Origin of the sequence: Streptosporangium lutulentum, assembly GCF_030811455.1 — a bacterium.
GTDB classification, from domain to species: domain Bacteria; phylum Actinomycetota; class Actinomycetes; order Streptosporangiales; family Streptosporangiaceae; genus Streptosporangium; species Streptosporangium lutulentum.
In genome coordinates, this window is record NZ_JAUSQU010000001.1 from 10,242,330 (window position 1) to 10,300,000 (window position 57,671).

45 protein-coding genes, 2 tRNA genes, 3 rRNA genes and 1 riboswitch (2 of these 51 cut by a window edge) are annotated in these 57,671 nt (G+C 67.2%); of the genes, 35 read left to right on the forward strand and 15 right to left on the reverse strand.

The features are described from left to right. The 4 genes from J2853_RS46055 to J2853_RS46070 all read left to right on the forward strand — a co-directional run. Positions 1–664: the 3' portion of a copper resistance CopC/CopD family protein gene (locus tag J2853_RS46055; protein ID WP_307568419.1), read on the forward strand. Its footprint begins 1,166 nt before the window's first position; the window shows 664 of its 1,830 coding nt (coding positions 1,167–1,830); its start codon lies off the left edge, out of view; it ends in the stop codon at positions 662–664. A gap of 16 nt (positions 665–680) precedes the next feature. Continuing rightward, on the forward strand, positions 681–1,433 hold the full coding sequence (locus J2853_RS46060) for a hypothetical protein (protein WP_307568420.1): 753 nt from the start codon (positions 681–683) through the stop codon (positions 1,431–1,433). 125 nt (positions 1,434–1,558) lie between these two features. Beyond that, positions 1,559–2,302 carry a YcnI family copper-binding membrane protein gene (locus tag J2853_RS46065; RefSeq protein ID WP_307568421.1) on the forward strand — a complete coding sequence of 248 codons (744 nt, stop codon included), beginning with the start codon at positions 1,559–1,561 and terminating at the stop codon, positions 2,300–2,302. Positions 2,303–2,345: 43 nt separating this feature from the next. Next, positions 2,346–2,585, forward strand: a complete 240-nt coding sequence (locus tag J2853_RS46070; RefSeq protein ID WP_307568422.1) for a hypothetical protein — start codon at positions 2,346–2,348, stop codon at positions 2,583–2,585. Between the two features lie 25 nt (positions 2,586–2,610). On the opposite strand, the gene J2853_RS46075 is transcribed toward J2853_RS46070, so the two are convergent. Beyond that, on the reverse strand, positions 2,611–3,477 hold the full coding sequence (locus tag J2853_RS46075) for a CU044_5270 family protein (RefSeq protein WP_307568423.1): 867 nt from the start codon (positions 3,475–3,477) through the stop codon (positions 2,611–2,613). Next, positions 3,470–4,033, reverse strand: a complete 564-nt coding sequence (locus tag J2853_RS46080) for an RNA polymerase sigma factor (protein WP_307568425.1) — start codon at positions 4,031–4,033, stop codon at positions 3,470–3,472. Before J2853_RS46080 ends, J2853_RS46075 begins: the two co-directional genes overlap by 8 nt. A 209-nt stretch (positions 4,034–4,242) precedes the next feature. On the opposite strand from J2853_RS46080, the gene J2853_RS46085 reads away from it, so the two are divergent. Further along, positions 4,243–4,476: a hypothetical protein gene (locus J2853_RS46085; protein WP_307568426.1), complete on the forward strand. Its 234-nt coding sequence runs from the start codon at positions 4,243–4,245 to the stop codon at positions 4,474–4,476. A gap of 947 nt (positions 4,477–5,423) precedes the next feature. Next, on the forward strand, positions 5,424–7,274 hold the full coding sequence (locus J2853_RS46090) for a M14 family metallopeptidase (RefSeq protein ID WP_307568428.1): 1,851 nt from the start codon (positions 5,424–5,426) through the stop codon (positions 7,272–7,274). Between the two features lie 220 nt (positions 7,275–7,494). Here the strand turns inward: J2853_RS46090 and J2853_RS46095 are convergent, their stop codons facing one another. From J2853_RS46095 to J2853_RS46110, 4 genes are all read right to left on the reverse strand, one after another. After that, positions 7,495–8,469 carry a coiled-coil domain-containing protein gene (locus J2853_RS46095; protein WP_307568429.1) on the reverse strand — a complete coding sequence of 325 codons (975 nt, stop codon included), beginning with the start codon at positions 8,467–8,469 and terminating at the stop codon, positions 7,495–7,497. Positions 8,470–8,475: 6 nt separating this feature from the next. Further along, positions 8,476–8,612: riboswitch (cyclic di-AMP (ydaO/yuaA leader) on the reverse strand. 72 nt (positions 8,613–8,684) lie between these two features. After that, positions 8,685–9,764: a galactose-1-phosphate uridylyltransferase gene (gene galT, locus J2853_RS46100; RefSeq protein ID WP_307568430.1), complete on the reverse strand. Its 1,080-nt coding sequence runs from the start codon at positions 9,762–9,764 to the stop codon at positions 8,685–8,687. After that, a complete protein-coding gene (locus J2853_RS46105; protein WP_307568431.1) occupies positions 9,761–10,561 on the reverse strand; it encodes a DeoR/GlpR family DNA-binding transcription regulator in 801 nt (266 codons plus the stop codon). Before J2853_RS46105 ends, galT begins: the two co-directional genes overlap by 4 nt. An 82-nt stretch (positions 10,562–10,643) precedes the next feature. Continuing rightward, positions 10,644–11,240, reverse strand: a complete 597-nt coding sequence (locus J2853_RS46110) for an HD domain-containing protein (RefSeq protein WP_307568434.1) — start codon at positions 11,238–11,240, stop codon at positions 10,644–10,646. 271 nt (positions 11,241–11,511) lie between these two features. On the opposite strand from J2853_RS46110, the gene J2853_RS48100 reads away from it, so the two are divergent. Continuing rightward, positions 11,512–11,586 (forward strand): 50S ribosomal protein bL37, encoded by a 75-nt coding sequence (locus J2853_RS48100; RefSeq protein WP_370879562.1) that lies wholly within the window; start codon positions 11,512–11,514, stop codon positions 11,584–11,586. Positions 11,587–11,715: 129 nt separating this feature from the next. Here the strand turns inward: J2853_RS48100 and J2853_RS46115 are convergent, their stop codons facing one another. Further along, entirely contained in the window at positions 11,716–12,285 is a 570-nt protein-coding gene (locus J2853_RS46115; RefSeq protein ID WP_307568436.1) for a TIGR03086 family metal-binding protein, read from the reverse strand. A 187-nt stretch (positions 12,286–12,472) separates the two neighbouring features. Here J2853_RS46115 and J2853_RS46120 point away from each other — a divergent pair, with 187 nt between their 5' ends. After that, a complete protein-coding gene (locus J2853_RS46120; RefSeq protein ID WP_307568437.1) occupies positions 12,473–14,008 on the forward strand; it encodes a choice-of-anchor I family protein in 1,536 nt (511 codons plus the stop codon). 81 nt (positions 14,009–14,089) lie between these two features. Here the strand turns inward: J2853_RS46120 and J2853_RS46125 are convergent, their stop codons facing one another. From J2853_RS46125 to J2853_RS46135, 3 genes are all read right to left on the reverse strand, one after another. Further along, the gene (locus tag J2853_RS46125; RefSeq protein WP_307568439.1) at positions 14,090–15,784 is read right to left on the reverse strand and encodes an ATP-binding SpoIIE family protein phosphatase; all 1,695 of its coding nucleotides are present in this window, start codon (positions 15,782–15,784) and stop codon (positions 14,090–14,092) included. Positions 15,785–15,828: 44 nt separating this feature from the next. Then, entirely contained in the window at positions 15,829–17,415 is a 1,587-nt protein-coding gene (locus J2853_RS46130; protein ID WP_307568440.1) for a phytoene desaturase family protein, read from the reverse strand. Between the two features lie 153 nt (positions 17,416–17,568). Next, positions 17,569–18,927, reverse strand: a complete 1,359-nt coding sequence (locus tag J2853_RS46135; RefSeq protein WP_307568442.1) for a TrpB-like pyridoxal phosphate-dependent enzyme — start codon at positions 18,925–18,927, stop codon at positions 17,569–17,571. Positions 18,928–19,318: 391 nt separating this feature from the next. Here J2853_RS46135 and J2853_RS46140 point away from each other — a divergent pair, with 391 nt between their 5' ends. Both J2853_RS46140 and J2853_RS46145 read left to right on the forward strand, forming a co-directional pair. After that, positions 19,319–19,882, forward strand: coding sequence for a hypothetical protein (locus tag J2853_RS46140; RefSeq protein WP_307568444.1), 564 nt, complete (start codon positions 19,319–19,321; stop codon positions 19,880–19,882). A gap of 195 nt (positions 19,883–20,077) precedes the next feature. Then, positions 20,078–20,587: a hypothetical protein gene (locus J2853_RS46145; RefSeq protein WP_307568446.1), complete on the forward strand. Its 510-nt coding sequence runs from the start codon at positions 20,078–20,080 to the stop codon at positions 20,585–20,587. A 374-nt stretch (positions 20,588–20,961) separates the two neighbouring features. On the opposite strand, the gene J2853_RS46150 is transcribed toward J2853_RS46145, so the two are convergent. Both J2853_RS46150 and J2853_RS46155 read right to left on the reverse strand, forming a co-directional pair. After that, positions 20,962–21,201, reverse strand: coding sequence for a hypothetical protein (locus tag J2853_RS46150; protein ID WP_307568447.1), 240 nt, complete (start codon positions 21,199–21,201; stop codon positions 20,962–20,964). Between the two features lie 499 nt (positions 21,202–21,700). Beyond that, a tRNA-Gly gene (locus J2853_RS46155) sits at positions 21,701–21,774 on the reverse strand. Positions 21,775–21,863: 89 nt separating this feature from the next. Between J2853_RS46155 and J2853_RS46160 the strand changes: the two genes are divergently transcribed. Further along, a tRNA-Pro gene (locus J2853_RS46160) sits at positions 21,864–21,937 on the forward strand. A gap of 161 nt (positions 21,938–22,098) precedes the next feature. On the opposite strand, the gene J2853_RS46165 is transcribed toward J2853_RS46160, so the two are convergent. Continuing rightward, positions 22,099–22,608: an ATP-binding protein gene (locus J2853_RS46165; RefSeq protein WP_307568449.1), complete on the reverse strand. Its 510-nt coding sequence runs from the start codon at positions 22,606–22,608 to the stop codon at positions 22,099–22,101. A gap of 243 nt (positions 22,609–22,851) precedes the next feature. Here J2853_RS46165 and J2853_RS46170 point away from each other — a divergent pair, with 243 nt between their 5' ends. From J2853_RS46170 to clpX, 5 genes are all read left to right on the forward strand, one after another. After that, on the forward strand, positions 22,852–23,718 hold the full coding sequence (locus J2853_RS46170; protein ID WP_307568451.1) for a Sco1979 family transcriptional regulator: 867 nt from the start codon (positions 22,852–22,854) through the stop codon (positions 23,716–23,718). A gap of 208 nt (positions 23,719–23,926) precedes the next feature. Continuing rightward, the gene (gene tig / locus J2853_RS46175; protein ID WP_307568453.1) at positions 23,927–25,309 is read left to right on the forward strand and encodes a trigger factor; all 1,383 of its coding nucleotides are present in this window, start codon (positions 23,927–23,929) and stop codon (positions 25,307–25,309) included. Positions 25,310–25,972: 663 nt separating this feature from the next. Further along, a complete protein-coding gene (locus J2853_RS46180; RefSeq protein WP_370879508.1) occupies positions 25,973–26,617 on the forward strand; it encodes a ClpP family protease in 645 nt (214 codons plus the stop codon). A gap of 11 nt (positions 26,618–26,628) precedes the next feature. Further along, entirely contained in the window at positions 26,629–27,273 is a 645-nt protein-coding gene (locus J2853_RS46185) for an ATP-dependent Clp protease proteolytic subunit (RefSeq protein WP_089213729.1), read from the forward strand. Between the two features lie 193 nt (positions 27,274–27,466). Beyond that, entirely contained in the window at positions 27,467–28,747 is a 1,281-nt protein-coding gene (gene clpX / locus J2853_RS46190) for an ATP-dependent Clp protease ATP-binding subunit ClpX (protein WP_307568457.1), read from the forward strand. 225 nt (positions 28,748–28,972) lie between these two features. Here the strand turns inward: clpX and tmpA are convergent, their stop codons facing one another. Both tmpA and J2853_RS46200 read right to left on the reverse strand, forming a co-directional pair. Next, positions 28,973–30,544 (reverse strand): 2-trimethylaminoethylphosphonate dioxygenase, encoded by a 1,572-nt coding sequence (gene tmpA, locus J2853_RS46195; RefSeq protein WP_307568459.1) that lies wholly within the window; start codon positions 30,542–30,544, stop codon positions 28,973–28,975. Continuing rightward, complete coding sequence (locus J2853_RS46200; protein WP_307568462.1) at positions 30,541–31,323, reverse strand: GntR family transcriptional regulator; 783 nt, start codon at positions 31,321–31,323, stop codon at positions 30,541–30,543. The genes tmpA and J2853_RS46200 overlap by 4 nt, the downstream gene beginning before the upstream one ends. Positions 31,324–31,403: 80 nt before the next feature. On the opposite strand from J2853_RS46200, the gene J2853_RS46205 reads away from it, so the two are divergent. The 19 genes from J2853_RS46205 to J2853_RS46295 form a co-directional block, all read left to right on the forward strand. Continuing rightward, complete coding sequence (locus J2853_RS46205; RefSeq protein WP_370879509.1) at positions 31,404–33,989, forward strand: valine--tRNA ligase; 2,586 nt, start codon at positions 31,404–31,406, stop codon at positions 33,987–33,989. Between the two features lie 605 nt (positions 33,990–34,594). Next, positions 34,595–36,115, forward strand: a 16S ribosomal RNA gene (locus J2853_RS46210). Positions 36,116–36,550: 435 nt separating this feature from the next. Beyond that, a 23S ribosomal RNA gene (locus tag J2853_RS46215) occupies positions 36,551–39,686 on the forward strand. A 205-nt stretch (positions 39,687–39,891) separates the two neighbouring features. After that, positions 39,892–40,008, forward strand: a 5S ribosomal RNA gene (rrf, locus tag J2853_RS46220). Together the 16S, 23S and 5S rRNA genes form the textbook arrangement of a ribosomal RNA operon. Positions 40,009–40,531: 523 nt before the next feature. Further along, positions 40,532–41,824 (forward strand): bifunctional folylpolyglutamate synthase/dihydrofolate synthase, encoded by a 1,293-nt coding sequence (locus tag J2853_RS46225; protein ID WP_307568464.1) that lies wholly within the window; start codon positions 40,532–40,534, stop codon positions 41,822–41,824. 62 nt (positions 41,825–41,886) lie between these two features. Next, the gene (locus tag J2853_RS46230) at positions 41,887–42,204 is read left to right on the forward strand and encodes a DUF4233 domain-containing protein (protein ID WP_307569041.1); all 318 of its coding nucleotides are present in this window, start codon (positions 41,887–41,889) and stop codon (positions 42,202–42,204) included. A gap of 11 nt (positions 42,205–42,215) precedes the next feature. Continuing rightward, a complete protein-coding gene (locus J2853_RS46235; protein ID WP_307568466.1) occupies positions 42,216–43,817 on the forward strand; it encodes a hypothetical protein in 1,602 nt (533 codons plus the stop codon). Between the two features lie 91 nt (positions 43,818–43,908). Next, positions 43,909–44,319: a nucleoside-diphosphate kinase gene (gene ndk / locus J2853_RS46240; RefSeq protein ID WP_307568467.1), complete on the forward strand. Its 411-nt coding sequence runs from the start codon at positions 43,909–43,911 to the stop codon at positions 44,317–44,319. A 184-nt stretch (positions 44,320–44,503) separates the two neighbouring features. Further along, a complete protein-coding gene (locus J2853_RS46245; protein ID WP_307568469.1) occupies positions 44,504–45,535 on the forward strand; it encodes a rod shape-determining protein in 1,032 nt (343 codons plus the stop codon). Then, positions 45,535–46,422: a rod shape-determining protein MreC gene (gene mreC, locus J2853_RS46250; protein WP_307568471.1), complete on the forward strand. Its 888-nt coding sequence runs from the start codon at positions 45,535–45,537 to the stop codon at positions 46,420–46,422. The genes J2853_RS46245 and mreC overlap by 1 nt, the downstream gene beginning before the upstream one ends. A gap of 3 nt (positions 46,423–46,425) precedes the next feature. After that, positions 46,426–46,953, forward strand: coding sequence for a rod shape-determining protein MreD (gene mreD / locus J2853_RS46255; RefSeq protein WP_307568473.1), 528 nt, complete (start codon positions 46,426–46,428; stop codon positions 46,951–46,953). 67 nt (positions 46,954–47,020) lie between these two features. Continuing rightward, on the forward strand, positions 47,021–49,084 hold the full coding sequence (gene mrdA / locus J2853_RS46260; protein WP_307568474.1) for a penicillin-binding protein 2: 2,064 nt from the start codon (positions 47,021–47,023) through the stop codon (positions 49,082–49,084). A 76-nt stretch (positions 49,085–49,160) separates the two neighbouring features. Further along, positions 49,161–50,273, forward strand: a complete 1,113-nt coding sequence (rodA, locus tag J2853_RS46265) for a rod shape-determining protein RodA (protein WP_370879563.1) — start codon at positions 49,161–49,163, stop codon at positions 50,271–50,273. 121 nt (positions 50,274–50,394) lie between these two features. Further along, entirely contained in the window at positions 50,395–50,619 is a 225-nt protein-coding gene (locus J2853_RS46270; RefSeq protein WP_307568478.1) for a hypothetical protein, read from the forward strand. Between the two features lie 102 nt (positions 50,620–50,721). Further along, complete coding sequence (locus J2853_RS46275; protein WP_307568479.1) at positions 50,722–52,149, forward strand: NsdA family TPR-like regulatory protein; 1,428 nt, start codon at positions 50,722–50,724, stop codon at positions 52,147–52,149. After that, positions 52,146–53,042: an aminoglycoside phosphotransferase family protein gene (locus tag J2853_RS46280; protein ID WP_307568481.1), complete on the forward strand. Its 897-nt coding sequence runs from the start codon at positions 52,146–52,148 to the stop codon at positions 53,040–53,042. The genes J2853_RS46275 and J2853_RS46280 overlap by 4 nt, the downstream gene beginning before the upstream one ends. 18 nt (positions 53,043–53,060) lie before the next feature. Beyond that, positions 53,061–54,971, forward strand: coding sequence for a TIGR03960 family B12-binding radical SAM protein (locus J2853_RS46285; protein ID WP_307568483.1), 1,911 nt, complete (start codon positions 53,061–53,063; stop codon positions 54,969–54,971). Between the two features lie 102 nt (positions 54,972–55,073). After that, positions 55,074–55,853 carry a TIGR03936 family radical SAM-associated protein gene (locus J2853_RS46290; RefSeq protein WP_307568484.1) on the forward strand — a complete coding sequence of 260 codons (780 nt, stop codon included), beginning with the start codon at positions 55,074–55,076 and terminating at the stop codon, positions 55,851–55,853. A gap of 96 nt (positions 55,854–55,949) precedes the next feature. Then, positions 55,950–57,671, forward strand: partial view of an Rne/Rng family ribonuclease gene (locus J2853_RS46295; protein WP_307568486.1) — the 5' portion only. The gene runs 1,020 nt beyond the window's last position; 1,722 of the gene's 2,742 nt are visible here — the first part of the coding sequence; the start codon lies at positions 55,950–55,952; the stop codon falls past the right edge of the window.

Genomic DNA, 57,671 nt, shown 5'->3' on the forward strand with positions numbered 1-57,671 from the left:
GATCGCGGTGACCGGCCTGTACCTGTCCTGGCGGCAGGTGGGAACGTGGGGCGCGCTCGGCGGAACCGTCTTCGGGCGGCTGCTTCTCGGCAAGCTCGCCGTCGTCCTCGCGGTGCTGGCCCTCGCCGCCGGAGCACGCCGGTTCGTACGGCGGCGCGGCCGCGAACCCCTCGGTATCGAGGCCGTCCCTTCCACCGCGTTGCGCCGGCTGCGCCGCTCGGTCGCGGGTGAGGTCGTGCTCGGGATCGCCGTCCTGTCGATCACGGCCGTCCTGGTCAACACCGCCCCGGCCCGCGACAGCTACGCACCCCCGGTGGACAGCACGGTTCCCCTTCCCGCCGCCGCGGCGGACGCGGTCCCCGAGCTGCGAGGCGGCTCGGTCGAGGTGAAGATCGAGCCGGCGAGGTTGGGCGGCAACGTGGCCGACATCTACATCAACGGGCAGGGCGGCTCGCTGGTCGCCGTACCCGAGATCTCCGGTGCGCTCGAGTCGCCGGACCGCGCGATACCGGCGCTGCCCGTCAAGGTGACCGCGGCCGAACCCGGCCACTACGTGGCGAACTCGATGTCCATCCCGTACCCGGGAGATTGGGTGCTGCGACTGGACATCCGCATCTCCGATTTCGACGAGACACCCGTCCGTGTCCCGTTCACGGCACGCTGAAAGGCTGGTGACATACATGCGAGGCGCTGACCGCAAGGCGTCCGGGTGGCGAGTGACCGCGTTCGCCGGCGGCGCGTTCGCCATCGGCGTCCTGGCGGGCTGCTCCAGCGGGGCTCCACAGCCGCTGACCAAGCCGCCCTACACCGCGACCTCCGTCAAGTCCGGCCTCGTCACCCCCGCCGACCTGGGCAAGGGCGCGATCGAGGTCGAGGACAGCGACCACGCCTCCCACGTCGTCTACACGCCCCCGACGAGCATCCCGACCTGTCCGTACGTCCAGCGTTCCGAGGACGTCAAGGTCGTCGTGCAGCCGGCGATCGAGCCGGTGGGCGGGAATCCGATCGGACGGTTCATCGTCGGCCCGCAGCGCGTGGGGCCGACGTCGCTTCCGGTCATCACACAGGGCGCGGTGGTTTTCCAGAGCCCCGCGCTCGCCGAGGACACGATGAACACCGTCGTGGCCGAGTCGGCCAAGTGCCCGGAGACGTTCGGCGTGCTCGGCGGACCGCCGTCCGTCGTGGGCGATTACACGGTCGGCAGCAAGCCGATCGAGATGAACGGATGGAAGGGGTTCGCCCAGCATCTGGTGCACACCTCGCCTCCGGACATGAACCCGGATACCTACGACGATCTGGTCACCGTCGTGGTGCACAAGGCGAACGCCATCGTCTACGTCGGATACGCGCAGATCAAGACGGTGGGCCAGCGTGCCGACACCGAGGAGAAGATCGAGACGTTGATGACGACGACGTTGGCCCGCCTCGGCTAGCGCCCCCCTGGAAATCACCTACCGAAGGCTTGAGGACGTTGAGAGTCCCGTCCGTTAGAGGAACCTTGAGAGGCACGGCCCTCCCAACCGGCACACCCGTGCTCGTCACGGGGGAAAGGGCGCAGATGCTGCGTCGCACTGTGCGTGGCCTCGTCATCACGGCGATGGCGGCCTACCTGGTCGGCGTCCTGCCGGCGGTGGCGTTCGCGCACGTGGTAGTGAGTCCGGACACGGCCGTACAGGGCGGCTACGCCGCCTTGACGTTCCGCGTCCCCAACGAGCGCGACGACGCGAGCACGACCAAGATCGAGGTGCAGCTCCCCGTCGACTCCCCGCTGGCTTCGGTCTCGGTGAAGCCGCACCCCGGCTGGTCGTACAAGATCACTAAAACCACGCCGGCCACGCCGGTCGAGGCGCACGGCGCGCAGATCAGCGAGGTCGTCGGCACGATCACCTGGACCGCGACGGATTCGACGTCAGGGATCAAGCCGGGTGAATACGACGAGTTCTCGGTGAGCGCCGGACCGCTGCCCGAGACCGGCCAGCTGGTGTTCAAGACGCTCCAGCACTACAGCGACGGCGAGGTGGTGCGCTGGATCCAGGAGCCGGCCTCCGGCGCCGACGAACCGGAGCGGCCCGCGCCGGTGCTCCGGCTCATGCCCAAGGGGAACACCCAGGGGAATGCCCAGGGGAGCGCGGCGTCGTCCCCGCCCACGGGCAGCGACCGGGTGACCCTGACCACGGGCACCGCGCTCGCGGACGGGTCGGGCGCGGGGGTTCCGTGGGCGGTGGGACTGTCCGCGGCCGCGCTGGTGATCTCCCTCGCGTGCGCCGCGACGCTGGTCGTACGGTGGCGCCGGGCGCGATAGCCGCCACGATCACACCGACCTGTTCTCACCGCGCGACCTGGCCATGCCGTGGGCGGCGGGCGAGGTGTTCGAGACCGGGTCGGAGCCGCTCAGCGATGACCGGATCGGCCGCACCCGCCGGGTGACCGCCTACCTGAGCGCGGTCACCCGGCACCGACGGCGTGCCGGCCGGCGTCCGGCTGATCCCGGGCACCGGCCGGTCACTCCGATCATCCCGCAGCCCACCGAGCTCCAACTCCATCTCCTGGACCTTCTCGACATCGATCCACGAGGCCTCCGCTGAAGATCACTCACATGTGGAAACGGGGCTAGCTCTCCTTCACCGAAGGAAGCCGGTCCGTCCACTCGGTGGTCACGGAGATAAACTTTTTGTCCCAGGCCAGGCCGCCGTCGCCGGTGAGGACGAGGTTGGCGCGGGTCACCCGGGCCTTCTCGGGATCGACGACCAGCTCGATGCTCTTATCGCCGACGGGGACAGGCAGTCGCAGTTGCCGGCCGCCTTCGACCGCGCCCACGTTCTCGACTCCCGGCGTCGCGGCGAGTGCCCGGAACGCCGCCGAGCGGACCTCCGCGGGCGCCGGCAGCTCCGTGATCAGCGTGAACAGGGTGAGGGTGGGATCGCCTTGGATCTCGGATGGGGACATGTCGTTCTCGTTGCCCTTGCGCTCGGCGATCCACGCCTTCAGCGCCTCCGGGTCCGTCGGCAGCCTCTCGAGCTCCTCGAAGCTCATCGTGGCGCCCTTGAGGCTGAGCGTTTTCCAGGTCGGTACGACGGCGTCGGGGGGGTCCCCCGGCTCGCCCTTGGTCCAGCGCTTGCCGTCGCGACTGGTCCAGCTCTCCATCGGCGGGATGTCCGACTCGAACCACTGACGTGTGACGTGCCAGTACGTCCCGGAATCTTGGGGCGTACGTTCCGCGCTGACGGCGGCCATGAGCAGGACCTCCTTGCCCGTGACCGATGCGCCGTCGTTCGTGGGCGCCCCCGTGGCGAACACGACCGTGGCGGCCGCGGCGGCCCCGGCGACCAGGGCGACTCCCGGCACGAACCAGCGGGCTCGCCGGCGCACCCCGCCCGCCCGCGTCCTTCGCCGGAGGCGGTCTCTGCCGTGCGCGACCGCCCCGGCGGACGGTTCCGGCTTGGCCAGCAGAGCGGCGATCTCTTCCAGGTCATTCATGGGTCGTCTCCTTGTCTCTGAGAATCTGGATCTTGGCGCGGGCCCGGTTGAGCCGCGAGCCCACCGTGCCGAGGGAAATGCCGAGCGCCTGGGCTATCTCGTTGTAACTGAGCTGGCCCAGCGCCAGGAGCAGCAGCACGTCGCGCTCGCCGCCGTTCAGTGAGGCGAGCGCCATGGCCAGGTACGGCTGGGCGGTCACGGAGGTGACGACCCGGTTCTCGTGTCCTTCCACGACCGGCGCGGGGTCCAGTCGGGCCAGCGCCTTGTAGTGGCGGGCCTCCTTGCGGCGGTGCCTGGCCACCAGGTTCGTGGCGAAGCCGAACAGCCAGGGCCGCAACCCCCCTTTTCCCGGGTCGAACCGATCACGCTGGTCGAACGCCAGCAGGAACGTCTCCGCCGCGATGTCCTCAGCCATCTGGGTATCCAGGCGTCCCGCCACGTACCGGTGGATGTCGTGGAGATACCGGTCGTACACGGCGGTGAACAGCTCGGGGTTCCGCCGGTAGTCGGCGACGAGGTCGGCGTCGGTCACCTGCTCGCCCACTCCGGCGGTCATGTGCCCGTCTCCGTCATGAGTGTGCCTTCCGGATGGTGATCATTGCTTTCATCCACACTTCGCCGCACGCCCGCGTTTTCTTCCCGCCTCCGAAGGGCGGCCGTTCAGCAGCCGGGCACGTCTTTCGTGCCACCTCGTCCCGCCACCGGGGTGATCGCCGCCTTTTTCCAGAAGGACCCGACGTCACCTATCGCGAGGACGCCCGCGGGGTGAGGACCGGCACCGCTCCCCGAATCCTGGCCGGCCTGCGCAACCCGGCCGTCGGTCTGGCCCGCCTGATCGGCTGGATCGCCATCGCCGCCGCCGTCGATCACTATCGCAGCCACCCGGCCCGCGGCCTTCGGCCACCCGGTCTCACCACGTGGGAACGCTTCAGCCCTGGCTCGCCGGGACGGCCGCACCGGCTGCACGAAACCGGGTGCCCATGCTTCGGCGACGCCTGAGGGAGCGAACGACGCGATGGAAGACCCGAGCGTGGCCTGGCTCTTTCCGATATCGCTGCCGGACAAGACCGGCGATATCAGTATGCTTTATCGTCGCGTTTTTCTCGCGCTTCACTTTCTGTCTCCTTTTCCCCGCTTCCTCGCTCGCCTGTGGTCATTCGATAAACAGTCGACGTCGAATGGGAAAAAATCATCGCCGGGAATTATAGGCCAAGATCGACCGAGTCGTAACATGATTAAAATCGTCGGAAAAACGTCTCGTTCGCTGTAAAGCCGGGCGCGACCGGAAGCGGTTTCCCGGTGAAACTCGGCGCCTATTCAACCGTCCAATGACATTGCACGCACGTGCACAGAAAAACCGTTCACGCGGCCCCCTGTTCGAACCGTGTGACGGCGACCCGATCCACCGTCGTGAGAGGCCGGCGACTTCGGAGGCTCCGCCGGCCTCTCGCGACGGGTCGTCTCAGCCGCGGACCGTCTGCTCCCCCCCCCGGCCCGTCCGCCTCGGTCGCGCCGACGTCACCGACCGACGGCGGGGCCTGCCGGATGTCGTCGGCCGGTTCGCCGGCCGCCGACACGGCGCGAACCAGCAGCAACACCCGTAATGGGGAGCGATGTACCAGTTGGCCTGATTGTGATCTTTACATGCGGAAAATGGTGAGTTACGTTGATCACTGGAATTACCCGTCGGGTGGCGCCCCCGACATAAAGCGTGACTGTTATGCCTCTGCCGGCGAGGCATTCCCCGAAGTGACGACAGGAGATTTGCCGTGGGCTCCTTCGACAACTCTTATCCATCACCAGGTGAACAAGAAGCGTCCTCTCACTATCCGGCGATTCCACATTCACAGCGAGTGGCGCGCCGCTCACGGCGGCGTATTAAGCGCCCGCTCTCGATGCTGGCGGCCCTGTTTGTGAGTGCCGCCGTCGTCATTGCCAATGCGCCCATGTGGGGAACGGACAGCGCCGTCGCACTCGACGACACGGTGCTGTCTTCGGCCGCGAAGTACACCATCGGCCTGCAGCCGGTCGAGGACCCGGGGCCCTTCCCGGGGAGCGTCACACCGACGACTCCCACCATCACGATCGCCGGCGAGCGTGACGGGCAGAGCACCTTCGACGTCGTCAAGTACCCCCAGGTGCAGCCGAAGAAGCCCGGGCAGATGGACTTCGACCACTTCCACACCGGGATAGAGATCCAGTGGTGGCTGAAAAAGTGGGCCCACGATTACCCTGACCTGGTCGACCTGTACGTCGTCGGGGAGAGCTTCAGCGGTCAGCCGATCTACCAGCTGACGATCACGAACAAGTCCACCGGTGCCGACACCGACAAGCCGGCCGCCTTCTTCGAAGGCAACCGGCACTCCGGCGAGACGTCCTCGGCCGAGAGCTCGCTGTGGCTCGCGCACCATCTGATCACGCAGGCCGGCAAGGACGAGAAGGTCAAAAAACTGCTCGCCGAGAAGGCCTTCTACATCCGGCCGGTCAACAACCCGGACGGGCACAACCTGTACCTCTACACCGCCCAGACGAACCGGTCGTCGGTGCGGCCGCAGGACAACGACGGCGACGGCAAGTTCGACGACGACTCCGGCGAAGACCTCAACAAAGACGGATACCTGAGCCAGATGCGCCAGTACGTCGGCGCGGGCAAGGGAACGCACGTGATCGACGAGCGTGACCCGGCCAAGAACGTCATGCTCAACGTCGGCGCCGGCAAGGGCGACTACCTCATGTTCTCCGAGGGGGTCGACAGCGACGGCGACGGTGCTTCCAACGAGGACGGTATCGGCGGTCTCGACCTGCACCGCAACTACCCCTACAACTGGCACGTGATGCCGGAGAACGACGCGACGGGGCGGAACCTGACCCAGGGCGGTGCCGGCGCGTACCCGTTGTCGGAGCCGGAGACCCGCCATGTGTACACCTGGCTGATGTCGCACACGAACATCGGCGTGGTGAACAGCATGGACACGCGGGTGCCCATGCACCTTCGGGGGCCCTCGACCTGTGACCCGGAGGAGTGCATGTACACGAACGACCGCAAACTGTACGAGCACTTCGACAAGGCGGGCGCCGGGTTCACCGGCTACCGGTACACCGGCAGCGTCTACATCGACTACGCCACCCGCAACGGTGGTGAACCCGAGCCGCTGTTCGGTCACGGGCCCGACTTCGGCTACTTCCAGTACGGCTCGATCTGGTACGGCGACGAGCTGTGGAACGGCGGCGACTTCAAGGACTACGACAACGACGACAGGTTCGCCGACTGGGAGCGTTCACGGTGGTGCGCCGAGAACGGCCGTACCAACTGCTTCCTGCCGTGGACCACGATCCAGCACCCCACGCTGGGCAAGGTCGAGGTCGGCGGGATCAACCCCAAGTTCTGGTCGCAGAACCCGTCCGCGGATCTGATCGGTCAGTGGGCCATGAACCAGGCGCGCTTCAACCTCTACCTGTCCGAGTCGCTTCCGCAGGTGAAGCTCTCGCAGGTGGAGGTGAAGCCGCTCAGGCGCGGCCAGAGTGACGGTGCGACCCACGAGATCGCGGCCACCGTCACGAACACGGGCCGCATCCCCACCGCGCTGGAGCAGGCGAAGGAGATCAAGATCGTCGCCCCTGACACCGTCGAGGTCGACGGTGCGAGGGTCGTCGGTGAGGCTCCCGAGTTCTACCTGGACGGCGGGAAGGCACGGAAGGTGACGCTCCGGGTGACCAAGGGCGACACCGACACGGTGAAGGTGAACGCCGTCAGCGTTCGCGGCGGCCTGTCCTCCGCGACGGCACGTCTGAGGTGACCTTCTGACATCGTCCCCGTCTCACGTTCGCGTGGGGCGGGGACGATGTCGTGTCACCGTGCATACGCGCGTTCCGTCCGTCGCCGCGATCAGCCGGCCCGGGGTTTCGTCACCTGACGTACCTTCGGCGAGGCCTGGCGGTGATCGGCGATGGAACCTGGTCGAGCGACGGGGCAGCATCGTCATGCCAGTGGGGACGGAACCGCCTCAAGCCGGAGTGCTAGTACATCGAGATGTGCGGGTGGTCGAAGTGGTTGGCGGTCACTCCGCCGCGGTTGGACATGGTGGTCCAGCCGGAGCCGTGGTTGATGCGCTGTCGCCAGATCACGTATTTGACGCCGAGCTTGGCCTTGTTCTTGATGGCCCAGGCGGCGATCTCGTCGCCGAGCCTGACATGGGCCGCCGAGGGCATGGAACCGCCGGTGCTCATCATGAAGTCGCAGGCACGGCCGAGCGGATGTTCGCCGCCGTCGTTCGCGGCCCGGTAGCAGCCGACCGCGTAGGGAAGGTTGAACCGCTTCTGGACGGCCTCGCGCATGATCCTGGTGCGGTCGGTGATGTTGTCGCCGCCGGTGGGGAGCTGGGGGGCCCAGCTTCCGTTGGCGAGGCGGCCGGAGCCGAGGGGGACGAGCTGGTCGAGCTTGTCCTTGATGTCGTCGATCAGGTCCTCGGCGTCCTTGCGCTGCGCCTCCACCTCCTTGGCCTCCTCGCCGATGTCGTCGGTGAGCTGGGCCGCCTTCTGGGCCGCCTGCTTCCTGCGGGTCAGGCTGCCCGCGAAATCCTGCAGGTGGGCGCTCTGCTGGGCGGTGAGCTGCTCCAGCATCGCCGCGCCGCTCATGTCGGGGGAGAACAGCATCGCGGGCAGGCTTCCGGCGTTGCTCTGATAGCGGATCTGGGCTATCGAGTCGACTTCCTTCTCGGCTTCGGCGTAGGTCTCCTCCGCCTTGCGCAGATTCGTCTTGGCGACGGCCTCGGCCTTCTGCGCCTTCTCGAGAGACTCCCGCTTGGCCGCGTAGGTCTCGATGAGCTTGTCGACCTTCTTGCCCAGCTTGGCCAGATCGGCCCGCAGTTCGGCCTCGGTCGGCTTGGGGGCCGCGTTTCCCGCGGTCGAGGCGCCGAGGGTGAACGTGGTGGCCGAGGTCAGGCACAGGGTCAAAGCCGCATGACGACGGAACGTGGGGGAAAGAGCCGCCACGACCCTCCTTCTTCTCCTTACGCCGACCGGGTTAGCTGACGGGTTCGGGCTGGAGGAAGCCCTTCCACCGAAGTGGATTCACCCCAGGTGCGGTGGTTCCCCGGCTCCCGGGCAAGGCGCCCGGGATTGGGCATATCAACTGCTACAGCTGATGTTGGAAGGATAGTAGTAGTAAAGGAGTGGTCATGCGACTCCATCCCGATACCAAGCGGTGATCAGTCCGTGATAACGGAGCGCAGGAGATGCGCCGTGTGCTCGGGCAGGACGTCGTTCACGAAGGCGCCCATGGCGGATTCCGACCCGGCGAGATATTTCAGCTTGTCCGGTGCCCTGCGGATGCTGAACAGCTCCAGGTGCGCGTACGACAGATCCCGGCCGACGTTGACCGGCGCCTGGTGCCAGGCGGCGATGTACGGCATGGGCACGCCGAACAGCCCGTCCAGCCGGCGGAGCACCTCCGTGTAGAGCGGGCCGAAGGCCGCGCGTTCGGAGGGCTCCAGCGCGAGCAGGTCGGGGACCCGGCGGTGCGGGTAGAGGTGGACCTCCACGGGCCAGCGCGCCGCGGCCGGGACGAAGGCCGTCCAGTGCTCGTTCGACGCGACCACCCGGATCTTGGCCTCCCGCTCCGCGGCGAGCACGTCGGCGAACAGGTTGCCGCCGGTCCGCTCCCGGTGGCGCTCGGCCGCGCCGAGGGTCAGCTTGGTGCGCGGGGTCACGTAGGGGTAGGCGTAGATCTGGCCGTGGGGGTGGGCCAGGGTGATGCCGATCTCCGGTCCCCGGTTCTCGAAGCAGAACACCTGCTCCACGCCCGGCATCGCCGACAGCTCCGCCGTACGGTCGATCCAGGCCTCCATGACCAGCTCGACCTGCTCGGGGGAGAGCGCGGAGAAGGAGGAGTCGTGGTCGGAGGTGAAGCAGACCACCTCGCAGCGGCCGACCCCCGGGCGGACCTCGCTCAACCCGCCGACCTGCTCGTATTCGCCCGGCTGGGCGGAGAAGGAGGGGAACCGGTTCTCGAAGACGGCGACGTCGTAGGAGGACGCGGGGATCTCGGTGGGGTGGCCGGGGGTGGACGGGCAGAGCGGGCACTCGCTGGCCGGGGGCAGGAAGGTGCGGCTCTGGCGGTGGCCGGCCACCGCGATCCACTCCTCGGTGAGCGGGTCGTAGCGCAGTTCGGAGGCCGGCGGGCGCGGCGGCAGGTCGCGCTCGTCGGCCGCACTGCGGTCCTCGTCGTCCCGCAGGTCGAAGTAGAACAGCTCCCGCCCGTCGGCCAGGTGGGTGATCGTGCGCTTCATCTGCTCAGGGTCTCGCTCTCCGGCTGTGGGTTGGTGATGATCAGCTCGCCCACCCTTGAGGTGAGCTCCTCGTGGGCCTCGCCGGACAGGCCGGAGTCGGAGATCACCACATGGGCCTCGGTCAGCTCGGCGATCGTGCTGATCCCGACCGTGCCCCACTTGGTGTGGTCGGCGAGAACCACCAGGCGGTGCGCGGCGGCGACCAGCTCGCGGTTCGTCTCCGCCTCCAGCAGGTTGGGCGTGGTGAAACCGGCGCGGACGCTCATCCCGTGCACGCCGAGGAACAGGGTGTCGACGTGGAGCCTGCGGACCGCCGACACGGCGACCGGGCCGACCAGCGCGTCGGAGGGAGTGCGCACCCCGCCGGTCAGCACGACCGTGCGGTCCGCCCGGGAAGAACGGTGGAAGACGTCGGCGATCCTGATCGAGTTGGTGATCACGGTCAGTTCGGGCACGTCGACCACGAAGTGGGCCAGTGTCCAGGTCGTGGTCCCGGCGGAGAGCGCGATGGCCGTGCCGGGCCGGACGAGCTGCGCGGCCTGCTGGGCGATCGACTCCTTCTCCAGCTGCTGGCGTACCGACTTGGCGGCGAATCCGGGCTCCTCGGTCGAACCGGGCCCGGCCGCGGTGGCGCCGCCGTGGACCTTCTCCACCAGCCCGCGCTCGGCGAGCACCTCCAGGTCCCGCCGGATCGTCATATCTGAGACGCCGAGCTCTCGCACCAGGTCGGCGACCCTCACCCCACCGCTGCTGCGCACTCGCTCCAGGATCGCCTGCTGCCGCTGCTGGGCAAGCATGAACCACTCCTTAATTCACCAGATTCCACCAAATTATCACAGGCAAATAAGGTCTCGATGTTTGATCCTGGTGAATACCCACTCACAGTTGCTCAAGCTCAGAGTGGATGTTGGCCCTCGCCGCCGCCTCCAGATCGGCGATGCGGAAGATCGCCGGAAGGTCGAGCAGGGAGCGCAGCACGGCGGCCCTGCCGGCTCTGAAGGCGTCGTCCGGCACGAAGGAGTATTCCTCGCGCACGGCCGCCGCGTAGGTGGCGTAGATCCCGGGCGTGGCGGCCAGGATCGCCAGGTCGGCGTCGCACAGCACGGTCCCGTCCGCGTCGCCGGCCGCAGGATCGTGCGTGACGGTGAGCCTGACCAGCCGGGCCACCGTGGCCACCGCCTCGGCGGGCAGTCCCAGTTCGGGCAGCACGCGCTCGGCCAGTGTGGCGCTGCGCTCCTCGTTGTCACCACGCCGGGGGTCGTAGACGGCGTCGTGGAACCAGGCCGCGAGCCGTACGAGATCCGGATTCTCCGCGTGCTCGGCCAGGGTGTCGACGTGGGCGAGCACGGCCTCCAGATGGGCGGTCGTGTGGTACCTGCGGTGCGGCTCGCCGTAGCGGGCGATCAACTCCCGCCCGAGGTGCTCGGCGTCGGGCCCGGTCAGGGATCGCCAGCGGTCCATAAGCTCTGCGCTCATGCGACGGAGCTTAACTCCCAAAACATGACAGGGGATCGTGTTGTTCGGTCAGTGAGCGGGGGTGAACCGACCGTGCTCCCGCCGGTCCCCGGTCGTCTCCCGGCGATCGGCGGAAACGAGGCGGACGCCTCACCGCGGCCGCGGATCGCTCCCTGGGTCTTGTACGGCACGCGTTCCAGGAGGAACGTGAAGACGAGGCCCGCTGAGAGCGGGCCCACGGCTGAGACTCCGGGAGATCCAGAGCTCTGAAGACGTGAAGAGGGTGGCCGGTATGGGCAGGCGATCACGTAAGAGCAGGGCACGCAGGAAGCGCAAGGCCAATCACGGCAAGCGGCCGGCCGGTTAGAAACGCCCGCCGGGGGCGTCGCGAGAGGGCGGGGCCGAAGGCACCCGGGCTCGGTCGCCTCGGGGCGCGACCGGGAACACCCGCCGGAGCGGCACGAGCGGAGGTCACCGGAGACACGGGGACTCCTACCTAGCCGCGGCGGCCCCAGGAGGCCAGCAGCCGGGTCTGCGGATCGGTGCCGGAGGGCACCGGCTGCGGCTTCTCCGTGATCTCGGCCTGGCGGTAGTCGTTCGCCGCGTCGGAGAACCAGGTCTCACAGGCCTCGACCAGCTCGGGGTCGAGCCGTTCGTCGGCGCCGATGGCGCGGGCCAGGTCCCAGGTGTGGATGAGGACGTCGGCGAACAGTTCGGCGATGTACTCCGCACCGGGCACGTCGCCGAACGACAGATGGGTGACGCTGGTCAGGGAGCGTTCGCCGCTCGCCGCCTGGACGGCGCCCATGGCCGAGGCGTCGAATGCCTTGATCGGGTCGTCGCCGAGCAGGTCGCCGTCGAAGAGGTCGCCGATCTCCGCGGCGGCCCGTCCGGAGAGCAGCTCGGGAGCCTCCAGGTTCTCCTTGATGACGTGGTTGACCAGGGTGCGCACGTCCCAGTCGACGCATGGTGTCCGGGTCTGCCACTGGCCGGGCCCGATCTGGTGGACGAGAGCGCCGAAGTCGTCCAGCGCGCGGCGGTAGGCCTCACGGATGTCGATGGTCATCATGCCCTCCCGAGTCTTATCTCGACCGTAACTCGCGGATCGCCAGTAGTCATCGCGTCGATGAGGCATGACCATCAGGCGGATGCCTCACCCGATTGAGGCTTATGCGTCACCCGCCGGTGTGGGTTCATCCCGAGGTCATTTCACTGTCAGCAACCGGCCATGATATTTCGTAAAAATTCACCTCATGCGCAACATGACCTTCACCCCTCTGACCGCTGCCGTGGTCACCGGCCTGTTGTTACTCCCCTCCGCTGCCGTGGCCGAGTCCGGCCACGGCGGCATCAAGCTTTCTTTCCTCGGCCGATACGCCACGGGAAGCTTCGCCACCGGCGCCTCCGAGATCACCGCGTACGACGCTCGGACCCGGCGGGTATTCGTCGTGAACGCGCAGGCCGGCACCATCGACGTGCTCGACATCAGCGACCCGCGCAAGCCGCGCAAGGTCTCCACCCTGGCCACCCCCGGCGCCAACAGCGTCGCGGTCCAGAACGGTCTGGTCGCCGTGGCCCAGCAGGCCGCGGTCAAGACCGACCCGGGCAGCGTCGCCTTCTTCGACGCCAAAACCGGCAAGAAGCTGAAGCAGGTGACCGTCGGCGCGCTGCCCGACATGGTGACCTTCACCCCGGACGGCCGCCGCGCGGTCGTGGCCGCCGAGGGCGAGCCGTCCTCGTACTGCGAGGGGAAGACCGTCGACCCGGAGGGTTCGGTCAGCATCGTGGACCTGCGCCGCTGGACGGTGAAGACCGCGGGGTTCAAGAAGTTCGACGCCGGGGCGCTGCGGGCCAAGGGCGTCCGGATCTCCGGCCCGAACGCCACGGCCGCCCAGGACCTGGAGCCGGAGTACATCACGGTGGACGGGGACACGGCCTATGTGACCCTTCAGGAGAACAACGCGCTCGCGATCGTGGACCTGGACCGGGCGCAGGTCCGTGACGTCGTCCCGCTGGGGCTCAAGGACTGGTCCAAGAGCGGCTTCGACGCCTCCGACGAGGACGGGAAGACCGACATCCGGTCCCACCCCGTGAAGGGCATGTACCAGCCCGACGGGATCGCGCACTTCCGCGACCGCGGGCAGACCTACCTGGTCACCGCCAACGAGGGCGACGGGCGCGAGTGGGACTGCTACGCCGACGAGGTCCGGGTGAAGTCGCTGAACCTCGCGATGCCCGGCGCCGAGGCCCTGAAGAAGGACTCCGAGCTCGGCAGGCTGAACGTGGCCGCCGACTCGCCCAAGGACGCGAGCGGCGCCTACACCGAGCTGCGCACGTTCGGCGCCCGCTCGATCTCGATCAGGTCCGCCTCGGGAAAGCTCGTCTGGGACTCGGGCGACCAGCTGGAGCGGCTGGTGGCCAAGGAGCTGCCCGCCGACTTCAACGGCGACAACGAGGAGAACGGAACCTTCGACACCCGCAGCGACAACAAGGGCCCCGAGCCCGAGGGCGTCACGGTCGGTGAGGTTCGAGGCCGTACCTACGCCTTCGCGGGGCTGGAGAGGGTCGGCGGGATCGTCGCCTACGACGTGAGCGACCCCCGCGCGCCGCGCCTGGCCGACTACGTCAACACCCGTGACTTCGCCGGTTCGATCGAGGACGGCGACGCGGGGGACTCCGGTCCCGAGGGCGTGCTGTTCGTCCCCGCCTCGCAGAGCCCGATCTCCCGCCCGCTGCTGGTGGTCGGCAACGAGATCAGCGGCACCACCGCGATCTACGAGATTCGCTGAACCCGGTGACACCGGGGAGCGGCGGGCACTTCGTGTGAGCCCGCCGCACCCCGGTGCGCCGACGGTCCTGCCGTGGAGCCCTCACCCCGCAGGGGGAGGGCCCCACGGCAGTCTCTGTTCCACCCAGACGATCTTGCCCTTCGGGGTCATGCGCGAGCCCCAGCGGTGGGCGAGCCAGTTGATGAGGTAGAGCCCGCGGCCGGTGTCGTCGGTGGTGGAGGCCTCACGCATGACCGGCACGTCGGGGGAGTGGTCGGACACCTCGCAGAGCAGGGTGGGACCGCGCAGCAGACGCAACTCGACCTGGCCGTGACCGTGCTCGATCGCGTTGGCGACCAGCTCGCTGACCATGAGCTCCGTGTTGTCGGCGATCGAGGACAGCCCCCAGCCGGTGAGCGTGCTGCGGATGAAACGGCGGGCCTTCGAGGCGGAGATGGGCTCGGGGGGAAGGCTGAGCTCCACGACCTCGTTCTCGGTGAGCTCGCACACCCTCGCCAGCATGAGGGCGATGTCGTCACGCTCGTGTCCCGGACGCTGCGCGCTTATCGTCAGGTCGCAGACCTCTTCCAGGTCCTGGTCCTGGCCGGAGAGCAGGCCGCGCAGCGCGCTGATGCCCTCGTCGATGTCCCGGTCGCGGCTCTCCACCAGGCCGTCGGTGTAGAAGGCCAGGACGGTGCCGTGCGGGAGGGTGAACTCGCGCATCTCGGCCGGTTCGTTGCCGATGCCCAGGGGGAGCCCGGGAGGCAGCTCAAGCAGCTCGGTCTCGCCGCCCGGCCGTACCAGGATCGGCGGCACGTGCCCCGCGCACGCTATCTCGCAGAGCTGTGTCACCGGGTCGTAGGTGGCGTACACGCACGTCGCGATCTGGCTGGCGTCCAGGTCCTGGCTCATCCGGTTGAGCCGGAACAGCACGTCGGCCGGGCTCAGGTCCATGCTGGCCAGTGTGCGCGCGGCCGTACGGAGCTGACCCATCGTGGCGGCGGCCCTGATGCCGTGTCCCATGACGTCGCCGACCACGAGCGCGACCCGGCAACCGGGCAGCGGGATCACGTCGTACCAGTCGCCGCCCACCCCCACCAGATCGCTCGCGGGCAGGTAGCGGGAGGCGATCGTCAGGCCCAGCGGCTGGTAGAGGTCGACGGGGAGCAGGCTGCTCTGCAGGGTCAGCGCGGTACGGCGCTCACGGCTGTAGAGCCGGGCGTTGTCGATGCAGACGCCGGTCCTGGCCGCCAGTTCCTCGGCGAGGTTCACGTCCTGCTCGTCGAAGGGGTGGCTGTCGGGTCTGCGGGTGAAGATGACGAAGCCGAGCACCTGCCCGCGCGCCTTCAGCGGGACCACCAGGAAGGAGCTGTCCTCCAGCACGCTGGAGACCGAGTCGCGCTTCCAGAACCGCCCGATCTCCTCGGCCGTCCGGCGGCCCAGACGGGGGTAGAGGATGGGGTTGCCGGTGGCCATGCATCGGGCGTAGGGCGTCCAGGCCTCGTAGACGGCGACCTCGTCCACCGGGAACGCGTTGGCGTACACGCCGGGCGAGGGGTCGGACACGCCGACCGCGATCCTCCGCACCGGCGCGGTGCCGTCGGTGCTGCGCTGCGGGAACTCACCCTCGGTCACCAGCCGGTCCTGCACCAGGATGCCCGCCGCGTCCGCGAAACGCGGTACGGCGAGATCCATCAGCTCCCTGCCGGTCTCGAACATGTCCAGGGTGCTGCCGATTCGTTTGCTCGCCGCGTTGAGCATGGAGAGCTGCTCGTGCAGTGAGGCGGGGCTGCTCATTCGAAAGCCTGGCGTCGCTGGGTCCTTGGTGACGAAACGTGGCTTCACTCGCTCCACCGGGGTGCCGGCACCGGGGTCCACCAGGTGTCCAGTTGGAGGTCTTCGGCGATGGCGTTGGCGCCGTTGTATCCGGGGGCCGCGGAGACCGAGCCGCCGGGGTGGCTGCTGGCGCCGCAGAGGTAGAGGCCGTCGATCGGGGTCCTGTACCGGCCCATCTCGGGAACCGGCCGGTTGCCGCCCAGCTGCGAGGGTTCGTACGCGCCCACGTGATGGCTGCCGCGCACCATGTTGACGCAGTGCCGCTCGATGTCGAGCGGGGAGAAGACCCGCTTGCCGAGGACGGTGCCTCCGGCGAGGTTGGGGGCGTACTCGGACCACTCGGCGAGCAGCCGCTCTCCCACCTCCTCGCGCCTGTGGTCCCAGTTCGCCGCGTCCCCGTCGAGGTCGTACGGCGCCCAGGGCCACCAGAACGCCACGTGCTTTCCGTCCGGCGCGTACGAGGGGTCGAACAGCGACGGGCACGCGCCGTTGCCCGCCAGCCGGTCGGGTAAGCGTCCGTCGTGGATCTGGTCGAAGGTACGGCCGAGCTGCTCGCTGTCGTCGGCGCCGAGCACGACCAGGAAGGCCCGGTCCACATCGGGCTCGAACTCGGCGGCCGTGTAGCGCGGCGGCTCCTGGAGCGCCAGATGGAGGGTGACCAGGCTGTGCCCGGCCCACTTGTAGTTCTCGATCTTGCTCGCGATCTCGGCGCCGAAGTTCTCCGGACCGGCCAGCCGCACCGTCTGGGGGGCGTCCACGGAGCTGGCCACGAACCGCCGGGCCCGCAGGACCTCACCCGTGGCCAGCCTGACACCGGTGGCCCGGCCGTCGTCGAGGAGGATCCGCTCGACGTGAGCGCCGGTGACCACCGTGCCGCCGTGCTCCTCGATGACGGCGCGCAGCGCGCTCGCCACGTTCCCCGCCCCGCCCACGGGCACGCCGAGGCGCGCGATGCGAGAGAGCAGCCGGGGGAAGAAAGCGCCGGTGCCGGGCACGTTCTCGATCGAGATCGCGTGCAGGAAGGACTTGAACAGTGCTCTGACCTGCTCGCTCTCGAAGTTCCTGTCCACGGCCTCGTACAGCGACAGGGGCATGTAGCTCATCAGGTCGCGGCCGAGGTCGCCCTTGACCTGCTCGGCGAGCACGGGCGGGGGCAGCGGCTTGGAGTAGAGGAAGCCGTTCATCAGGCCCCTGGCCGCCTCGGCGTAGCGCTCGTACAGCTCCAGCCACCGGTCGGCGTCGGCCCTGGAGAAGCGGGCCATGGACTCGGCGGTGCGCTTGGGATCGGTGTAGACCGTGATCGCACGGCCGTCCCTGAAGATCGTGGCGTGCTGGGTCTCGGGATAGACGTACCGCAGGCCGTACCGCTGGAGTTCCAGGTCGCCGGGGACCGGGCCCTCCTCCAGGAAGTGATAGCTGCTGTGGGTGTTGTGCCGGAAGCCGGGAAGGGTCAACTCCTGGGTGGTGCAGCCACCCCCGGCCTCGTCGTTGCGCTCCACGACCGCGACGGATAAGCCCGCCTTGGCGAGGTAGGCGGCGCACGTCAGCCCGTTGTGGCCTCCGCCCACGATGACGCCGTCGAACTCCGTCACGTTCCCTCCAGGCCACTTTGGCTGCTTTTAGGGAGGATTGTAAAGAATGATCTAGTTTCGCCGCCCTTGTTTGGCCGAGATTCATGGATATTTCTGGATCTAGTGGGGCTTACTGGTCATAGAGGGAGTGGAGGGGTTGGAGGTCACGCCGGGCTACAGGGTGGGCAGGCCGGCCAGCGCCGCGTCGATCTGCTCCTGGGGAAGCGGGAAGTCCTCCATCTGCCCGGACAGATAGCGGTCGTAGGCGTTCAGATCGAAGTGCCCGTGCCCGCACAGCGTGGTCAGCAGGACCTTGGGCTCACCCGTCTCCTTGCACCGGAGCGCCTCGGCGACGACCTCGGCCAGCGCGTGGGCCGGTTCGGGCGCCGGGACGATCCCCTCGGTTCTGGCGAAACGCAGCCCCGCCTCGAAACACTCGGTCTGGCCCATGGCCGACGCCTCGAACAACCCCAGCTCGTAGATGTGTGAGAGCAGGGGCGACATGCCGTGGTAGCGCAGACCGCCCGCGTGGATCGGATCGGGCACGAAGTCGTGGCCCAGCGTGTGCATCTTCAGCAGCGGGGTGAGCCCGGCGGCGTCGCCGAAGTCGTAGGCGTAGGTGCCTCGGGTGAGCGAGGGGCAGGCCTCGGGCTCGACGGCCCGGATCACCGGGTTCATCCGCCCGGCCAGTTTCTCCCGGAGGAAGGGGAAGGTCAGCCCGGCGAAGTTGGAACCGCCGCCCGCGCAGCCCACGATCAGATCCGGCACCTCGCCGAACGCGGCCATCTGCTCGAGCGCCTCCTCGCCGATCACCGTCTGATGGAGCAGGACGTGGTTCAGCACGCTGCCCAGCGCGTAACGGAAGTCCGGGTTCGCCGCCGCCGCCTCGACGGCCTCGCTGATCGCGATGCCGAGGCTGCCCGGCGAGTCCGGGTGGTCGGCCAGGATCCGGCTGCCCGCCGCGGTCACCGAGGACGGGCTCGCGTGCACGGTCGCCCCGTACATCCGCATCAGGCTTCCGCGGTGCGGTTTCTGGTCGTGGGAGGCGCGGACCATCCAGACCTCGCACTCGATGCCGTACTGCGCGCAGGCGAACGCCAGGGCCGAGCCCCACTGGCCCGCTCCGGTCTCCGTGGTCAGGCGCCTGACCCCCTGCTGCGCGTTGTAGTAGGCCTGGGGAACGGCGGTGTTCGGTTTGTGCGACCCCGAGGGAGAACCGCCTTCGTACTTGTAGTAGATCTTCGCGGGGGTGCCGAGATCGCGTTCCAGCCTGCGGGCGCGGATCAGCGGGGTCGGCCGCCAGAGGCGGTAGACGTCGCGGACGCTCGGGGGGATCGTGACGAAGCGCTCGGAGGTGATCTCCTGGTCGATCAGTTCCATCGGGAACAGCGGCGCGAGATCGTCCGGGCCGACCGGTCGTAACGTGTCCGGACGCAGCGGCGGTGGAGGCGGAGCGGGCAGGTCGGCCACGATGTTGTACCAGTTGCGGGGGATCCGGGACTCGTCGAGCAGGACTCGGACGGCGTCGTTCATCGATTACCTCCGGTTGCGAGGGCCGGTCCTCCGGGGCCGGGAGGAGCCGGGGACGGTGCTGGGCGGGGTCTGTCGCTGTGGTCGGGCGGCCGTGGCGGTTCGCGAGGCCTCGGACGAGGCTGTTGATCCATCCAGTGTCACCCCCATTACCCGGCGTAGTCCCCCGTTTGGGCTTTCCTTCCGGTCACCGCTCCGCGGGCCTGAGCCCTATAGGGAGAAATAAGATGATTTAGGCGATTTGATGGAGTGGGAAATGCGGCCGGTCCCGCACGGTGTGGCCGACGCTCCGTGCTTCGGTAGATCCGCTCCGAGGGGTTTATCCGTAATTGTTGGGAGTGGTCTAGCTGTGGCATGAGGTTGTTTGTGGCGATAAAGGTGAATTATTACTGGTATGACTCAGGTAACACGTGGTAACCGGCGTCTCAGGTCGCACGGCGTCGCCTCCGCCCTGGTGCTCGCCTCGGCGTGTGGCCTGCTGCCACTGCCCCACGTTTCCGCCGCGATCGGTGCTTCACGATCATCGCCGGACGCGCCGGTCCCTCCGGGCTTCGATCTGGAGATGACGGGGACCTCGACGGAGTCCGTCCAGGGCTCGGACGGATCGTTCCGGCAGTTCACCGTCATCATGGACATGAAGAGCAAGAGCCGGGAGCCCGTGACGATCGTGGGGATCGGCCGGAGCGGGCCGGGGCTGACGTTGCTGTCTCCCGAGAAGCAGGACGCCCAGGTGCTCCACCCCGACCGGAGTCTCGGCTTCAGTCTGAAGTACAAGATCGTCGATTGTGCGGCCGTCCCGAGGGGAGACTGGCCGATCCCTGTCCGCGTGGAGGTCTCCGGCGTCCAGAAGACCGTCTACGCCCCCCTTCAGGCGCTCGATTCGGGTCGCGAGGGGAGGCAGGCCGGCACGCCCTGGCAGGCCGTTTTGTCGACAGAGGTGTGCGCTGGTTCCTCTTAGTGCTTTCTGGGCCATTTAGGGCAGATGGAGGCCCATCTCTGCCCGGTCCGCGTGGACGGCGCGCCGCACGGCCGACGGATTCACGAGAGGGAGCCGTTTCCGCTTCCGTTTTCAGGTGATAGACGGAATCTGAACATTTTCCGGTAGACGCATTATCCGTTGACGCGCCTACGGCCGATTCGCCATATTTGCGAAATGGTTTCTTTACGCCCCATCGCAGGAGCGATCCTCACATCCGTTCTCCTGGCTGGTTACGCCTCCAGCCCGGCCAGTGCCACGACCCAGGAGTCCTCCGCAGTCTCCTGGGCCGAGGCGGCCGCGCGGCCCGCCAACGGCAAGATTCTCTACGACCGCATCAGCGGTGGCCAGGGTATTCTCCGGGTCAAGAACGGCACCACCAAGGACGCTGTCGTCACTCTCGTCCGCGGCAAGACCAAGGCGATCAGTGTCTTCGTCCGGGCAAAGTCGAAGGCGACCGTCGACGATGTCAGAGACGGCACCTACCGGATCTACTTCACCAGCGGTTACAGGTTCAGCACCTCCAAGGGCAGGTTCGCCCGGAGCGCCTCTTACCAGCGCTTCGACAGGCAGTTGACGTTCACCACGAGCGCGACCCGTACGAGTGGTTGGGAGCTGACCCTGAACACGGTCAAGGGCGGCAACGCCAGAACGAGCGGCGTCAACCCGAAGGACTTCCCCAGCTGATCGCCGCGCTCACCGGAAACCGCTCGCGGGCATCGTCGAACCACGGCATGCCCCACCGGCCGGTGACCGGATGATCACGGACCCGCACGGGGAGGAATTCACGGCTTCACCCGCCGAACCCGGGAAAAACCCATTGGGCGGGTAGCGAGCTGGAAGCAGGGAAAAGTCAGACGAAAATCGAAAGGCCAGGTCACCCGTAGGTGGGGTGACCTGGCCTTTCGCCATCACCTCCCCGGTTCCGGCCGTGGAACATCGATCATCCCGGAGCCCGAGGCCCCCGCCGAAGGCGCGCGGAGACGAAGGAGATCGGGGAACCCCGTCGCCGCTGCTCCGTCAGCGGCCCGCCGCCGTCACCCGGGAGTCAGGGCGAGGACTCAAGCCCCGGTCGGCCGGTTCCTGGCTTCGTGCTCGCGAGCGTGCCGGGCTTCCTGGTCCAGGAGCATGATGCCGTCGGGGCGGCCGCCCATGTGATCGAGACGGGCACCCCTCAAGAGGCTTGAAGGCACGTGCGTCCGGATCCGGCCCGGCTCGCGACGGGACTTCAGGATGTCCCGGATCCAGATCACGGCCGCCCCGCCGAACACCACAACAAGGACCCATGTGAATGCGTTCACCGTGCTTCTCCTCCTCTGCCGTTCTGCGCGGAGGGGCGCGAAACACACACCCGCTACCGCTGACAGTAGAAGACGTGATCGGCCGGCGCGAATGCCGGCCGAGGGGCGGACGAGGCCGCCTCCGGCGCTTGTCCAGGTCGTGGTCCCGGCGGAGAGCGCGATGGCCGTGCCGGGCCGGACGAGCGGCGCGGCATGCGAAGCTCTCACTCCCCGAGCGGTGGCGCGGCCCCGGCTACGTCGGCGACACCCCGGCGGCGGCCGATGGGGCAAGCCTCAAGGAGCCGATGACGCGCGCGGGGCACGCCTCGGCGCGAGCGGCGTCGAACCGTCGGCACGCCGGTCGAGACCGGGACGGGCGCTCAGGGGGCACGTGAGAAGGCCACGCCGAGAGACGAAAAAAAGGTTAATGGCGCGCAGGTGGCACGGAAGGTCGGAAAAACGTCCCTGAATAACAAAAGGCCAGGTCTCCGTATGCCGGTTGACCTGGCCTTTCGCCATTTGGAGCGGACGACGGGAATCGAACCCGCGTAGCCAGTTTGGAAGACTGGGGCTCTACCATTGAGCTACGTCCGCACGAGCCGGTGTCAGTCTGGTCTAGACTTCTTCCGTTCGACAAGGCGTAAGCGTACCGGAGTTCCGGAGCATACGCGTACGCGACTTACCGGGGTGTGGCGCAGCTTGGTAGCGCACCTGCTTTGGGAGCAGGGGGCCGCAGGTTCAAATCCTGTCACCCCGACAGGACAGTACGAGGCAGGGCCGCTTCCGATCATCGGGAGCGGCCCTCTTCGCGTTCTGGGTGACCGGCCGGGTGGCAACCGCCGTGACCGGCCGCGGCCGGTCACGGCGTCGGAGGCCGCGCGGGGGGAAGGTGATGGTGCCGTACGGGGAGCGGGCGGCTCAGACGGTGCCGCTGAAGAGGGCCCAGACGGCCTTGCCGCCGCGGTTGAGGTGGTCCCAGCCCCAGCACTCGCTGTAGGTCTCCACGATGTAGAGGCCCCTGCCGTTCTCCGAGATGAAGTCCGGTTCCTTGGGAGTGGGGATCTCGTCGCTGGGATCGGCCACGGCGAGGAGTACGTGGGGGGAGAGGCGCAGCAGCACCAGGGTGATCGGTGTGGTCTCGGCCCGGCTGGGCGGGCACAATGCGTAGCGGACCGCATTAGTGACTAGTTCCGAAACCACTAACGCTGCGTCATCGCTGAGCGATGCCAAGCCCCAAGCGCGCAGCGTGGAGCGGGTCACGTCCCGGGCGGTCCTCACGGAATCGGCCTGCCGGGGGAGCGGACACGCGGTGGCGTCCGAACCGTTGGCCGCAAGGAGATCGTCGAAGCCGCCCTCGCGGGTCGCCCGCAGGTAGGCGGCAGCCGATTTTGGCTCCTCCACCATCCTGCCGGTACCTCCCGCTGTCATCGTGAGTCTCCGCACCAGTTGTGAGTTTTAAGAGCTTGTGCACCTTAAGCCCAATATGCACTAGGCCATCATGGGTCACGGGAACGTCGGCTGCAAGACCCAAATGCACGTGCAGCTGCAATGTGCAGCAGCATGATCGCTCGCTCCGGTAACTTGGTGAATCGGGCGTCGAGTTCAGACCTTGTCATAGTGGCCGGAAGTAGTGACACTGTGTGCGCTGGCCCAAGTGCAGAGGGAGGCGAAGTGACGCAGGTTCAATCGGGATCAGGTCCCACAGCTCTACGTATTCTCCTGGGATCCCAACTGCGTCGCCTGCGTGAGGCCAAGGGGCTCTCGCGGGAAGAGGCCGGACATCTCATCCGTGGTTCCGAATCCAAGATCAGCAGGATGGAACTCGGACGGGTCGGGCTGAGAGAGCGTGATGTGGCGGATCTGCTCACCTTCTACGGCGTGGAGGCCGAGGGGGTGCGGTCGGCGGTCATGGACCTCCTGCTCAGAGCGAACGAGCCCGGCTGGTGGCATCGCTTCAACGACCTGCTGCCCTCGTGGTTCCAGACCTACGTCGGGCTGGAGGAGGCGGCCTCCCGGATCCGCACCTACGAGGTGCAGTTCGTGCCGGGCCTGCTGCAGACGCAGGAGTACGCCAGGGCGGTCATCACCGCGGGGAGCGCGGGTGTCGCGCCCGAGGAGATCGCACGCCGCGTCGACCTGCGGATGGAGCGCCAGCGGGTGCTCGAACAGCCCGACGGTCCCTTCTTCTGGGCGGTCATCGACGAGGCCGCGCTGCGACGCCCCATCGGCGGCGCGGAGGTGATGCGGGCACAGCTGGAGCGGCTGCTGGACCTCATGCGGCAACCGAACATCACGATTCAGGTGATGCCGTTCAGCTTCGGCGGTCACAGCGCCGAGGGCGGCGCCTTCAGCGTGCTGCGTTTCAACGACAACGAGCTTCCCGACGTGGTCTACGTCGAGCAGCTCGCCAGCGCCCTCTACCTCGACAAGCGTGAGGACGTCGACCGCTACAGCGAGGTCATGGAACGTTTGTGCGCGGTCAGCACCACTCCGGGCGAGACGAACGACATCCTGCGCCGGATCATTAAGGACGCCTGAACGGCCGAGGTCGCTCTGAGGTATGGGTCTGCCCTAGACTGGCCAGCGGGCGCTGGACACCCGCCGCAGTGGAGCATGCCCTAATCTCGCATGTATCAATGGCTGTGCCCGGTGCCGCTCATGTGGGCGCGGCGCGCGAGCTTGCCGCGGTAGCCGTACGACTTGACGCGCCCGCGATCACTCGAAGCTTTATCAAGGAGACCACCCCGTGAAGACCGCTGTCGAGGAGCTCAGCCCGACCCGGGTAAGGCTCACTGTCGAGGTGCCGTTCGAGGAGCTCGGCGAGAGCCTGCAGGCGGCGTACAAGAAGGTCGCGCAGCAGGTGCGCGTTCCCGGGTTCCGCCCCGGCAAGGTTCCGGCTCGGATCATCGAGCAGCGTTTCGGCCGTGCAGTGGTGCTGGAGGAGACCCTCAACGACGCGGTGCCCAAGCTGTACGGCCAGGCCGTCGACGAAAGTGACATTTTCCCGGTCAGCCAGCCGGACATCGAGGTCACCAAGATCGAGGACGGTGAGCAGGTCGAGTTCACCGCCGAGGTGGACATCCGTCCCAACTTCGACGTTCCCGACTACCAGGGCCTTGAGATCACCGTCCCCGTATCCGAGGTCTCGGACGAGGACATCGACACTCAGCTGGACGCCCTTCGCCAGCGGTTCGCGACGCTGACCGGTGTCGAGCGCCCCGCCGCCAACGGCGACTACGTCGTCATGGACCTCGCCGCCGCGATCGACGGTGTGAACATCGAGGAGCAGCAGGCCAACGACGTCTCCTACGAGGTCGGCGCCGGCTCGGTGCTGCAGGGCCTGGACGACGCGCTGGTCGGCATGTCCGCCGGTGAGACCAAGGACTTCACCACCAACCTGGTCGGCGGCGAGAACGCCGGCGAGGACGCCGTGGTCACGATCACCATCAAGAACGTCAAGGAGAAGGTCCTCCCCGAGCTGGACGACGAGTTCGCCCAGCTCGCCAGCGAGTTCGACAGCCTCGACGAGCTCAAGGACAGCATCCGCGAGCAGGCCCGTCGCAACAAGCTGATCGACCAGGTGGTCCAGGCTCGCGAGAACGCCCTGGACGCCCTGCTCGGCAAGATCGACATCCCGCTGCCGGAGAGCGCGCTCACGGTGGAGGTCAACAACCGTAAGCACAACCTCGAGCACCAGATCGCCGAGAGTGGCCTGAGCAAGGAGGCGTACTACCGCCTCTACCAGACCACCGAGGAGGAGCGCTTCGCGGAGTTCGACGAGAGCGCCGCCAAGGCGCTCAAGACCGGCTTCGTCCTCGACAAGATCGTCAAGGCCGAGGAGCTCGGTGTCAGCGAGCAGGAGCTGACCGACTTCGTGGTGCGCCGCGCCATGCAGATGAACGTCGCCCCGAACACGCTCGCCCAGCACCTGGCCGACAACGACCAGCTCACGCTGGCCATGGTCGAGATCGTCCGCGACAAGGCCAAGAGCGTCGTCGGTGATGCCGCGAAGGTGACCGACGAGGCCGGCAACGAGGTCGACCTCAAGGCCATCTACACCGAGATCAACGGTGAAGAGGTCGTCGAGGAGCCCGCCGAGGCCGAGACCGAGACCGAGGACGCGAAGTAGGTTCTCGCCGCGACAGGAGCGACGCACGCGACGCTCGTGAAACCCCCGCCGTGTCCGCACGGCGGGGGTTTTCCGTCCACCGGGTCCTCGTTCCACACGGGGCCTCGCGCGATGGGGCCTTCCGCGTCGCTGTGGCCTACGTCCCTCCCGGGCGCCAGGACCGGGGCTCGGCGCCCGGGAGGGACGTTTCGACACCCGGAGCCCACCCCCGCGGTGCCGGGGCCGTACCCGGCGTTCACGGCCGCTGTCGGCGCGTCGCCGTCTCGTGGAGCGCGCGGACGGCCGGACGGTCCGTACGAGAACCGCCGTCGCGGGCCGATGGGCACCCGGACCTCCTCGGAGGCCGCGGGCGGCCTTCCTGCCCGCCCCGGAGGGTGCTTGCCGGGGCGAGGACGGGAAAACGAGACCGCGGGCCGGAAACGAGCAGTTCACGCCGGGATGAGATGAGTTCCGCGGACCGCGTGTGAAGATCCGGGATAACGCCGACACGCCAGGCGTGCGCGGGTGTGAAGTGGCTTGTGAGGCCCCTTTGACGCGGCCGGAAACCTGGTGGGGAGCATGCGCCGTCAGCGAACAGCACGTTGAGGGGGCATGTCCGGTAGGCGGCGCGCGTTAAGGTCACAAGCAAAGCCAATCGATTACGACGCATCGGAAGGTGACGCTGTGACCAGCCCGCCGACCTTCTACCAGCCGACCGGCTCCGGGCCCGAGTCGATGAGCCAGCCGAATGGCTCGTTCAGGCTCGAAGACCAGCTCTACCAGCGGCTGCTGCGTGAGCGCATCATCGTGCTGGGCACCCAGGTCAATGACGATATCGCCAACCGAATCTGTGCCGAGCTGCTCCTGCTCGCGGCGGATGATCCCGACCGAGACATCTGGCTCTACATCAACTCGCCAGGCGGATCGGTGACTGCCGGCATGGCGATTTACGACATGATGGAATACGTGCCGAACAACGTGTGCACGGTTGCGATGGGTCTGGCCGCCTCCATGGGGCAGTTCCTCCTCTGCGCCGGCGCACCGGGCAAGCGTTACGCCCTGCCGCACGCTCGCATCATGATGCACCAGCCGTCCGGTGGCATCGGGGGCACCGCCGCCGACATCGCCATCCAGGCGGAGCAGATGCTCTACGTCAAGAAGACTCTTGCCGAGCGCATCGCCTTCCACACCGGCCAGGCGCTCGAACAGGTCGAAGCCGACTCCGACCGTGACCGTTGGTTCACGGCCGAGGAGGCCAAGGACTACGGCTTCATCGACCAGGTCGTCCGGAGCGCGCGGCAGGTGCCCTCAGCGGGCGCCGTCTCCTGAAAGGGCACAAGGTGAGTGAGTTGATCCGGCCGGGAGATATCAACGGCCGCTACGTTCTTCCGTCCTTCACCGAGCGCACGTCGTACGGCATGCGGGAGATGAACCCGTACGCCAAGCTGTTCGAGGATCGCATCATCTTCCTCGGCGTGCAGGTGGACGACGCGTCAGCCAACGACGTCATGGCGCAGTTGCTGACACTGGAGTCGCTCGACCCCGACCGCGACATCAGCATCTACATCAACTCGCCCGGTGGTTCCTTCACCGCCATGACGGCGATTTACGACACGATGCAGTTCGTCCGGCCGGAGATCCAGACGGTCTGTCTCGGTCAGGCGGCCTCGGCCGCGGCGGTCCTGCTGGCCGGCGGCACGCCGGGCAAGCGGTTCGCCCTGCCGAACGCCCGCCTCCTGATCCACCAGCCCTCCACCGAGGGCGGCGGCCAGGGAAGCGACATCGAGATCCAGGCGCGGGAGATCCTTCGGATGCGCTCGCAGATGGAGGGGATCCTGTCGAAGCACTCGGGCAAGACCGCCGCCGAGATCCGCAAGGACATCGAGCGCGACAAGATCCTTGACGCCGAGGAAGCCAAGGCGTACGGGCTGATCGACGACATCATCCCGTCTCGCAAGAAGCTCGCCAAGGCCATAGCCTCGTAATGAGGCATATCGCACCGGAACCGTGCCCAATCGGGCACGTTCCGGTGCGACTCGCCGCTAGGGGGCTCACTATGGGCTCAGAAGACGGTAACGTCGAAACCTGAGCGGGATGACTTTTCGCACCGGGTATCGGGCCGGTCGGAAGAAACGGACCGCGGCAGCCAGGGCGGTCCCACGCAAAGGAGTATCTGGGGTGGCACGCATCGGCGACGGGGGAGACCTACTGAAGTGTTCTTTCTGCGGAAAGAGCCAAAAGCAGGTCAAGAAGCTCATCGCCGGGCCCGGCGTATACATCTGTGATGAGTGCATCGATCTCTGCAACGAGATCATCGAGGAGGAGCTCAGCGAGTCCTCCGAACTCAAGTGGGACAGTCTGCCGAAGCCGAGGGAGATCTACGAGTTCCTCGACGCCTACGTCATCGGTCAGGACCAGGCGAAGAAGGCTCTCTCGGTGGCGGTTTACAACCACTACAAACGGGTGCAGTCCGGTGAGCGCGGGCGTGACGACGGTCTCGAACTGTCCAAGTCCAATATCTTGCTCCTGGGCCCCACGGGTTCCGGCAAGACGCTGCTCGCCCAGACGTTGGCGAAGATGTTGAACGTTCCGTTCGCCATCGCCGACGCCACCGCCTTGACGGAGGCGGGCTATGTGGGCGAAGACGTCGAAAACATACTTCTCAAGCTGATCCAGGCCGCTGACTACGACGTCAAGAAGGCCGAGACCGGCATCATCTACATCGACGAGGTCGACAAGATCGCTCGTAAGAGCGAGAATCCGTCGATCACCAGGGATGTCTCCGGCGAGGGCGTGCAACAGGCCCTGCTGAAGATCCTGGAAGGCACGACCGCGAGTGTGCCGCCGCAGGGTGGCCGCAAGCATCCGCATCAGGAGTTCATCCAGATCGACACCACCAACGTGCTGTTCATCTGCGGTGGGGCCTTCGCCGGCCTCGAGAAGATCATCGAGTCCCGGGTCGGCAGGAAGGGCATTGGATTCAATGCCATCATCCGATCCAAGGAAGACGTCGACAACTCCGACATTTTCGGGGATGTCATGCCCGAGGATCTGCTGAAGTTCGGCATGATCCCCGAGTTCGTCGGCCGGCTCCCGGTCATCACGAGCGTGCACAACCTCGACCGTGAGGCGCTCATCCAGATCCTCACGGTGCCGCGCAACGCCCTGGTGAAGCAGTACCGGCGACTGTTCGAGCTGGACAACGTCGAGCTCGAGTTCACCGACGACGCCCTGGAGGCCATCGCCGACCAGGCGATCCTGCGAGGCACCGGCGCCCGTGGTCTGCGGGCGATCCTGGAGGAGGTCCTCCTGTCGGTGATGTACGAGGTGCCGTCACGGCAGGATGTGGCGCGTGTCGTCATCACCCGTGAGTCGGTGCTGGAGCACGTCTATCCGACTCTCGTGCCACGGGACCAGCTCACCAAGCAGCAGCGTCCACCGCGCGAGAAGTCCGCGTAGTTTCGACGTTCCCGGTTCGAGCAACCGGGTTCGTACGGCCGGCGCCCCCGCAGGGAGATCCTGCGGGGGCGTCGCTGTTTCCCGTCCGGCTCCTGGACCCGCGTGGCCCGCGCCCCGTTCGTCGGTGGTGCCGTCTCCGGCCGCCGGATTTCCGGCGGCTCCGGTCGTCAAGGACGTGGCTGCCCGGCGGCCCTGCTTTCCGGCGGAATCGAGAGGCGCCCGGACCTACCGGATCAGCCGGTGGAGCAGCGCGGCGTAGTCGTCGAACGCCGGGACCACTCGATTCGGCTCCTTGGCCTCGTCATCCCAGCGGCGCAGCCGTACCGCGTCCTGGGCGTACGGCTCGGCGTCGAACTCGGCCACCTCCTTCGGGCCCATCGGCCCGCCCTGCACGCCGAGCGTGTAACGCGAGGCATCGGAGAGCAGGTCGTAGTAGGAGCTTTCCACCGCGCACAGATAGCGCTTGGCCGCCACGTGCAGCCGGATCGGCTCGGTCACCTGGGGGCCGAACCACTGCCCGAGCCAGTCGGCGCCGACGTGGCTGTGCCGGTTGTCGGTGCCGCCCATCAGGTCGTGCCCCGTGACCTCCCCGGTGAAGTGCCCCACGTCGTGCAGCAACGCCGCCGCGACCAGACCCGGAGAGGCCCCGGCCTCCCGGGCGGATGCCGCGGCCTGAAGCATGTGCGCCGCCTGAGTGACCTCCTCGCCCAGGTAGTCGTCGGCGCCGGGACCCTCGAACAGCGCCCGCAGGTTGGCGATCACCGCGTTCCGGCGGCGAAGCACGGCCAGGTTGCCGGCGAACCCGTCCAGATCGGCGTAGCAGCCCTGCAGATGCCGGTCCCCGGTGTCGGCGAAGCCGGTCCTGGCGTGCAGGACCCGGGTGTTGTCGAAGATCACGCAGTCGCCGGGGCCGAGCCGGAAGTTCACCTGGAGCTCCGGCCGGTAAAGGATCTCCGCGAACGCGCGGTAGGCCGCGTAGAAGTTCTCCGTCCGCTCGTACGGCAGGCGTACAGGCCGCAGGGAGCGGTTGTTGAACCTCACCTCGCGGATCCTGCCCAGCGGGTCCAGGCCGATCATCGGGCGGTGGGCGGTCAGTTCCGTGCCGGCGTCGCCGTACCGGAAGGTGACGGGGGTGCGGGCCAGCAGTTCGAAGGCGTCCGGATCCTCAGCGCGCAGCAACGCGGCCGCGTGGAAGCCGTCGACCAGGCCGGACTCGCCGCCCTCCACCGCGTTGGACAGGCAGTGCAGCAGTTGCACCGTCGGTACCGGGTCGCGGTAGGGATTGTCGGTGTGCGGGGTGATCGGCAGCCCGGTGAAGGCCAGATTCACCGGAGTGGCCTCGACCCGCACGTCGAACAGCTTGCCGTAGTTGGTCTCACGCACGTAGCCGAAGGCTCCGGCCACCTCCAGCACCGTCCCCGGCTCGACGGGCACCTCGCGCAGGAGGACGAAGCCCGTGCGCAGCACCGCTTCGAGACACTCCTGCCGGTGGACGGGGTCGGCGAGGAAACGCCGCCAGTCTCCCTCCGGTGGGGTGATCGTGGCCCACAGGTCCTTGGAGTCCTCGGTCCTGTCGTCGTAGGAGGTGCCGTCCAGCGTGTGGGCGGTCAGCCAGGCGGGGTCGAACCGGCTGGTGTGGCCGTCGCTGAAGGTCACGGTGGAGCCGTCGGTTTCGACGATCTCCACCTCCGGATCCAGATCGGTGATGCCGAACAGCTTCTGGCCGTTTCGGGGGTCGCGGCACGCGGGACAGGGACAGTTGTCACGCAGCCAGATGGCGGGGAATGCGAGGTTCACGTTGAGATTTCCTTGGTTCCCTGGGTTGCCGTGGTCGCCGTCGCCGACGAGCGGATGAGAGTGCTGGCCTGTACCGAGTTGTGCACGGTGAAGGCGACGGCGTCGCCGAGGTAGCGGTCGTCGGACCATTCCAGCGGCCGGTCGGCGGGGTCGGTGGTACGGCGGAGCTCGCGCAGCAGAGGGGTGCGAGGGCGGACACCGAGCAGATCGGCGTCCTCGGCCTCGGCCGGGATGGCGCTGACGGTGTGCTCCGCGTGGGCGAACACCACGCCGAGCTCCTCCAGCCGGATGGTGACGGACTCGTCGTCGCCGTCGATGACGATCCCGCCGACGAGGGCGCCGATCCGCTCCACGTAGGCGGTGCGCTCCACCATCACCGGTCGTCCGGACAACAGCCGGAGCCGGGTCAGGTGGTAGATCCGCGCGCCGGGGTCGAGCTCCAGCTTGCCCGCCTCCAGCTCCGTCGGCTCGCGCCGGACCAGGGACACCAACCGGCCGCTGGGCGTCTCGCCGATCGACGCCGCCCACTGCGAGAAGCTGTGCAGCTGGCTGAAGTTCTGCACCAGCGTCTGCTGGAGCACCAGCCGCCGGGTTCCCTTGCGGGAGGAGATCAGCCCGTCGGCCGCGAGCACGGTGAACGCCTGGCGGACGGTTCCGCGTGAGGCCCCGTAGCGCTCCGCCAGCTCGCTCTCCGAAGGCAGCCGCGAACCGGGCGGATGGGTTCCGTCGGCGATGCCGGCGCGCAGTTCGTCGGCGAGTCGGCGATACAGAGAGGACATGTACCGACAAGTTAGAAGATGTATAGACACCTTGCAAGTCTTAAAACTGTGGGGCATCGACCACTCGGACGTCCCTAGAATTGGACATCGTGACGACGCCAGAGCTGCCTACCCAGTACACACCCGCCGACGTGGAGACCCGGAGCTACGAGCGCTGGGTATCGGAGGGATACTTCACCGCGGATCCGAGCAGCGAGCGCGAGCCGTACAGCATCGTTCTGCCCCCGCCGAACGTGACCGGTGTCCTGCACATCGGTCATGCCCTCGACCACTCGGTCCAGGACGCGCTGACCCGCCGGGCCCGCATGCGCGGGCAGGAGACGCTCTGGCTGCCCGGTATGGACCACGCGGGCATCGCGACCCAGAACGTCGTCGAGCGCGAACTCGCCAAGGAAGGGCTGTCCCGGCACGACCTCGGCCGTGAGGACTTCGTCGAGCGCGTGTGGCAGTGGAAGGAGGAGTCCGGTGGCAAGATCCTCGGCCAGATGAAGAAGCTCGGCGACGGTGTCGACTGGTCGCGCGAGCGCTTCACGATGGACCCCGGACTCTCCCGTGCCGTCCAGACGATCTTCAAGAAGCTCTTCGACGACGGACTCATCTACCGCGCCGAGCGCATCATCAACTGGTGCCCGCGCTGCCTGACCGCGCTGTCGGACATCGAGGTGGAGCACAGCGACGACGAGGGAGAACTCGTCTCGATCCGTTACGGCGACGGTGACGACTCCATCGTGGTCGCCACCACGCGAGCGGAGACCATGCTGGGTGACACGGCCGTCGCCGTGCATCCGTCCGACGAGCGCTACGCGCACCTGATCGGCCGTGAGGTGGAGGTCCCGCTCACCGGGCGCCGCATTCCGGTGGTCGCCGACGAGCACGTCGACCCGGCCTTCGGCACCGGAGCGGTCAAGGTCACCCCGGCGCACGACCCCAACGACTTCGAGATCGGCCGCCGCCACTCGCTGCCGTCCATGACGATCATGGACGAGCGGGGCGTGATCACCGCCCACGGCCCGTTCCAGGGTCTCGACCGCTTCGAGGCCAGGCCCGCGGTGGTGGCCGCGCTGCGCGCGGAGGGCCGGATCGTCGCGGAGAAGCGGCCCTACCTCCACTCGGTCGGCCACTGCTCGCGCTGCAAGACCGTGGTCGAGCCGCGGCTCTCGCTCCAGTGGTTCGTCAACGTCTCACCCCTCGCCAAGGCCGCCGGTGACGCGGTCCGCGAGGGCCGGACGAAGATCCACCCGCCGGAGCTGGCCAAGCGTTACTTCGACTGGGTCGACGACATGCACGACTGGTGCATCTCGCGGCAACTGTGGTGGGGTCACCGAATCCCCGTCTGGTACGGCCCGGCGGGCGAAGTCGTCTGCGTCGGCCCCGACGAGTCGGCGCCCGAGGGCTACGTCCAGGACCCGGACGTCCTCGACACCTGGTTCTCCTCCGGTCTGTGGCCGTTCTCGACCCTCGGCTGGCCGGACAGGACGGCGGAGCTCGCCAAGTTCTATCCGACCTCCGTCCTGGTGACCGGCTACGACATCCTGTTCTTCTGGGTCGCCCGGATGATGATGTTCGGCATCTACGCGATGGACGGCGAGCCGCCGTTCCGGACCGTGGCGCTGCACGGCATGGTCCGAGACCAGTACGGCAAGAAGATGTCCAAGTCGTTCGGCAACGTGGTCGACCCGCTCGACTGGGTGGAGCGCTTCGGCGCCGACGCCACCCGCTTCACGCTGTTGCGCGGAGCCAACCCCGGTTCCGACGTGGCGATCAGTGAGGAGTGGGCCGGCGGCTCGCGCAACTTCTGCAACAAGATCTGGAACGCCACCCGCTTCGCGCTGATGAACGGCGCGGCGGTCGGGGAACTCCCGACCGAGGAGCTCACCGCCGCCGACCGGTGGATCCTCTCCCGGCTGCAAGAGGTCGTGGCGTCGGTGGACACCGCCTTCGACGAATTCGAGTTCGCCAAGATCTCCGACCTGCTCTACCACTTCGCGTGGGACGAGGTCTGTGACTGGTACCTCGAACTTGCCAAGATCCAGATCGCCGCGGGTCAGGAGCACACCCGGCTCGTGCTTGGCCATGTCCTCGACTCGCTGCTCCGGCTGCTTCACCCGCTGGTGCCCTTCGTGACCGAGGAGCTGTGGAGGGCGGTCACCGGTGGGGAGTCCATCGTGGTCGCGCCGTGGCCGACGGTTCAGGAGTCGCTGCGCGACCCCTCGGCGGAGGAGGAGATCCTGGCCGTCCAGGGGCTGATCACCGAGGTCCGCAGGTTCCGCTCCGACCAGGGCCTCAAGCCCGGCCAGCGGGTCGTGGCGCGGTTGTCGCTCGCCGGTACGGCTATCGCCTCGCATGAGGGAGCCATCCGGTCGCTGCTCAAGCTCGACCAGCCGGCGGAGTCGTTCGCGGCCACCGCCCGTCTCGACGTGGGCGGGATCGTGGTGGAGATCGACACCGCGGGGACGATCGATGTGGTCGCCGAGCGCAAACGCCTGGAGAAGGACCTCGGGGTGGCTCAGAAGGAGGCCGCGCAGGTGGCGGCCAAGCTCGGCAACGAGCAGTTCATGGCCAAGGCGCCCGATGACGTGGTGGCCAAGGTCCGGGCTCGTGCCGCGCAGGCCGATGAGGACATCGCGCGACTGACCGCTCAACTGGCGACGCTCTCCGCGGGCTGAGTACGCGTTCGAGCAGGGGTTTTTGACCGGAAGCCCGAAGTCTTTTGACTTCGGGCTTCCGTGTTTGGAGGCTGTCGGCTCGGGGAAGACCTAGTTGTTACCGGGAAGTGGGCCCTGGCAGTCCAAGGAGACTGCTAGAGTTCTTAACGCAGGGCGAGCTCCTGCAGCCCCCTCTGGAAGATCACCGACAAACCTGATCATGTTTCAAGTTTTTGACAAAGACCGGGTGTCGGAGTAAGTTAGAGGGGTTGCCCTGGAAACAGGGCAGTCGAGATCCTAGCGGATTTCGCGGGTTCGATGGAAACGGATGCGCAAGCGCCGATTTCACTCGGACCGGGCGGGCCTGCTAAGATCGGAACACAGAAACGAACACAGCACAACAGAAAACACAACGAACGCCCCGGATGGTCGGCCCCGATGGGCCTGGTCACTCCGGTGTACGCGTCCGTTTCTTGAGAACTCAACAGTGTGTTAAAAGCCAGTGCATGATGCACAACCCCGTTCATCCCACCCTTCGGGTGGGGGACGGATTCCTTTGGTTGATACACGCGCCCCTCTTGTGTGAGGGGCGGGTGCTTTCAGCTGGGGTGAACTTTTTCAGACATTGTTTGGAGAGTTTGATCCTGGCTCAGGACGAACGCTGGCGGCGTGCTTAACACATGCAAGTCGAGCGGAAAGGCCCTTCGGGGTACTCGAGCGGCGAACGGGTGAGTAACACGTGAGTAACCTGCCCCTGACTCTGGGATAAGCCCGGGAAACTGGGTCTAATACCGGATACGACACCTCCTCGCATGGGGTGGGTGTGGAAAGTTTTTCGGTCAGGGATGGACTCGCGGCCTATCAGCTTGTTGGTGGGGTAACGGCCTACCAAGGCGACGACGGGTAGCCGGCCTGAGAGGGCGACCGGCCACACTGGGACTGAGACACGGCCCAGACTCCTACGGGAGGCAGCAGTGGGGAATATTGCGCAATGGGCGAAAGCCTGACGCAGCGACGCCGCGTGGGGGATGACGGCCTTCGGGTTGTAAACCTCTTTCAGCAGGGACGAAGTTGACGTGTACCTGCAGAAGAAGCGCCGGCTAACTACGTGCCAGCAGCCGCGGTAATACGTAGGGCGCAAGCGTTGTCCGGAATTATTGGGCGTAAAGAGCTCGTAGGTGGCTTGTCACGTCGGGTGTGAAAGCTTGGGGCTTAACTCCAGGTCTGCATTCGATACGGGCTGGCTAGAGGTAGGTAGGGGAGAACGGAATTCCTGGTGTAGCGGTGAAATGCGCAGATATCAGGAGGAACACCGGTGGCGAAGGCGGTTCTCTGGGCCTTACCTGACGCTGAGGAGCGAAAGCGTGGGGAGCGAACAGGATTAGATACCCTGGTAGTCCACGCTGTAAACGTTGGGCGCTAGGTGTGGGGACCTTCCACGGTTTCCGCGCCGTAGCTAACGCATTAAGCGCCCCGCCTGGGGAGTACGGCCGCAAGGCTAAAACTCAAAGGAATTGACGGGGGCCCGCACAAGCGGCGGAGCATGTTGCTTAATTCGACGCAACGCGAAGAACCTTACCAAGGCTTGACATTGCCCGGAAACACTCAGAGATGGGTGCCTCTTCGGATCGGGTGACAGGTGGTGCATGGCTGTCGTCAGCTCGTGTCGTGAGATGTTGGGTTAAGTCCCGCAACGAGCGCAACCCTTGTTCAATGTTGCCAGCAACACTTTCGGGTGGTTGGGGACTCATTGGAGACTGCCGGGGTCAACTCGGAGGAAGGTGGGGATGACGTCAAGTCATCATGCCCCTTATGTCTTGGGCTGCAAACATGCTACAATGGCCGGTACAGAGGGCTGCGATACCGCAAGGTGGAGCGAATCCCTAAAAGCCGGTCTCAGTTCGGATTGGGGTCTGCAACTCGACCCCATGAAGTCGGAGTCGCTAGTAATCGCAGATCAGCAACGCTGCGGTGAATACGTTCCCGGGCCTTGTACACACCGCCCGTCACGTCACGAAAGTCGGCAACACCCGAAGCCCGTGGCCCAACCAGCTTGCTGGGGGGAGCGGTCGAAGGTGGGGCTGGCGATTGGGACGAAGTCGTAACAAGGTAGCCGTACCGGAAGGTGCGGCTGGATCACCTCCTTTCTAAGGAGCACCGACCGTGCAGCGCAAGCTGCGGGGTCTACGTCACGGTCAGGGGCGAATGTTTCCTGCGTGACACGCTCATTAGTGGAGCACTGGCTAATCGGATGATCTGGGTCTCGCCCGGGTCGGTTGGTACCGCCTGAACCCCTGTGGGGGGACAGGAGTGGGAAGACCGCTCAGGGAGCACGGATGGGTTCGGACACACTGTTGGGTCCTGAGGAAACGGACCGGGTGCGGAGGGCATCGCCGTTGGGCGGTGCCGGCCCGCACCTCGTTCACTGTCTGTCGTAAGACGGTGAACACCGTTGGTTCCTCGGTAGCGGGACCGTTCTCCTGCCACATCGGTTCGGGTGTTTACCCGGGTGTCTGGTGGTGGGGTGGATACGGTCGCTGTTTGTTGTTTGAGATTTGCATAGTGGACGCGAGCATCTTTGTGGCCAAGTTTTTTAGGGCACACGGTGGATGCCTTGGCATCAGGAGCCGATGAAGGACGTGGGAGGCTGCGTTAAGCCCCGGGGAGTCGCCAACCAGACGTTGATCCGGGGATGTCCGAATGGGGAAACCTAGCACCAGTCATGTGGTGTTGCCTCCGCCTGAATGTATAGGGCGGCTGGTGGTAACGCGGGGAAGTGAAACATCTCAGTACCCGTAGGAAGAGAAAACAAATAGTGATTCCGTGAGTAGTGGTGAGCGAAAGCGGAACAGGCTAAACCGTTCGCGTGTGATAGCCGGCAGGCGTTGCGCGGGCGGGGTTGTGGGACCCTCTAGCAGGAACTGCCGTTTCTGCAAACAGTAAAAAATCCTTTCGATAGTCGAAGCCTCTGGGAAGGGGCGCCACAGACCGTGAGAGTCGGGTAGGCGAAATCGGTTGGACTGTTTGAGGGGATCCCAAGTAGCACGGGGCCCGAGAAATCCTGTGTGAATCTGCCAGGACCACCTGGTAAGCCTAAATACTCCCTGATGACCGATAGTGAACAAGTACCGTGAGGGAAAGGTGAAAAGCGCCCCGGTGAGGGGTCGTGAAATAGTACCTGAAACCGTGTGCCTACAAGCCGTAGGAGCGTAAACAAAGCTTGCTTTGTTTGTGATGTGACTGCGTGCCTTTTGAAGAATGAGCCTGCGAGTTATGGTGTGTGGCGAGGTTAACCCGTGTGGGGGAGCCGTAGCGAAAGCGAGTCTGAATAGGGCGTTTGAGTCGCATGCTGTAGACCCGAAGCGGAGTGATCTAGGCATGGGCAGGTTGAAGCGCGGGTAAGACCGCGTGGAGGACCGAACCCACCAGGGTTGAAAACCTGGGGGATGACCTGTGTTTAGGGGTGAAAGGCCAATCAAACTCCGTGATAGCTGGTTCTCCCCGAAATGCATTTAGGTGCAGCGTTGCGTGTTTCTTGCCGGAGGTAGAGCACTGGATGGCTAATGGGCCCGACAAGGTTACTGACGTCAGCCAAACTCCGAATGCCGGTAAGTGAGAGCGCAGCAGTGAGACTGCGGGGGATAAGCTCCGTAGTCGAGAGGGAAACAGCCCAGACCACCGACTAAGGCCCCTAAGCGTGTGCTAAGTGGGAAAGGATGTGGAGTCGCAGTGACAACCAGGAGGTTGGCTTAGAAGCAGCCACCCTTGAAAGAGTGCGTAATAGCTCACTGGTCAAGTGATTCCGCGCCGACAATGTAGCGGGGCTCAAGTACACCGCCGAAGTCGTGGCATTCACACGTATGCTGAGCCTTTGTGGTTTAGGTGTGTGGATGGGTAGGGGAGCGTCGTGCGGCCGGCGAAGCGGCAGAGTGATCTAGTCGTGGAGGCCGTGCGAGTGAGAATGCAGGCATGAGTAGCGAATCAGAAGTGAGAAACTTCTGCGCCGGATGACCAAGGGTTCCTGGGCCAGGCTAATCCGCCCAGGGTAAGTCGGGACCTAAGGCGAGGCCGACAGGCGTAGTCGATGGACAACGGGTTGATATTCCCGTACCCGCTACGATGCGCCAATACTGAATCCAGTGATACTAAGGGTCCTTAAGTCCCTCGTTTGCATCCTTCGGGGTGTGTAGGGGTGAGGCTGAACGCCTGGCCTGAACTGGTAGTAGGTAAGCGATGGGGTGACGCAGGAAGGTAGCCCAGCCCAGGCGATGGTAGTCCTGGGGTAAGCATGTAGGGAGAGAGGTAGGCAAATCCGCCTCTCATGTAATCCTGAGATGTGATGCCGAGCCGATTGTGGCGAAGTGGGTGATCCTATGCTGCCGAGAAAAGCCTCTAGTGAGTGTCGTGGCGGCCCGTACCCCAAACCGACTCAGGTGGTCAGGTAGAGAATACCAAGGCGATCGGGTGAACTGTGGTTAAGGAACTCGGCAAATTGCCCCCGTAACTTCGGGAGAAGGGGGGCCTCCGCTGGTGATCAGACTTGCTTTGTGAGCTGGTGGGGGTCGCAGAGGCCAGGGGGAAGCGACTGTTTACTAAAAACACAGGTCCGTGCGAAGTCGTAAGACGATGTATACGGACTGACGCCTGCCCGGTGCTGGAACGTTAAGGGGACCGGTTAGCGCACTTCGGTGTGCGAGGCTGAGAACTTAAGCGCCAGTAAACGGCGGTGGTAACTATAACCATCCTAAGGTAGCGAAATTCCTTGTCGGGTAAGTTCCGACCTGCACGAATGGCGTAACGACTTCCCCGCTGTCTCAACCGCAGACCCGGCGAAATTGCACTACGAGTAAAGATGCTCGTTACGCGCAGCAGGACGGAAAGACCCCGGGACCTTCACTACAGCTTGACATTGGCGTTTGGAACGTCTTGTGTAGGATAGGTGGGAGACTTTGAAGCTATCACGCTAGTGGTGGTGGAGTCATTGGTGAAATACCACTCTGGTCGTTTTGAACGTCTAACTTCGGTCCGTGATCCGGATCAGGGACAGTGTCTGGTGGGTAGTTTAACTGGGGCGGTTGCCTCCTAAAGAGTAACGGAGGCGCCCAAAGGTTCCCTCAGCCTGGTTGGTAATCAGGTGTCGAGTGTAAGTGCACAAGGGAGCTTGACTGTGAGACCGACGGGTCGAGCAGGAGCGAAAGCTGGGACTAGTGATCCGGCGGTGGCATGTGGAAGCGCCGTCGCTCAACGGCTAAAAGGTACCCCGGGGATAACAGGCTGATCTTCCCCAAGAGTCCATATCGACGGGATGGTTTGGCACCTCGATGTCGGCTCGTCGCATCCTGGGGCTGGAGTAGGTCCCAAGGGTTGGGCTGTTCGCCCATTAAAGCGGTACGCGAGCTGGGTTTAGAACGTCGCGAGACAGTTCGGTCCCTATCCGCTGCGCGCGCAGGAGACTTGAAAGGAGCTGTCCCTAGTACGAGAGGACCGGGACGGACGAACCTCTGGTGTGCCAGTTGTTCCGCCAGGAGCATGGCTGGTTGGCTACGTTCGGAAGGGATAACCGCTGAAAGCATCTAAGCGGGAAGCTCGCCTTGAGATGAGGTCTCCCACCACGTGAGTGGGTAAGGCCCCCGGGAGACGACCGGGTTGATAGGCCGGAGGTGGAAGCATGGTAACGTGTGGAGCTGACCGGTACTAATAGGCCGAGGACTTGACCACAAAGCAATCGTGCTCTGAAGGTCAACCGATGGTGGTTGTCGCTGCGCTCTGTATCCTTCGCCGGGTCCGGAGCAGCGCGTGACCGCTGGGGTTGGTTGGTAGGAGGGCAGTGTTGCCCGCGTCCACTATGTGATTCTGAAACAGCAAACACCGCCCCCCACGGCAGAGTTGGTGGGGGTGTGTGGTGTTGATAGTTTCATAGTGTTACGGCGGTTATGGCGAAGGGGAAACACCCGGTTACATTCCGAACCCGGAAGTTAAGCTCTTCAGCGCCGATGGTACTGCACCGGGGACGGTGTGGGAGAGTAGGTCGCCGCCGGACAATCTTTGAGAAGGGTCACCCCATGCGGGGTGGCCCTTCTTTCATTTTCAGCCCCCTTTTTTTCGTTGAGGGCTTTCCCAGGGTTCCCTGCGGTTTTCCCTGGGGTTTTCCCTGGCGGCTTTTTGCCTGCGGATCCACCGCGCGGAGCCGCGGGGTTTCCCTGGGCGCTGGGGTTCTTCCTGGGCTCGGGCCGGGACTCCTTTCCCGGGCTCATGCCGAAAGCCAGGGGCTTTCCCGGGATCGTCTCGGAACCGTTGGGTGATCCGGTCCGACCACCGCGGGATCCGTATGGGTGGTCCTGGTCGGCCCGGCCGTCCCGTACAGGACGCCGAATCGGCCGGCTCTGCGACTGGATCGTGACGCCGCACGAGATCGGTCGAACCGCCATACGACTGAGCCGTGAGACGAGGGGCCTCACCGCAGGGTAAGTCCCCTTTTCCGTTTGCGAGCCTGTCAGTCGAGGGCCCGCCGATGGTGTCAGTAGTCTTAGGAGGTGGAATATAGAGCGGTTGAGCAGGCAATCATGGAACGCGGTGTCGAGTGGGATTTCGAGCCCGGTATCGGCAGAATCGCCGCGCTCATGGATCTGCTCGGCTCCCCGCAGCACTCCTACCCCGTCGTGCACATAGCCGGTACGAACGGTAAGTCGAGTACGACTCGGATGATCGAGACGCTCCTGCGCGAGCGTAACCTGCGCGTCGGCCGGTTCATCAGTCCCCATCTCGTGTCCATGCGAGAGCGCATTTCCGTGGACGGCCTGCCTCTCAGCGAGGAGCGCTTCGCCGAGGTCTACGAGGACATCGCCCCGTACCTGGAGATGATCGATGCCCAGGGTCGCCGGCTTTCCTTCTTCGAGACCCTGACCGCGATGGCCTTCGCGGCCTTCGCGGATGCCCCGGTGGACGTCGCGGTCATCGAGACGGGCATGGGAGGGAGCTTCGACGCGACCAACGTCGCGGACGGCGCCGTGGCCGTGATCACGCCCATCTCCCTCGACCATGTCAAGTATCTCGGTCCCGACGTCGAGACGATCGCGGGGGAGAAGGCGGGCATCATCAAGCCCGGGGCCATCGCCGTGATCGCACAGCAGGAGCTTCCGGCCGCCGCGGTGCTGATGCAGAAGGCGGCCGAGGTGGGTGCCACCGTGGCGCGCGAGGGGCTGGAGTTCGGGGTGATCAGCCGTGAGCTCGCCATAGGAGGGCAGCTGCTCCACCTCAAGGGGCTCAAGGGCACTTACGAAGAGGTCCTGCTTCCCCTGTACGGCGCGCACCAGGCCAACAACGCGGCCTGCGCGCTGGCCGCCGTTGAGGCGCTGACCGGTGGAGACGACCCCCTGGACTCCGAGCTGGTACGACAGGCGTTCCTGCAGATGCGCTCGCCGGGAAGGCTTGAGGTGGTACGGCGGGGCCCCACGGTGCTCGTGGACGCCGCGCACAACCCTGCGGGGATGCGGGCCACCCTGGACGCGGTCCAGGAGTCGTTTGACTTCGCCAAGCTCATCGGCGTGGTGGCCGTGTCCGAGGACAAGGACGTCGAGGGCATCCTTGATCTGCTGGAGCCGCTGATGGACGAGATCGTGGTGACCCGTAACTCCTCGCCCAGGTCAATGGACGTGGACGACCTCGCGGCGCTGGCAGAGGAGATCTTCGGGATGGACCGGGTCCACCAGGTCGAGCGAATGGACGGTGCGATCGACCGGGCGATCGGGATGGTGGACGCCCTTGGAGAGTTCAGCGGAGCGGGGGTGCTGATCACCGGATCGGTGGTCACCGCCGGTGACGCGCGACTCCTGCTCAAAGCGGACGAGACGCAGTGAGCGAGGCAGGGGTGAGCAGGGTGATGGCGGAGGGGCGAGAGATGATCACTGTTACTCCGGGTATGCGACGGCTCTGCGCAAGCGTGCTCGGTATGGAGGCGATCGTCATCGGGCTGTTCACGCCGGTGGCGATCAATGTGCAGGGAGTCGAGCCGGTCGTCGCGGTGACCGTCGGTATCGGCCTGGCGGTTCTGTGCGTGCTGGTCGCAGGCATGTTGAAGCGGTCCTTCGCCTACATTGCGGGAAGTCTGATCCAGGTGCTGGCCATCGCCGCGGGTTTCCTGGTTCCGACCATGTTCGTCCTCGGAGCGATCTTCGCAGCGCTGTGGATCACTGCGATATTCGTCGCTCGCCGTGTCGAGGGCGTGACTTCTCGCTAAAGTCGGCCAACATGGCCGTCCCTCCCGTTCAGCCGACTCGGGCGGTGACCACCGGGCCCACGGGCCTGGTGCGCACCCTCCGGGTCTCGCTGATGCTCGACGTCGTCCTCGGGCTGCTCGTCGCGGTAGCGCTTCCGCTGGCGATCCTCGCCATCCCCAACACCATCTCGGTGGTCGCCGCTCTGCTCCCGCCAGACGTCTCGCAGATCGAGATGATCAGGGCACATGGGATGGCGTTGCCCGCGATGGTTCTGACCGTTCCTGTGGCCGCGATGGCTCTGCGCAGGGTGAGGGCGGCCCCGGTCCTGGTCGCCGGACTCACCCTGCTGGCCTTCGCCGACGCGGCCGGGGGATACGCCGCCTCCACGACCGCGGTGGGGGTCCTCCGGATCCTGCACGGGATCGGTGCCGGTCTGCTGGTGTCCGCGACCCTGGTGGCTGTCTGGGAGCGTTCCAGGCTCCTTCGTGCGGTGTGGGCGGGTGCGCTCGCGATAAGCCTGCTGACCGCGCAGGCGCTCGCTCTGTGGCCCCTCGACGCGGTCGACTCCTGGAAGGTCACGCTCCAGCCGTATCCGATCTTGACAGGCGTCGCGCTCGTGCTGGCCGCCCTCTATCTCGTGCTCTGGCGCAGGAGCGGCGAGGGTGCCGTGATCGGTTCCGGGCGGACCGCCGCCAAGGGCGGGCGCCTGCTGGCCGAGGCCGTGCCCGCCGTGGGTATCGCGGCCCTCGCCGTGGGAAGCACCTTTGACTGGTCGCCCGGTCTGGTGGTCCTCGCGGCGTCGCTGTCCATCCTCGTGCTGCTCGGGCTGGCCTCCGTCTGCGCCGTGGACGGCGTCGTCGGCCGGGCGCCGTCCTACACGATGCTCGCGGTGGGCGTCGTCATCCTGCCCACCGCCGCGCAGGTCACCTACGTCGAGCTTGGCGGGCTGGGCGGCCCCGGGCTGTCCGGCCTGTGGCCGGCTTTCGCGATCGCGGGGGTCGCGGGTCTTCTCGCGGCCGTCCTGGTGGGCCGCCTGGGCGACGGTGTGATGCCCATGGTCACCGCGGGCGGCCTGGTGATCGTCGTGGCCGGGCTGTGCGCCGTCAGGCTGCTCCTCCCGGCCTCTGGCGGGCCCGCGCTGGTTTTCCCGTTCGTGCTGCTCGCGGTCGGCACCTCGGTGGCGCTGACGGGCGCGCTGCGGCCGTCGGACGGTGACACCGCGCTCTTCGCGCTGTCGCTGTTCTTCCCAGCGGTGCTCGGAGGCTTCCTGCTGGGCAGCGGAATTCAGGTCGCCCGGCTGAAGGAGGCGGCGACCCCCCAGGCGCTGGTCGACGGCTTCGTGGAGGCTCTGCGGCTGTGGGTCCTGGTCGGCGGCGGCCTGGTGGTCGCGATGATCGTGCTCGGCGCGGCACTGGCCCGCCTGTCCCCGCCGACCGGTTCGGGCCTCACGGGCGCATCGGGTGCGGTCGCCGCGGCGCCGGTGGGCGCGACCTGGGGCGACAGGCCCCCGAGGCCCGACGTCGAGCCTGAACGGATCCCGGGACCGGAGAGGACCGCCGCGCCACCCGTGGTGGTGCCCCCGCCCACGCCGTCCCCCGAGGACGACCCTTCGGACGGCCCTGCCCGCCCGTAACCCCGTCGACCGTGGAGGATCGCGCTGAGGACGGTAAACTTCGCGCGTTTACCGCAGTCTGCGAGTCAACCCTGTTCAAAGGAGAACTTCAGTGTCCGAGCGCACCCTTGTCCTGATCAAGCCCGATGGTGTGGCGCGTGGTCTCATCGGTGATGTGATCGCCCGCGTCGAGCGCAAGGGCCTGAAGGTCGTGGCGTTGGAGCTGCGCACCCTGGACGTCGAGACGGCCAAGGCTCACTACGCCGAGCACTCGGAGCGGCCGTTCTTCGGCGAGCTGGTGGAGTTCATCACCTCCGGCCCGCTGGTCGCGCTGGTGCTTGAGGGTCCCCGCGCCATCGAGGCCTTCCGGGCGCTCGCGGGCCTGACCGACCCGGTCAAGTCCGCTCCCGGCACCATCCGCGGCGACCACGCCCTGGAGATCGGCGAGAACGTGGTCCACGGTTCCGACTCGCCCGAGTCCGCCGCCCGCGAGATCAAGATCTTCTTCCCGGACCGTTTCTGAGTGTCCTCCGGGCGTCGGGCCCCGTCGTCCCTCGGGACGGCGGGGCCCGACGCGTTTGACGTGACTCAAGATTTCCCTGGGGTTGGGCAGCTCATTGTGCTCATAGGTAGGTACGTCACGTTACGATTCGAGTGCGTTCCGTAGTTTTCGCCGACGACCTGACGGAAGGAGGGCCGCCTTCCTCATGGGTAGCAAACTCGCTTTCCTTGGCCGCGACATGGCGGTCGACCTCGGCACCGCCAACACCCTCGTCTACGTACGAGGGCGCGGGATCGTCCTCAACGAGCCGTCCGTCGTCGCGATCAACACCACGACGGGGAAGATCGTGGCCGTTGGCATCGAGGCCAAACGCATGATCGGCCGTACTCCCGGCAACATCGTGGCCATCCGGCCGCTCAAAGACGGTGTGATCGCCGACTTCGATGTCACCGAGCGCATGCTCCGCTACTTCATCCAGCGTGTGCACAAGCGCCGCCACTTCGCCAAACCCCGCATCATCATCGCGGTGCCGAGCGGCATCACGGGCGTCGAGCAGCGCGCGGTCAAGGAAGCCGGCTACCAGGCGGGCGCGCGCCGGGTCTACATCGTCGAGGAGCCCATGGCCGCCGCCATCGGCGCCGGGCTCCCCGTGCACGAGCCCACCGGCAACATGGTGGTCGACATCGGCGGCGGCACCACGGAGGTCGCCATCATCTCGATGGGCGGCGTGGTGACCAGCCAGTCGATCAGGGTCGGCGGTGACGAGCTCGACCAGGCGATCATCACCTTCGCCAAGAAGGAACACTCGCTCATGCTCGGCGAACGGACCGCCGAGGAGATCAAGATGGCGATCGGCTCCGCCTGCCTGCTCACGGAGGAGAGTCACGCCGAGATCCGGGGCCGCGACCTGGTCAGCGGCCTGCCCAAGACGATCGTCGTGTCGGCCACCGAAATACGCAAGTCCTTCGAGGAGCAGCTGAACACGATAGTGGACGCGGTCAAGACCACGCTGGACAAGTGCCCGCCGGAGCTTTCGGGAGACCTGATGGACCGCGGGATCGCGCTCACCGGAGGTGGTGCGCTCCTGCGGGGCATGGACGAGCGGCTCATGGAGGAGACCGGCATGCCGATTCATCTGGTGGACAATCCGCTCGACTCCGTCGCGCTCGGCACGGGCAGATGCGTCGAGGACTTCGACGCCTTGCAGCAGGTCCTTGTTCCGGAGCCGCGGCACTGATGAGGGATACGCGCCGGGCACGGATGAGTCTGGGGCTGCTGCTGGCCGCGGCGCTCGTGCTCATGACAGTGGATCATCGGACGGGGGAGAACTCTCCTCTCGGCCCGCTCAGAGGGGTCGGCACGGTGCTGTTCGGGACCGCCGAGGGTGTGGGATCCGGAGTCGTCCGGCCGATCGGCCAGTTCTTCGAGACGATGACGGGCGCGCCCGAGGCGCAGCGCCGCATCGAGGCGCTGCGGGCGGAGAACAAGCGGCTCAAGCATGATCTGGCGGCGCAGAGCCTGGACAGAAAGCGCTCCGCGGAGCTGCGCAGCCTGCTCGGAGTCGCCGGAACCGACGGATACAAGATCGTTCCTGCCCAGGTGATCGCCCGGCGCGGCACGCCCGGGTTCGAGGAGGCCGTCGAGCTCGACGTGGGCGGCGCCGACGGGGTGCGGACGGAGATGACCGTGCTGAACGGCGACGGCCTGGTGGGCCGGGTGGTTCAGGTGGGTTCGTCCACCTCGACCGTGGTCCTGCTCAGCGACCCCGGCTCGGCGGCCGGCGCCCGGCTGGAGGGCAGCAACGAGATCGGGGTGGTGAACGGTGTGGGGCAGAGCGGTCGTCTGGTCCGTTTCCGGCTGCTCGACTCGACCGCGCACATCACTCCGGGGCACCGGATCGTGAGCTTCGGCTCGCAGCGGGGTGTGCCGTATGTGGCCGGTGTGCCGATCGGGGTGGTGGAGCGGGTGGAGGCCACACCGGGGGAGCTGACCCGGGTCGCCTACGCGCGGACGTACGCCGATCTCACCGCGCTGGACGTGGTCGGGGTGGTGGTGCAGGCGCCGGCCCGGAGTCCGCGTGACGCGGTGCGTCCCGCCGAGCCCCGAGCACGAGAGGGACTCTGAGCGATGGGGCGTAATGCGGCCTTCGTGGGACTGCTCCTCCTGACCATGGTCGTCCAGGTGACGGTCGTGAACCGGCTGCCGTTGCCCGGGGAGGCCGCGCCGGATCTGGTGCTGCTCGCCGTGGCGGGATACGCGCTGGCCCGCGGGGCCGCGGACGGGGCCGCCATGGGGTTCGCCGCCGGGTTGATCAGTGACGTGCTGCCGCCCGCCGTGCATCTGCTGGGCCAGAACGCCCTGGTGCTGTGCCTGATCGGGTTCGTGGCCGGACGAGTGATGGAGAGACACCCGAACGCCGGGCCGCTCGTGGCGCTGGCCTGCGCGGCCGCCGGTCCGCTGATCGCTGTGGCGGTCGGCGCCCTGCTCGGTGACGTGCGGGTCGAGATGTCCACGCTCATGGCGACGCTGCCCCAGGCGATGCTCTACAACCTGCTGGTCGCGCCCCCGGTGGTGTGGGCGGCGGCCAGGATCGTCAGGGGACCCACCGTGCGGCCCCTGCGGACGGCGGGTCACTTCGCGCGGAGCCGCATATGAGCGGGCGAGCCGACGAGGGCGACGCCCTCCGGTCGTGCTCCCGCGCGTCACACGGAAGGGAACGGGCATGAGCAGGATGCGGGGGCGGCTGGTCGTGCTGCAGGTGCTGGTGGTGTCGATGCTGGCGCTGCTCTCCGTGAGACTCTGGCAGGTGCAGGTGGTGCGCGGAGCGGAGTTCGTGACCGCCGCGACCGAGACGCGCACCCGTGACGTGGTCGTCCCCGCGGTGCGCGGGCAGATTCTCGACTCGGCCGGACGGCCGCTGGTCCGCAACCGGACCAGGCTGGTGGTCTCGGTGGACCGGACGCGCCTGAACCGGATGGAGGGCAACGGCCAGGCCGTGCTCCAGAAGCTGGCGACCGTGCTGAACCGTCGTCCCGCCGACCTGCGCGAGCGGATCAGGGCGTGCGGTCCGGGAGTCACCCGGCCGTGCTGGCCCGGTTCGCCGTACCAGCCGATCCCCATCGACGACCACGTCACCACCCGCGAGGCCCTGCAGATCCTGGAGCGCCAGGAGGAGTTTCCCGGGGTCACCGCCGAGGTGCAGGCGGTGCGGGAGTATCCGGGCAGCAGTGCCGCCGCGCAGGCGCTCGGCTACCTGCAGCCGATCACCCAGGAGGAGCTGGAGAGGCGCGAGGGGCTCAGGGCGGTCATCTCCGGCGTGGACCTGATGGGCAGGGACGGTCTGGAGTCGGTCTACGACGGGCCGCTGCGGGGTGTGCCGGGCATGCGGCGCGTGCAGGTCGACCGGCTCGGCAAGGTGATCGGGGTGGAGCGGCAGGTGGCGCCGCGCCCCGGGGACACGCTCATCACGAGCATCGACGCCAAGGTGCAGGCCATCGCGGAGAAGGCGCTGGACGAGGCGATGAAGTCCGCGCCCCAGGCCGACGGGGCGGCGGCGGTGGTGCTGGACGTGAGGAGCAGCAGGGTCCTCGCTCTGGCCAGCGCGCCGACCTACAACCCGGCGATCTGGACGGGGGGCATCTCCGAGCGTGAGTACCAGCGCCTGCTGTCCGACAAATCGGGCAAGCCGTTGGTGTCGCGGGCGATCAAGGGGGAGTTCGCGCCGGGGTCGACGTTCAAGGTGTCGTCGGTGTCGGCGATGCTCAACGACGGCTACCCGCTGAACGGCAAATACGACTGTCCGGGCTCCTACATGGTGGGCAGCCGGCCGTTCAACAACTTCCGGGGCATCGGGCTGGGCACGCTCGACCTGCACACGGCGCTGGTGAAGTCCTGCGACACGATCTTCTACAGGGCGGCCTACGAGCAGTGGCTGCGAGACGGCGGGCTGAATCCGAAGGGCAAGCCCAAGGAGCCGATGGCGAGAATGGCGCGGGCCTTCGGGTTCGGCCGCCCGACGGGCATCGATCTTCCGGGCGAGTCGGCGGGGCGCATCCCCGACCGGGCGTGGAAGAAGGAGCTCTGGGCGGTGACCAAGGACGACAACTGCAAGCGGGCCAAGTCCGGCTATCCGGAGGTGGCCAAGACCGACCCCACCAGGGCCGCCTTCCTCAAGCGGCTGGCGTACGAGAACTGCCTGGAGGGCTTCCAGCTGAGGCCGGGTGACGCGGCCAACTTCTCCATCGGCCAGGGCGATGTCCTGGTGACGCCGTTGCAGCTCGCGGCGGCCTACGCCGCGTTGACCGGTGACGGCAAGCTGCGCAGTCCCCGGGTGGGCTGGGCGCTGGTGCGGCCGGACGGCACCAAGGTCAAGGAGATCAAGGCGCCGGTGGTGGGCAAACTGCCGCTCACCCCCAAGGAACGGGCCTACATCAAGGGGGCGTTGAGCGAGGTCGCCTCGGACGGCACCGCGGCCGGCGCCTTCGCGGGTTTCCCCATGGACAAGGTGAAGGTCGGCGGCAAGACCGGCACCGCCGAGGTCTACGGCAAGGCGGACACCTCCTGGTTCGCCTCGTTCGCGCCGACCGACAAGCCCCGGTTCGTGATCGTGGCCATGGTGTCCCAGGGAGGGATGGGAGGCCAGACCGCGGCCCCCGCCGTACGGAAGATCTACGAGGGCATCTACGGCTTCACCCCGGCGGGGAAGCCGGTTCCCGCGGCGCTGCCGAACGGGCGCCCGGCCTCCGAGCTTCCGGTGATCAAACGGGACGGGACAGTGTCGCGATGAACCGGGCACGGGCCGCCAGGGCGGCGTCGTGAGTTCCGTGAAGGCCGTGCCGAGCCGGTCCTTCGCGGGAAGGACGATGGCGGGATTCTCCGCGGTGGGCCGGATGGACGGGTTGCTGCTGGTCGCGGTCGCCGCGCTGGCGGTGATCGGCACGATGCTGGTCTGGTCGTCGACCAGGACCTGGGCGCCCGGCGCCACCGGACTGGTCAAGAAACACATCCTCAACCTGGTCATCGGGGCCGTGCTGGCCGGGACGACGACGATGGTCGACTACCGGGCGCTGCGGATCTGCGCGCCGCTGGTGTACGTCGTGAGCCTGGTCGGGCTGTTCCTGGTGATCACGCCGCTCGGGTCCACCGTGAACGGGGCCCACTCGTGGATCATGCTGGGCGGCGGTTTCGCCTTCCAGCCGTCGGAGTTCGCCAAGGTCGGCCTGGTGATGATGCTCGCCATGCTGCTGGCCAAGCCCGCCACGGGTACCGATCGGCCGCGCGGTATGGACGTCTGGATCGCGCTGGTGATATCGGCCTTCACCATGGGCCTGGTGATGTTCCAGCCCGACTTCGGCACCACCATGGTCCTCGGGGTGATCACGGCCGGTTCGATCGTCATCGCGGGGATCCGCAAGCGCTGGATCGGCGGTCTCGCCCTCTCCGCGGTCGGTGCGGCGGCGGCCGTGTGGTTTCTCGACGTGCTGGAGCCGTACCAGATCGCGCGGTTCACCGCCTTCCTCAATCCGGCCAGCGACCCGCGCGGCGTCGGCTACAACAGCACCCAGTCGCTGATCGCCATCGGGTCGGGAGAGCTGTTCGGCAAGGGACTGTTCGACGGAGGCCAGACCACCGGCCGGTTCGTGCCCGAGCAGCACACCGACTTCATCTTCACGGTGGCGGGGGAGGAGTTCGGCTTCCTCGGCTCGGTCACCGTGGTGGCGCTGCTCGGCGTGATCCTGGTGCGGGGGGTACGGATCGCCCAGGAGTGCGGTGATCGGTTCGGCACACTCGTGGCGGGCGCGATCGTCTGCTGGCTGGCCTTCCAGTCCTTCATCAACATCGGGATGACAGTCGGGATCATGCCGATCACCGGTCTGCCCCTGCCGTTCGTCTCCTACGGGGGCACCGCGACCTTCGCCAACATGATCGCTGTCGGGCTGCTTCAGGCGATTCACATACGTAAACACCAGTTCTAGGTGTTGATATTGCCGACATGAGAGTCATTCGCATGTTCGCGGGCCTGGATTCTCACTGGCCGTGAGTTCGTCAAACGAACATTCTGGGAACGAAAACGGAACTCACGATGACGGAGGAGCCGTGATATCGGAGCTTGCCGAACGGCAACGGGCACTCGAGCTGCTACGAGCCGCGTTTCCCGATTACCGGATCGTGTTCAGCAAAGGCCGCTGGGCCGCGGTGTCGGCGGGCAGCCCGCCGGCGGTCTGGTTCGCCGAGACTCCGAGCAGCCTGTGCGGACAGCTCTTCCAGGCCCAGCTCCGCAACGGCGGGACGGTCGTGCCCTTCGGGGGTGACGGCTCGTGAGGAGAGGGTCTCCCGGATCGGTGACCGGCTCTCAGGTCCACCGGGCACCGGCCGGAGCACTAGCGTGAAGGCGCCCCCTTCTCAGGACGCCTGGGAGAGCCCATGACCCAGAGCCCACGTGGCGGAGACCGCGCCGCGCTGGCCTACGCGACGATCATCCGTAACCGCACGCTGGCCGCCCTTCCCGGCCCGCCGTCGGCGGCGGTGATCCAGCAGATGGTGGACGAGATCCACGCCTGCTGCCCGCAGCAGACCAGGTTCAAGTGCCGCCGGCTCGCGCACGGGTGGACCGTGGAGGAGAGCATCGATCACTTCCACGCCATGTGCGACAGGGAGCAGGTCAAGCGGCGCGGGCTGACCGAACGCTCCTGGCGGGAGTGGGAGGCGGGGGCGCGGCCCGATCGCGACTACACGGACCTGCTGTGCAGGCTTTTCGAAACCGGGCCGGTCCAGCTCGGCTTCGCCAGCGACTACACCCCCGGGGAACTGCGGTCGGCGCCGTCCGCGCCCCCCGTCCTAGACCTGATCACGGTGGCGGCCGACGAGGCCGGTGCGCACGCCGAGCTGGCGGAGGCGAGCGAGCTGGGCTCCGGCGCGCTGGAGCGGCTGCGCACCCAGGTGATCTGGATCGGCAAGCGCTACGTCTCGGAGGCTCCGCTCCCGCTCTTCGTGGAGATGCGCGAGGTGCAGGAGCGGACCCGCAGGGCGCTGGAGAAGCGCATCCACCCCGGTCAGGCCCGCGAGCTCTACTTCCTCACCGGCGCGCTGTGCGGGCTGATGGCCAACGTCAGCATGGACATGGGCCGTCGCATCCCCGCCGACACCCTCGCGCGTGCCGCATGGACCTACGGCAAGGTGTCGGGGCACGAGGCGCTGATGGGATGGGCGCGCGGCATGCAGGCTTCGGTGGCGCTGTGGGACCGGCGCTACAACGACGCGGCCAGATACGCCGAGGACGGCCTGACCTGCGTGAGGGCGGGTTCGGGCGCCACCCGCCTGCACATGCTGCGAGCCCGCTCCTACGCGCTTCTGGGCCGTCCTGGGGAGTCCTCCGAAGCCCTCCTGCGGGCGGCCGAGGTCCGGGAGGCCGGAGCCGACGAGCTGCACGACGAGATCGCCGGTGAGTTCGCGTTCCGCCCGGCCAAGGAGCACTACTACGCGGCGGTCACCCACCTGCACCGGGGCGATCCGGGGTCGGCCATCGAGTCGGCGCGCCGGTCGCTGTCCCTCTACGCCTCCGGAGACCCGGAGAACCGCTCCTACGGCTGCGAGTCCATGGCCGGCGCGCACCTGGCGATCGCCCACCTCATGGAGGGCGACGACCGGGGGGCGGAGGACGCCATGGCGCCGATTCTCGCGCTTCCCCCGGATCGGCGCATCGGCAGCCTGGGTACGACTCTCAGCACCGGCCGTTCGCTGCTCTCCACCCGGCCGGGTGGAGAGCAGATGGCCAGGCAGATCGAGAACTTCTGCTCCGTAGGCCTGCCACAACAGGCCCGGCGCGCTATTTCAGACAGGAGCGGACAATGACGGTTGCCGCAGAGGGGTCGCTTCTCACCCGGGCGGGTACGGCGCTCATCCGTTCCTGCAAGGAGGCGGGGCTGGACACCACGGGTGTCACGCTGCTGCGCGACTTCGCCAACACCGTCTACCGCCTGGAGGGCGAGGGCGTGGTGGTACGGCTGGCGCAGGCGACCGCGCCGGGCAAGCTGGACCGGCTGACGACCTCCGTCCGGGTCACGCGCTGGCTCGTCGAGCAGGGTTTTCCCACCATCAGGCCGCTGGAGGTCAAGCAGCCGGTCGCCGCGGAGGGGTTCCTGGCGACCTTCTGGCGCCACGAGGAGCACGTCGGGCCGCCGCCCGACCCGGCGCAGCTGGGGCCCCTGCTGAGGCGGCTGCACGACCTGCCGCCCGTGCCGTTCGAGTTGCCGACCCACGACCCGTTCGGGCCGGTGCGCCGGGCGATCGACGCCGCTCTCTCGCTCGGCGAGGACGACCGGCGCTGGTTGATCGAACGCTGCGAGAGGCTGTCCGAGATCTACTACGAGCGGATGGAGTTCGCCCTGCCGTACGGGCTGATCCACGCGGACGCCCACCGCGGGAACATGATCCGCACTCGTGACGGGTTCCTGCTGTGCGACTGGGACGGGGTGTGCGCCGGACCGAGGGAGGTCGATCTGATCCCGACATTGCAGGGAATCAGGTTCGGTCTGACCGAGCGTCAGCGGTCCAATTTCAGCGAGGCCTACGGCTATGACGCGACGCGATGGGAGGGGTATCCGGTGCTGCGCGACATGCGGGAGCTGCAGACTCTGACCGCCGTGCTGCGCAACGCCCACCGCGACCGGACGGCCCGCGACGAGCTGACGCACCGGCTCGGCTCGCTGAGGGCGGGTGACGACCGCCTGTGGCACCCGCTGTAGGCGGATAGGCTTGACCACATGTCTGTCGAGTCGTTGTTTCCCCGCCTGGAAGCGCTTCTGCCCAAGGTGCAGAAGCCCATCCAGTATGTCGGAGGTGAGCTCAACTCGACCGTCAAGGACTGGGACGAGACCACGGTCCGATGGGCGCTGATGTATCCGGACGCCTACGAGGTGGGTCTGCCCAACCAGGGCGTCCAGATTCTCTACGAGATCCTCAACGAGCTGCCGGAGACGCTGGCCGAGCGGACCTACTCGGTCTGGCCCGACCTCGAGGCGCTCATGCGGTCCGAGGGCGTCCCCCAGTTCACGGTCGACGCGCACCGTCCCGTCAGGGCGTTCGATGTGTTCGGGCTCTCCTTCTCGACCGAGCTCGGTTACACCAACATGCTGACCGCCCTGGATCTGGCGGGAATCCCGCTGGAGGCGGCTGATCGGGGTGACGACGATCCGATCGTCCTCGCCGGTGGTCACGCGGCCTTCAATCCCGAGCCGGTCGCGGACTTCCTGGACGCCGCGGTGCTGGGCGACGGCGAGCAGATCGCCATCGCGATCACCGAGGTCATCCGCGAGTGGAAGGCCGAGGGCTCGCCCGGCGGGCGCGACGAGCTGCTGATGCGGCTGGCCGAGTCCGGTGGGGTCTACGTGCCCAAGTTCTACGACGTCGACTATCACGCCGACGGCCGGATCCAGCGGGTGGCCCCGAACCGGTCGGGCGTGCCGTGGCGGGTCCACAAGCACACGGTCATGGACCTGGACGAGTGGCCCTATCCGAAGAAGCCGCTGGTCCCGCTGGCCGAGACCGTGCACGAGCGGTTCAGCGTGGAGATCTTCCGCGGCTGCACCCGCGGCTGCCGGTTCTGCCAGGCCGGGATGATCACACGTCCGGTCCGTGAGCGGTCGATCACCACGATCGGCGACATGGTCGAGGCGGGCGTCAAGGCCTCCGGGTTCAACGAGGTCGGCCTGCTGTCGCTCTCGTCGGCGGACCACTCCGAGATCGGAGAGGTCGCCAAGGGGCTGGCCGACCGCTACGAGGGCACCAGCACCTCGCTCTCGCTGCCCTCGACCCGGGTCGACGCCTTCAACATCGACCTGGCCAACGAGTTCTCCCGTAACGGCCGCCGATCGGGCCTGACGTTCGCCCCGGAGGGCGGCTCCGAGCGGATGCGCAAGGTGATCAACAAGATGGTCACCGAGGAGGATCTGATCCGGACCGTCACGACGGCCTACACGCAGGGCTGGCGGCAGGTGAAGCTCTACTTCATGTGCGGTCTGCCCACCGAGGAGGACGCCGACGTCCTCGGCATCGCCGACCTGGCCAAGAAGGTCATCAAGGCGGGCCGGGAGGCCACCGGGTCGCGAGACGTCCGCTGCACGGTCTCCATCGGCGGGTTCGTCCCCAAACCGCACACCCCGTTCCAGTGGGCGGGGCAGGCGGACCACGAGACCGTGGACCGCAGGCTCAGGGCGTTGAAGGACGCGCTGCGCAACGACAAGCAGTACGGCCGGGCCATCGGCCTGCGCTACCACGACGGCAAGCCCTCGATCGTGGAGGGCCTGCTCTCCCGGGGCGACCGCAGGGTCGGCAAGGTCATCCGCGCGGTGTGGGAGGAGGGCGGCCGGTTCGACGGCTGGAGCGAGCACTTCTCCTACCAGCGGTGGATGGACGGCGCGGCCAAGGCCGGCATCGACGTCGACTGGTACACCACGCGCGAGCGCGAGGAGAACGAGGTCCTGCCCTGGGACCACCTGGACGCCGGTCTCGACCGCGAGTGGCTCTGGCAGGACTGGCAGGACGCCGTCAACGACGTCGAGGTCGAGGACTGCCGCTGGACGCCGTGTTACGACTGCGGCGTCTGCCCCACGATGGGGACCGAGATCCAGATCGGGCCGACGGGGAAGAAGCTACTGCCACTGACGGTTGTGTGAGGTAGGCGGTGCGTGAGCACCGCCCACCGGAAATGACGACCACGACTTGGGAAGGACGACACCACCCTGAAACCCGCTCCCGACGGGCCTCCGCCCGCGCCTGTGGCGCAGCGTCTGAGCGTGCGCTACGCCAAGCGTGGCCGCCTGCGCTTCACCAGTCACCGTGACATCTCCCGAGCCGTGGAACGAGCGGTCCGGCGAGCCGGGGTCCCGGTGGCCTTCAGCGCGGGCTTCTCGCCCCATCCGAAGATCTCCTACGTGGGTGCGGTCGCCCCCACCGGAGTCGCCAGCGAGGCCGAATATCTCGAGATCAGCGTGACGCGGACATGCGACCCGGACCTGCTCCGCGCCGCTCTGGACACCTCGCTGCCGCCCGGTCTCGACGTGCTCGCCGTCATCGAGGCCGACGCCGGAAATCTGGCCGACCGGCTGGAGTGCTCGGCATGGGAGCTGCGGTTACCGGGAGTCGACCTGACCTTTGCCAGGGCGGCGGTCGAGAGGTTCAACACCACCGAGCGAATCGAGGTGGAGCGCCTCACCAAGAAGGGGCCGCGCCGCTTCGACGCCCGTGAGGCGGTGCTGAGCCTTGAGGTATTTGAGGGAACTGAGGCAACAGCAGGTCAGGCGTCCAGTCAGCCATGTGTCATACTTCGCATGGTTGTACGGCACGCAACTCCTGCCGTTCGACCCGACGACGTACTAACTGGATTGCGTCTTGTGGCTGACTTCGCGCCGCCGGTGCCCCCCGAGGTAACCAGGCTGGCGCAGGGCCCGCTGGACGTACGCACCGGTGAGCCCGCCGATCCGTTCGACCTGGACCGCGACATTACGCGCGGCGGCGAAGCGGAACCGGTGGGCAGGCACGTTGGCGGCGACATATAGGACTTGGCGCCGGGCCCAGGCCCGGCGGACAGTGAGAAGACGAGAGCTCCCGCGCGGCGCGGAGACGTGCCCGGGAGCTGACGGGAGAGCGCCCGCATGCTCGATAACGAGCCCAATGTCGGGGCCGATGGCCTTGACCGGGATAGAACGGAAGTAACACAGCCGACGACTCGTCGGAGGGCCGCAAGTCGGCCCGCCGGACCTCCGCCGGAGGACCCGGAGCCCGCCCCTGCGGTGGTGGCGACCGCCGTGCCGGAGGCCGCTCCCGCCGTGGTGGAGGCCGTCGCGCCCGAACCCGAGGCGGTTCAGGAGGCGGCGCCCAAGCGCACCAGGCGCAAGGCGGCCACGACAGCGGCCTCGACAGAGGCCGCGGGCACCACCACCCGGCGCAGCCGTACGAGGAAGGCGGCGCCCGAGCCGGTCGTGGAGCCCGTCGCCGAGACGCCCGAACCGGCTGAAACGGTCGTGGAGCCGGTCGTCGAGCGCGTGGCCGACCCCGAGCCGGTCGCCCAGGAGGCGCCCGCTCCGGTGAAGCGCACCCGTACGCGTAAGAAGGCCGTCCCGCAGGACGTGCCGGTCAAGGCGGACCAGGCCGCCGAGGACCCGGCCGACCCGGCCTCCGCCGAGGCCGACGAGGCCGCGGCACTGCTGCTTGAGATGCCCGCCGACGAGCCTCTGGACGGCGAGCCCGCCGGCGAGGACATCGTCGAAGAGCGGCCCGGGCTGTTCGTCGATCCTTTCGGGCTGTCCGCCCAGGAGCGTTCGAGCGTGCCGTCGATGACCTTCCAGGCGCCGGCCGCGGTGTTCCAGCCGCTGTTCCAGGCCCCTGACCAGCACCGTGCCGAGCAGGCGGTCGTCCGTCCCGCTCCGGTTCAGCAGCCCGCGCCGCAGCCCGAGCCCCAGCCCGCCGTGGCGGAGGCCGAGACGGCCGACGACTCCGACGACGATGACGACCTCGACAACGACGACGACGCCGGCAGCCGCCGCCGTCGCCGCCGCAGGGGCGGTCGCGGACGGGGCAAGACACGCGATCTCGACGACACCGAGGACACCGAGTCCGAGCAGTCCGAGGACGAGACGGCCGAGACCGAGCCGGAGGACGAGGCGGAGAGCGGCAGTTCGCGCCGGCGTCGCCGTCGGCGGCGCAGGGGCACGGACGAGGCGGGAGACGTTCCCGACGACCCGCCGAACACGGTGGTGCGGATCCGCGCCCCGCGTGCCGGGCGCAGCACCTCGATGGACGAGGTGCAGAGCGTGCGCGGCTCGACCCGTCTGGAGGCGAAGAAGCAGCGCCGCCGGGAGGGCCGTGAGCTCGGCCGGAGACGCCCGCCGATCATCACCGAGTCGGAGTTCCTGGCCCGCAGGGAGTCCGTCGAGCGCATGATGGTGGTGCGCAGGACCGGTGGCCGGACCCAGATCGCGGTCCTGGAGGACGGCGTCCTCGTCGAGCACTACGTCAACCGCGAGGCGAGCCAGTCCTACGTGGGCAACGTCTATCTCGGCAAGGTGCAGAACGTCCTGCCGAGCATGGAGGCCGCGTTCGTCGACATCGGCAAGGGCCGCAACGCGGTGCTGTACGCCGGTGAGGTGAACTTCGACACCGCCGGGCTGGAAGGCCAGCCCAAGCGGATCGAGGTGGCGCTGAAGTCGGGCCAGTCGGTGCTGGTGCAGGTCACCAAGGACCCGATGGGGCACAAGGGCGCGCGGCTCACCTCGCAGATCAGCCTGCCCGGCCGATACCTGGTCTACGTGCCCGACGGCTCGATGACCGGGATCAGCCGCAAGCTTCCCGACAAGGAGCGCACCCGCCTCAAGAGC

What these genes read in the sequence shown, in the direction of transcription:
- J2853_RS46245 (WP_307568469.1), top strand. Translation starts at nt 44,504, where the DNA reads ATGGGTAGCAAACTCGCTTTCCTTGGCCGCGACATGGCGGTCGACCTC.
- J2853_RS46110 (WP_307568434.1), bottom strand. Translation starts at nt 11,240, where the DNA reads ATGAGCGCAGAGCTTATGGACCGCTGGCGATCCCTGACCGGGCCCGAC.
- J2853_RS46280 (WP_307568481.1), top strand. Translation starts at nt 52,146, where the DNA reads ATGACGGTTGCCGCAGAGGGGTCGCTTCTCACCCGGGCGGGTACGGCG.
- J2853_RS46200 (WP_307568462.1), bottom strand. Translation starts at nt 31,323, where the DNA reads ATGTCCTCTCTGTATCGCCGACTCGCCGACGAACTGCGCGCCGGCATC.
- mreD (WP_307568473.1), top strand. Translation starts at nt 46,426, where the DNA reads ATGGGGCGTAATGCGGCCTTCGTGGGACTGCTCCTCCTGACCATGGTC.
- J2853_RS46080 (WP_307568425.1), bottom strand. Translation starts at nt 4,033, where the DNA reads ATGACCGCCGGAGTGGGCGAGCAGGTGACCGACGCCGACCTCGTCGCC.
- J2853_RS46275 (WP_307568479.1), top strand. Translation starts at nt 50,722, where the DNA reads ATGACCCAGAGCCCACGTGGCGGAGACCGCGCCGCGCTGGCCTACGCG.
- J2853_RS46235 (WP_307568466.1), top strand. Translation starts at nt 42,216, where the DNA reads ATGGCCGTCCCTCCCGTTCAGCCGACTCGGGCGGTGACCACCGGGCCC.
- J2853_RS46230 (WP_307569041.1), top strand. Translation starts at nt 41,887, where the DNA reads ATGCGACGGCTCTGCGCAAGCGTGCTCGGTATGGAGGCGATCGTCATC.
- J2853_RS46125 (WP_307568439.1), bottom strand. Translation starts at nt 15,784, where the DNA reads ATGAGCAGCCCCGCCTCACTGCACGAGCAGCTCTCCATGCTCAACGCG.
- J2853_RS46060 (WP_307568420.1), top strand. Translation starts at nt 681, where the DNA reads ATGCGAGGCGCTGACCGCAAGGCGTCCGGGTGGCGAGTGACCGCGTTC.
- J2853_RS46165 (WP_307568449.1), bottom strand. Translation starts at nt 22,608, where the DNA reads ATGACAGCGGGAGGTACCGGCAGGATGGTGGAGGAGCCAAAATCGGCT.
- J2853_RS46115 (WP_307568436.1), bottom strand. Translation starts at nt 12,285, where the DNA reads ATGACCATCGACATCCGTGAGGCCTACCGCCGCGCGCTGGACGACTTC.
- galT (WP_307568430.1), bottom strand. Translation starts at nt 9,764, where the DNA reads ATGAAGCGCACGATCACCCACCTGGCCGACGGGCGGGAGCTGTTCTAC.
- J2853_RS46285 (WP_307568483.1), top strand. Translation starts at nt 53,061, where the DNA reads ATGTCTGTCGAGTCGTTGTTTCCCCGCCTGGAAGCGCTTCTGCCCAAG.
- rodA (WP_370879563.1), top strand. Translation starts at nt 49,161, where the DNA reads ATGGCGGGATTCTCCGCGGTGGGCCGGATGGACGGGTTGCTGCTGGTC.
- J2853_RS46135 (WP_307568442.1), bottom strand. Translation starts at nt 18,927, where the DNA reads ATGAACGACGCCGTCCGAGTCCTGCTCGACGAGTCCCGGATCCCCCGC.
- J2853_RS46145 (WP_307568446.1), top strand. Translation starts at nt 20,078, where the DNA reads ATGGTTTCTTTACGCCCCATCGCAGGAGCGATCCTCACATCCGTTCTC.
- mreC (WP_307568471.1), top strand. Translation starts at nt 45,535, where the DNA reads ATGAGGGATACGCGCCGGGCACGGATGAGTCTGGGGCTGCTGCTGGCC.
- J2853_RS46090 (WP_307568428.1), top strand. Translation starts at nt 5,424, where the DNA reads ATGTGGGGAACGGACAGCGCCGTCGCACTCGACGACACGGTGCTGTCT.
- J2853_RS46065 (WP_307568421.1), top strand. Translation starts at nt 1,559, where the DNA reads ATGCTGCGTCGCACTGTGCGTGGCCTCGTCATCACGGCGATGGCGGCC.
- J2853_RS46075 (WP_307568423.1), bottom strand. Translation starts at nt 3,477, where the DNA reads ATGAATGACCTGGAAGAGATCGCCGCTCTGCTGGCCAAGCCGGAACCG.
- J2853_RS46140 (WP_307568444.1), top strand. Translation starts at nt 19,319, where the DNA reads ATGACTCAGGTAACACGTGGTAACCGGCGTCTCAGGTCGCACGGCGTC.
- J2853_RS46105 (WP_307568431.1), bottom strand. Translation starts at nt 10,561, where the DNA reads ATGCTTGCCCAGCAGCGGCAGCAGGCGATCCTGGAGCGAGTGCGCAGC.
- J2853_RS46120 (WP_307568437.1), top strand. Translation starts at nt 12,473, where the DNA reads ATGCGCAACATGACCTTCACCCCTCTGACCGCTGCCGTGGTCACCGGC.
- J2853_RS46225 (WP_307568464.1), top strand. Translation starts at nt 40,532, where the DNA reads ATGGAACGCGGTGTCGAGTGGGATTTCGAGCCCGGTATCGGCAGAATC.
- J2853_RS46070 (WP_307568422.1), top strand. Translation starts at nt 2,346, where the DNA reads ATGCCGTGGGCGGCGGGCGAGGTGTTCGAGACCGGGTCGGAGCCGCTC.
- mrdA (WP_307568474.1), top strand. Translation starts at nt 47,021, where the DNA reads ATGAGCAGGATGCGGGGGCGGCTGGTCGTGCTGCAGGTGCTGGTGGTG.